This is a genomic window from Streptomyces sp. NPDC031340 (assembly GCF_055569945.1).
The window spans coordinates 168,351-222,905 of record NZ_JBVIIE010000004.1; the positions used below are offsets into that span (position 1 = coordinate 168,351).

General features: G+C 72.1%; 43 protein-coding genes (1 of these 43 cut by a window edge). 15 read left to right on the plus strand and 28 right to left on the minus strand.

The window, feature by feature from the left end; translation table 11 throughout:
• A protein-coding gene (locus ACZ5GT_RS04430; RefSeq protein ID WP_469014018.1) for an NYN domain-containing protein crosses the window boundary here: on the minus strand, positions 1-1,110 show its 5' portion. 102 nt of this gene lie to the left of the window's left edge; only the first 1,110 of its 1,212 coding nucleotides appear in the window; its start codon is at positions 1,108-1,110; its stop codon lies off the left edge, out of view.
• A 225-nt stretch (positions 1,111-1,335) separates the two neighbouring features.
• Between ACZ5GT_RS04430 and ACZ5GT_RS04435 the strand changes: the two genes are divergently transcribed.
• Positions 1,336-1,497, plus strand: a complete 162-nt coding sequence (locus tag ACZ5GT_RS04435; protein WP_469014021.1) for a hypothetical protein — start codon at positions 1,336-1,338, stop codon at positions 1,495-1,497.
• A 77-nt stretch (positions 1,498-1,574) separates the two neighbouring features.
• On the opposite strand, the gene dnaE is transcribed toward ACZ5GT_RS04435, so the two are convergent.
• Complete coding sequence (gene dnaE, locus ACZ5GT_RS04440) at positions 1,575-5,114, minus strand: DNA polymerase III subunit alpha (RefSeq protein WP_469014024.1); 3,540 nt, start codon at positions 5,112-5,114, stop codon at positions 1,575-1,577.
• Positions 5,115-5,317: 203 nt separating this feature from the next.
• On the opposite strand from dnaE, the gene ACZ5GT_RS04445 reads away from it, so the two are divergent.
• The 4 genes from ACZ5GT_RS04445 to ACZ5GT_RS04460 all read left to right on the plus strand — a co-directional run bounded on the left by ACZ5GT_RS04445 (position 5,318) and on the right by ACZ5GT_RS04460 (position 10,109).
• Positions 5,318-6,667 carry a DUF2252 domain-containing protein gene (locus ACZ5GT_RS04445; protein ID WP_398275880.1) on the plus strand — a complete coding sequence of 450 codons (1,350 nt, stop codon included), beginning with the start codon at positions 5,318-5,320 and terminating at the stop codon, positions 6,665-6,667.
• 67 nt (positions 6,668-6,734) lie between these two features.
• On the plus strand, positions 6,735-7,427 hold the full coding sequence (locus ACZ5GT_RS04450) for a hypothetical protein (RefSeq protein ID WP_469014027.1): 693 nt from the start codon (positions 6,735-6,737) through the stop codon (positions 7,425-7,427).
• Between the two features lie 77 nt (positions 7,428-7,504).
• Positions 7,505-8,347, plus strand: a complete 843-nt coding sequence (locus tag ACZ5GT_RS04455) for a thioredoxin domain-containing protein (protein WP_469014028.1) — start codon at positions 7,505-7,507, stop codon at positions 8,345-8,347.
• A 91-nt stretch (positions 8,348-8,438) separates the two neighbouring features.
• A complete protein-coding gene (locus tag ACZ5GT_RS04460; RefSeq protein WP_469014030.1) occupies positions 8,439-10,109 on the plus strand; it encodes an alkaline phosphatase D family protein in 1,671 nt (556 codons plus the stop codon).
• Positions 10,110-10,113: 4 nt separating this feature from the next.
• On the opposite strand, the gene ACZ5GT_RS04465 is transcribed toward ACZ5GT_RS04460, so the two are convergent.
• Complete coding sequence (locus tag ACZ5GT_RS04465) at positions 10,114-10,755, minus strand: dienelactone hydrolase family protein (RefSeq protein ID WP_469014032.1); 642 nt, start codon at positions 10,753-10,755, stop codon at positions 10,114-10,116.
• A 38-nt stretch (positions 10,756-10,793) separates the two neighbouring features.
• Here ACZ5GT_RS04465 and ACZ5GT_RS04470 point away from each other — a divergent pair, with 38 nt between their 5' ends.
• On the plus strand, positions 10,794-11,936 hold the full coding sequence (locus tag ACZ5GT_RS04470) for a mechanosensitive ion channel family protein (RefSeq protein ID WP_469014033.1): 1,143 nt from the start codon (positions 10,794-10,796) through the stop codon (positions 11,934-11,936).
• A gap of 78 nt (positions 11,937-12,014) precedes the next feature.
• Here ACZ5GT_RS04470 and ACZ5GT_RS04475 read toward each other — a convergent pair whose 3' ends face one another.
• From ACZ5GT_RS04475 to ACZ5GT_RS04500, 6 genes are all read right to left on the minus strand, one after another.
• Positions 12,015-12,755, minus strand: coding sequence for an SDR family NAD(P)-dependent oxidoreductase (locus tag ACZ5GT_RS04475; RefSeq protein ID WP_469014036.1), 741 nt, complete (start codon positions 12,753-12,755; stop codon positions 12,015-12,017).
• A 77-nt stretch (positions 12,756-12,832) separates the two neighbouring features.
• Entirely contained in the window at positions 12,833-14,419 is a 1,587-nt protein-coding gene (locus ACZ5GT_RS04480) for a Na+/H+ antiporter (protein ID WP_469014038.1), read from the minus strand.
• Between the two features lie 151 nt (positions 14,420-14,570).
• Entirely contained in the window at positions 14,571-15,041 is a 471-nt protein-coding gene (locus ACZ5GT_RS04485; protein WP_469014040.1) for a GNAT family N-acetyltransferase, read from the minus strand.
• A complete protein-coding gene (locus tag ACZ5GT_RS04490) occupies positions 15,038-15,982 on the minus strand; it encodes an RluA family pseudouridine synthase (protein WP_469014042.1) in 945 nt (314 codons plus the stop codon). Before ACZ5GT_RS04490 ends, ACZ5GT_RS04485 begins: the two co-directional genes overlap by 4 nt.
• 122 nt (positions 15,983-16,104) lie before the next feature.
• The gene (gene lspA / locus ACZ5GT_RS04495; RefSeq protein WP_469014044.1) at positions 16,105-16,680 is read right to left on the minus strand and encodes a signal peptidase II; all 576 of its coding nucleotides are present in this window, start codon (positions 16,678-16,680) and stop codon (positions 16,105-16,107) included.
• 59 nt (positions 16,681-16,739) lie between these two features.
• The gene (locus ACZ5GT_RS04500; RefSeq protein WP_469014046.1) at positions 16,740-17,738 is read right to left on the minus strand and encodes a TraR/DksA family transcriptional regulator; all 999 of its coding nucleotides are present in this window, start codon (positions 17,736-17,738) and stop codon (positions 16,740-16,742) included.
• Positions 17,739-18,350: 612 nt separating this feature from the next.
• On the opposite strand from ACZ5GT_RS04500, the gene ileS reads away from it, so the two are divergent.
• Complete coding sequence (gene ileS, locus ACZ5GT_RS04505) at positions 18,351-21,494, plus strand: isoleucine--tRNA ligase (protein WP_469014049.1); 3,144 nt, start codon at positions 18,351-18,353, stop codon at positions 21,492-21,494.
• A 327-nt stretch (positions 21,495-21,821) separates the two neighbouring features.
• Here the strand turns inward: ileS and ACZ5GT_RS04510 are convergent, their stop codons facing one another.
• The 16 genes from ACZ5GT_RS04510 to rsmH all read right to left on the minus strand — a co-directional run bounded on the left by ACZ5GT_RS04510 (position 21,822) and on the right by rsmH (position 40,143).
• On the minus strand, positions 21,822-23,084 hold the full coding sequence (locus tag ACZ5GT_RS04510; protein WP_469014053.1) for a DivIVA domain-containing protein: 1,263 nt from the start codon (positions 23,082-23,084) through the stop codon (positions 21,822-21,824).
• Positions 23,085-23,137: 53 nt separating this feature from the next.
• Positions 23,138-23,422: a YggT family protein gene (locus tag ACZ5GT_RS04515; protein ID WP_469014054.1), complete on the minus strand. Its 285-nt coding sequence runs from the start codon at positions 23,420-23,422 to the stop codon at positions 23,138-23,140.
• A gap of 74 nt (positions 23,423-23,496) precedes the next feature.
• Complete coding sequence (locus ACZ5GT_RS04520) at positions 23,497-24,138, minus strand: cell division protein SepF (RefSeq protein ID WP_398275920.1); 642 nt, start codon at positions 24,136-24,138, stop codon at positions 23,497-23,499.
• Positions 24,139-24,267: 129 nt separating this feature from the next.
• Positions 24,268-24,987 (minus strand): YggS family pyridoxal phosphate-dependent enzyme, encoded by a 720-nt coding sequence (locus ACZ5GT_RS04525; RefSeq protein WP_469014056.1) that lies wholly within the window; start codon positions 24,985-24,987, stop codon positions 24,268-24,270.
• A gap of 6 nt (positions 24,988-24,993) precedes the next feature.
• Positions 24,994-25,722: a peptidoglycan editing factor PgeF gene (pgeF, locus tag ACZ5GT_RS04530; protein WP_469014059.1), complete on the minus strand. Its 729-nt coding sequence runs from the start codon at positions 25,720-25,722 to the stop codon at positions 24,994-24,996.
• Between the two features lie 10 nt (positions 25,723-25,732).
• Positions 25,733-26,914 carry a cell division protein FtsZ gene (gene ftsZ / locus ACZ5GT_RS04535; RefSeq protein WP_469014061.1) on the minus strand — a complete coding sequence of 394 codons (1,182 nt, stop codon included), beginning with the start codon at positions 26,912-26,914 and terminating at the stop codon, positions 25,733-25,735.
• A 289-nt stretch (positions 26,915-27,203) separates the two neighbouring features.
• Positions 27,204-27,998, minus strand: coding sequence for a cell division protein FtsQ/DivIB (locus ACZ5GT_RS04540; RefSeq protein ID WP_469014063.1), 795 nt, complete (start codon positions 27,996-27,998; stop codon positions 27,204-27,206).
• A 104-nt stretch (positions 27,999-28,102) separates the two neighbouring features.
• Entirely contained in the window at positions 28,103-29,197 is a 1,095-nt protein-coding gene (gene murG / locus ACZ5GT_RS04545) for an undecaprenyldiphospho-muramoylpentapeptide beta-N-acetylglucosaminyltransferase (RefSeq protein ID WP_469014066.1), read from the minus strand.
• A gap of 6 nt (positions 29,198-29,203) precedes the next feature.
• Positions 29,204-30,568 (minus strand): putative lipid II flippase FtsW, encoded by a 1,365-nt coding sequence (gene ftsW / locus ACZ5GT_RS04550; protein WP_469014068.1) that lies wholly within the window; start codon positions 30,566-30,568, stop codon positions 29,204-29,206.
• A gap of 187 nt (positions 30,569-30,755) precedes the next feature.
• The gene (gene murD, locus ACZ5GT_RS04555) at positions 30,756-32,180 is read right to left on the minus strand and encodes a UDP-N-acetylmuramoyl-L-alanine--D-glutamate ligase (RefSeq protein WP_469014069.1); all 1,425 of its coding nucleotides are present in this window, start codon (positions 32,178-32,180) and stop codon (positions 30,756-30,758) included.
• A complete protein-coding gene (gene mraY, locus ACZ5GT_RS04560; RefSeq protein WP_324783879.1) occupies positions 32,162-33,232 on the minus strand; it encodes a phospho-N-acetylmuramoyl-pentapeptide-transferase in 1,071 nt (356 codons plus the stop codon). The genes murD and mraY overlap by 19 nt, the downstream gene beginning before the upstream one ends.
• Positions 33,232-34,647: a UDP-N-acetylmuramoyl-tripeptide--D-alanyl-D-alanine ligase gene (locus ACZ5GT_RS04565; RefSeq protein ID WP_469014072.1), complete on the minus strand. Its 1,416-nt coding sequence runs from the start codon at positions 34,645-34,647 to the stop codon at positions 33,232-33,234. Before ACZ5GT_RS04565 ends, mraY begins: the two co-directional genes overlap by 1 nt.
• 4 nt (positions 34,648-34,651) lie before the next feature.
• Entirely contained in the window at positions 34,652-36,172 is a 1,521-nt protein-coding gene (locus ACZ5GT_RS04570; protein ID WP_469014075.1) for a UDP-N-acetylmuramoyl-L-alanyl-D-glutamate--2,6-diaminopimelate ligase, read from the minus strand.
• Between the two features lie 161 nt (positions 36,173-36,333).
• Entirely contained in the window at positions 36,334-38,304 is a 1,971-nt protein-coding gene (locus ACZ5GT_RS04575; RefSeq protein ID WP_469014079.1) for a peptidoglycan D,D-transpeptidase FtsI family protein, read from the minus strand.
• A gap of 5 nt (positions 38,305-38,309) precedes the next feature.
• A complete protein-coding gene (gene ftsL / locus ACZ5GT_RS04580; RefSeq protein WP_469014082.1) occupies positions 38,310-39,122 on the minus strand; it encodes a cell division protein FtsL in 813 nt (270 codons plus the stop codon).
• Positions 39,123-39,183: 61 nt separating this feature from the next.
• Entirely contained in the window at positions 39,184-40,143 is a 960-nt protein-coding gene (gene rsmH / locus ACZ5GT_RS04585; protein ID WP_469014084.1) for a 16S rRNA (cytosine(1402)-N(4))-methyltransferase RsmH, read from the minus strand.
• A 446-nt stretch (positions 40,144-40,589) separates the two neighbouring features.
• Between rsmH and ACZ5GT_RS04590 the strand changes: the two genes are divergently transcribed.
• From ACZ5GT_RS04590 to ACZ5GT_RS04605, 4 genes are all read left to right on the plus strand, one after another.
• Complete coding sequence (locus tag ACZ5GT_RS04590) at positions 40,590-41,135, plus strand: beta-class carbonic anhydrase (protein WP_469014087.1); 546 nt, start codon at positions 40,590-40,592, stop codon at positions 41,133-41,135.
• 274 nt (positions 41,136-41,409) lie between these two features.
• The gene (locus ACZ5GT_RS04595) at positions 41,410-42,447 is read left to right on the plus strand and encodes an AAA family ATPase (protein WP_469014089.1); all 1,038 of its coding nucleotides are present in this window, start codon (positions 41,410-41,412) and stop codon (positions 42,445-42,447) included.
• Positions 42,447-43,844 (plus strand): DUF58 domain-containing protein, encoded by a 1,398-nt coding sequence (locus tag ACZ5GT_RS04600; protein ID WP_469014091.1) that lies wholly within the window; start codon positions 42,447-42,449, stop codon positions 43,842-43,844. The genes ACZ5GT_RS04595 and ACZ5GT_RS04600 overlap by 1 nt, the downstream gene beginning before the upstream one ends.
• Positions 43,841-46,267, plus strand: a complete 2,427-nt coding sequence (locus ACZ5GT_RS04605; RefSeq protein WP_469014093.1) for a transglutaminase TgpA family protein — start codon at positions 43,841-43,843, stop codon at positions 46,265-46,267. The genes ACZ5GT_RS04600 and ACZ5GT_RS04605 overlap by 4 nt, the downstream gene beginning before the upstream one ends.
• 241 nt (positions 46,268-46,508) lie before the next feature.
• On the opposite strand, the gene ACZ5GT_RS04610 is transcribed toward ACZ5GT_RS04605, so the two are convergent.
• The 3 genes from ACZ5GT_RS04610 to ACZ5GT_RS04620 all read right to left on the minus strand — a co-directional run bounded on the left by ACZ5GT_RS04610 (position 46,509) and on the right by ACZ5GT_RS04620 (position 48,810).
• Positions 46,509-46,898, minus strand: a complete 390-nt coding sequence (locus ACZ5GT_RS04610) for a DUF3040 domain-containing protein (RefSeq protein ID WP_469014095.1) — start codon at positions 46,896-46,898, stop codon at positions 46,509-46,511.
• Between the two features lie 276 nt (positions 46,899-47,174).
• Positions 47,175-48,002, minus strand: coding sequence for a methyltransferase (locus tag ACZ5GT_RS04615; RefSeq protein WP_469014097.1), 828 nt, complete (start codon positions 48,000-48,002; stop codon positions 47,175-47,177).
• A gap of 241 nt (positions 48,003-48,243) precedes the next feature.
• Complete coding sequence (locus ACZ5GT_RS04620; RefSeq protein ID WP_469014099.1) at positions 48,244-48,810, minus strand: SAV_6107 family HEPN domain-containing protein; 567 nt, start codon at positions 48,808-48,810, stop codon at positions 48,244-48,246.
• Between the two features lie 172 nt (positions 48,811-48,982).
• On the opposite strand from ACZ5GT_RS04620, the gene ACZ5GT_RS04625 reads away from it, so the two are divergent.
• The 4 genes from ACZ5GT_RS04625 to ACZ5GT_RS04640 all read left to right on the plus strand — a co-directional run bounded on the left by ACZ5GT_RS04625 (position 48,983) and on the right by ACZ5GT_RS04640 (position 54,453).
• Positions 48,983-49,753 (plus strand): ABC transporter ATP-binding protein, encoded by a 771-nt coding sequence (locus tag ACZ5GT_RS04625; RefSeq protein ID WP_469014100.1) that lies wholly within the window; start codon positions 48,983-48,985, stop codon positions 49,751-49,753.
• Complete coding sequence (locus ACZ5GT_RS04630) at positions 49,725-51,809, plus strand: YhgE/Pip family protein (protein ID WP_469014103.1); 2,085 nt, start codon at positions 49,725-49,727, stop codon at positions 51,807-51,809. The genes ACZ5GT_RS04625 and ACZ5GT_RS04630 overlap by 29 nt, the downstream gene beginning before the upstream one ends.
• 47 nt (positions 51,810-51,856) lie before the next feature.
• A complete protein-coding gene (locus ACZ5GT_RS04635; protein ID WP_469014106.1) occupies positions 51,857-52,489 on the plus strand; it encodes a TetR/AcrR family transcriptional regulator in 633 nt (210 codons plus the stop codon).
• Positions 52,490-52,926: 437 nt separating this feature from the next.
• On the plus strand, positions 52,927-54,453 hold the full coding sequence (locus ACZ5GT_RS04640) for a phytoene desaturase family protein (protein ID WP_469014108.1): 1,527 nt from the start codon (positions 52,927-52,929) through the stop codon (positions 54,451-54,453).
• Positions 54,454-54,555 lie beyond the last annotated feature (102 nt).

Below are 54,555 nucleotides of genomic sequence, written 5' to 3' on the forward strand. Positions count from 1 at the left end.
CTTGTGGGCGAGCAGTCCGAACCGCGCCGCGTACCGCAGCAGCTCCCCGTCGATCCGGTGCGGGATGCGCGGGTACATGCCGGACAGCCGCTGCAGATGGCCCTGGTCCCCCAGCCGCCCGATCCACCGCCGCGCGAACACCTGTCCGACCTCGAACGGATCGCCGCCGACCGTGGTGATGTCCTCCTCCCGGTCGGCCCACCGCTGCTCCGCCGTGGTCAGCTGCGCCAGCGTCGGCATGGAGGCGGCCTCCGGCGGCTCGGCGGCCGGCCGGTCCACCCATCCCCGGTCGGAGGACCAGCGCAGCGTCGCGCTCGCGGGCTGCGGGGCGGGCTGGACGCCGGGGGCGCGCAGCGCCGCCAGGTCCTTGGGGGTCGGCACGCCCTTGGGCGCGGACGCCCGCTCCTGCGTGCCGTTCCGGGAGGCGGCGGCCGCCGGGGGGTGCTCGCCCGCCTCGGCGGGCCGCTCGGCGGCCGCGAGCGCGGACTCCGGCAGCGGCGCGGAGAGGATCGCGGCGATCTCCGGCCGCGGCGCGGGCGGCGGCGCGCAGACCCCGCCGACCTCCTTGGCCCGTACCGCCTTGGTGATCCAGGCGCGGTCCAGGACGCGCCGCTCGTCGGCCTCGGCGACCAGGTCCTCGGACTGGTTGTAGTCGCCGTCGGCGGCCTGCACGGCCCACAGGTGCACGGCGACCCCGTGCTCCTTGGCGGCCATCATGCCCGGCAGCAGGTCGCCGTCGCCGGTGACGAGGACGATGTCGGAACAGGCGCGGTTGCGGGCCAGCTCGGTCAGCTCGGCGTGCATGGCGGCGTCGACGCCCTTCTGGGCCCAGCGTCCGTCGCTGCGGGTCAGCGCGCCGAGCCGGACGGTGACCCGGGGCATCACGCGCAGTCTGCGGTGCTCGGGCTGCGGGACGCGGTCGGGGGCGCCGTCGAACCAGTAGATGCGCAGCAGCGGCCGTTCCGTCTCGGACTCGGCGCGCTCGCGCAGCCCCTGGATGAGCGCGGTGTGGTCGACGGTGATCCGCGACCGGGAGGGCTCCCCGGCGAGGAGACTGGCGGCGGCCCCCAGCAGATACCCGGCGTCCACCAGGACGATGCAGCGGTCCACGCGATCCACCCTCTTTCCGGGAGGTTTGCTTGCGGCTTGCTTCGAGTCTGCCCGACAGCACGGGGGTAAACGGCCGGAACTCGATCTTCGGCGTGGCGTTTCGGAGCCGCGCGCTCCCATGACCCCTGTCACGCACGGTAATTGTCCGACATGCACACCTTGTAAGCCTATGTGAATCTGATCCCGTCCCTGGCCCCCAGATGCCCCACAAGGAGGCAGATTTCCATGGCCAAGAACAAGAACCGCAAGCAGGGCGGGAACCAGATGCGCAGCCGGCGGCAGGCTCCTGAGCACGCGGAGCAGCAGGCCGCGGTGGCCACCGAGGCGTCCAGCCCCGCCGACGTCGTCGAGCACGGCCGCAAGCCGAAGAAGCTCGGCCACAACTAGCCGGGCCCGCGCCCACCCGGGCATGGCCGACGAGGGGCGCACCCGCACCGGGTGCGCCCCTCGCGCGCTTCGACCGCTCAGCCCGCCAGGCAGGACGGCCCGAGCAGCACCTTCAGGTCGCCGAACAGCGCCGGGTCCGGCTTCACCCGGTGCCGGTCCAGGCGCAGGACCGTCGTCCTGGTCGGGCCCTGGAGCTTGATGCGGACCTCGCTGTCGCCCTTGTGGTGGCTGAGGATCTCGCCGAGGCGGCTGACCATCGGCGGGGTCACCTTCACCGCCGGGATGGTGAGCACCACGGGCGCGTTGGTGCCCGCGTTGGACAGGTCGGGGACCTGCAGCTCCATCGCGACCAGGCGCGGCACGTCCTCGCGCTTGTCGAGGCGGCCCTTGACGAACACGACCGCGTCCTCGACGAGTTGGGTCGACACCAGCTGGTAGGTGGCCGGGAAGAACATGCACTCGATGGAGCCGGCGAGGTCCTCGACCGTGGCGATCGCCCAGGCGTTGCCCTGCTTGGTCATCTTGCGCTGCAGGCCCGAGATGATGCCGCCGATCGTCACGACCGCGCCGTCGGCGTGCTCGCCGCCGGTGAGCTGGGCGATGCCCGCGTCGGCCTTGTCCGACAGCACGTGCTCCAGGCCGAACAGCGGGTGGTCGGAGACGTAGAGGCCGAGCATCTCCCGCTCCTGGGCGAGCAGGTAGGTCTTGTCCCACTCGTCGGTGGAGAACTCCACGTCCAGCCCGAAGCCGGGCTCGTCGTTCTTCTCCTCGCCCATCCCGCCGAAGAGGTCGAACTGGCCCTCGGCCTCCTTGCGCTTGACCGCGACCACGTTGTCGATCATCGGCTCGTACTGCGCGGTCAGCCCCTTGCGGGTGTGCCCCATGGAGTCGAAGGCGCCGGCCTTGATCAGCGATTCGGTGGTGCGCTTGTTGCAGACCACCGCCTCGACCTTGTCGAGGTAGTCGGGGAAGGAGGCGTACTTCCCCTTGGCCTTGCGGCACTTGATGATCGACTCGACGACGTTGGTACCGACGTTGCGGACGGCGGAGAGGCCGAACAGGATCACGTCGTCGCCCTGGGCGGCGAAGTTGGCCTCGGACTCGTTGACGTTCGGCGGAAGCACCCGAATGCCCATGCGGCGGCACTCGTTGAGGTAGACCGCCGACTTGTCCTTGTCGTCCTTGACGGAGGTCAGCAGGGCCGCCATGTACTCGGCGGGGTGGTTCGCCTTGAGGTAGGCGGTCCAGTACGACACCAGGCCGTACGCGGCCGAGTGCGCCTTGTTGAACGCGTAGCCGGCGAAGGGGACCAGCACGTCCCACAGCGCCTGGATGGCCTCGTCGCTGTAGCCGTTCTTGCGGGCGCCGGCCTGGAAGATGGTGAAGTTCTTGGCCAGCTCGTCGGGCTTCTTCTTGCCCATCACGCGGCGCAGGATGTCGGCCTCGCCGAGCGAGTAGCCGGCGATGATCTGGGCGGCCTTCTGCACCTGCTCCTGGTAGACGATCAGGCCGTAGGTGACGGCCAGGACCTCTTCGAGGGGTGCCTCCAGCTCCGGGTGGATCGGCGTGATCTCCTGCTGCTTGTTCTTGCGCAGCGCGTAGTTCGTGTGGGAATTCATGCCCATCGGGCCCGGCCGGTACAGGGCCGAGACGGCGGAGATGTCCTCGAAGTTGTCCGGCTTCATCAGTCGCAGCAGCGAGCGCATGGGTCCGCCGTCGAACTGGAAGACGCCGAGCGTGTCGCCGCGCTGGAGCAGGTCGAAGGTCGTGGGGTCGTCCAGCGGGAGCGACAGGAGATCGATGTCGATCCCCTTGTTGGACTTCACCATCTTGACGGCGTCGTCCATGATCGTCAGGTTGCGCAGGCCGAGGAAGTCCATCTTCAGCAGGCCGAGCGACTCACAGCTCGGGTAGTCCCACTGGGTGATGGTCACGCCGTCGGTGTGCCTGACCCAGACGGGCACGTGCTCGGTGATGGTCTCGCTGGACATGATCACGCCGGCGGCGTGCACGCCCATCTGCCGCACCAGGCCCTCGACGCCCTTGGCGGTGTCGATGACCTTCTTCACGTCCGGCTCGTTCTCGTACATCGCCCGCACCTCGCCCGCCTCGGAGTAGCGGGGGTGGGCGGGGTCGGTGATGCCGGACAGCGGGATGCCCTTGCCGAGGACGTCGGCGGGCATGGCCTTGGTGATGCGGTCGCCCATCGCGTACGGGTAGCCGAGCACGCGCGCGGAGTCCTTGATGGCGTTCTTGGCCTTGATGGTGCCGTAGGTGCCGATCATGGCGACCTTGTCGGCGCCGTACTTCTCCGTCACGTACCTGATCACCTCGACGCGCCTGCGCTCGTCGAAGTCGATGTCGACGTCGGGCATCGAGATGCGCTCGGGGTTGAGGAACCGCTCGAAGATCAGACCGTGCGGGATCGGGTCGAGGTCGGTGATGCCCATGGCGTAGGCGACGATCGAGCCGGCCGCGGAACCCCGGCCGGGGCCGACCGCGATGCCGTTGTTCTTGGCCCACATGATGAAGTCGGCGACCACCAGGAAGTAGCCGGGGAAGCCCATCGAGATGATGACGTCCATCTCGTAGTCGGCCTGCTTCTGGCGGTCCTCGGGGATGCCGCCCGGGAAGCGGCGCTCCATGCCGCGGCGGACCTCCTCCTTGAACCAGGTGACCTCGGTGTAGCCCTCGGGGATGTCGAACTTGGGCATGAGGTCGCGCTTCTCGAACATGCCGGTGGTGTCGACCTGTTCGGCCACCAGCAGGGTGTTGCGGCAGCCCTCCTGCCAGGCGTCCGAGGAGTCGATGGCGTACATCTCGTCGGTGGACTTCAGGTAGTAGCCGGTGCCGTCGAACTTGAAGCGGTCGGGGTCGGAGAGGTTCTTGCCGGTCTGGATGCACAGCAGGGCGTCGTGGGCGCCGGCCTCGTGCGCGTACGTGTAGTGCGAGTCGTTGGTGACCAGCGGCGGGATGCCGAGCTTCTTGCCGATGTCGAGGAGGCCGTCGCGGACCCGGCGCTCGATCTCGATGCCGTGGTCCATCAGCTCCAGGAAGTAGCGGTCCTTGCCGAAGATGTCCTGGTAGTCGGCGGCCGCCTTCAGGGCCTCGTCGTACTGGCCGAGGCGCAGGCGGGTCTGGAGCTCGCCGGAGGGGCAGCCGGTGGAGGCGACGATGCCCTCGGACCACTGGGCGATGGTCTCCTTGTCCATCCGGGGCCACTTCTGCAGCCAGCCCTCGGCGTACGCGTCCGAGGAGAGCCGGAAGATGTTGTGCAGCCCGGTGCTGTTCACCGCCCACATGGTCTTGTGGGTGTAACCGCCGGAACCGGACACGTCGTCCCGCTTCTGGTGCGGCTGGCCCCACTGGATCTTGCGCTTGTTGCGCCGGGACTCGGGGGCGACGTACGCCTCGATCCCGATGATCGGGGTGATCCCGGCCTTCTTCGCGGAGTGGTAGAAGTCGTACGCGCCGTGGAGGTTGCCGTGGTCGGACATGGCGATGTGCGTCATGCCCATCTCGTTGCAGGCGTTGAACATGTCCTTCAGCCGCGCGGCACCGTCCAGCAGCGAGTACTGGGTGTGGACGTGCAGGTGCGTGAACGGCGGCTTCGACACGGGGCGGCCTCCAAGGAAAACACGGGGCGACGGGCTGGCGGACAGTCCTGGGGTCAGCGTCGAAGTCTATGCCTCGGCACTGACACTCGCGGGCCCGCGCCGCGTACCTTCATGCGTGGGTCGCGGGCACTCCCGCGTATCTTCGCCCGTTGGACGTGACGACTCTCTCGTCACCCATGTCATGCACCAGGAGGCACCCAGCGATGTCGGTCCCCCAGCTCAGCGACGAGCAGCGCGGCGAGGAGATCCTCGCCGTCTTCGACACCGCCTTCGGCGAGCTCCTGGCCGCCGATCCGGCCGCGTTCCGCGTGAAGTTCCGGAAGATGGCGTCCTCGGCCTTCGCGTTCTACCGGGGGACGGCCTGCCTCTTCTACCACGACCTGGACGCGGAGCACGCCGGGCGCGGCGACGGGCGGACCTTCAGCGGGCCGTACCTGGACGAGCGCACCTCCCGCGTGTGGATCCACGGCGACCTGCACGCGGAGAACTTCGGCACCTACCTGGACGCCAACGGCCGCCTGATCTTCAACGTCAACGACTTCGACGAGGCGTACGTCGGCCCCTTCACCTGGGACCTGAAGCGCTTCGCCGCCTCGATCGCGCTGATCGGCTACGCGAAGGCGCTCAGCGACGGCCAGATCGGCGAGCTGGTGGGGATCTACGCGGGCGCGTACCGCGAGCGCGTGCACGCCCTGGCCACCGGCGCCAAGAGCGACGAGGTGCCGCCGTTCACCCTGGACACCGCGCAGGGCCCGCTGCTGGACGCGCTGCGCGACGCCCGTTCGCTGACCCGCTTCGGGCTGCTGGAGTCGATGACGGAGATCCGCGACTTCGAGCGCCGCTTCGCGCCGGGCGGCGGCTCCATCGAGCTGGACGCCGCCACCCGCTACAAGGTGCTGGCCGCCTTCGACGGCTACCTGGAGACGTTGCCGGAGGCGTCCCTGGCCCGCCCGGACTCCTACCGCGTCAAGGACGTCGTCGGCCGCCGCGGGATCGGCATCGGGTCGGCCGGGCTGCCGTCGTACAACATCCTGCTGGAGGGGCACACCGACGCCCTGGAGAACGACGTCGTGATCTACATCAAGCAGGCCCAGACCCCGGCGGTCTCCCGCCACGTGACCGACCCGGCGATCCGCGACTACTTCCAGCACGAGGGCCACCGCACGGTGATCTCCCAGCGCGCCCTCCAGCAGCACGCCGACCCCTGGCTGGGCTGGACCGAGCTGGACGGGGCGGGCCAGCTGGTCGCCGAGGTCTCGCCGTACGCCGTGGACCTGGACTGGGGCGACATCGACGACCCGGAGGAGATCGCCCAGGTGGTGGCCGACCTCGGCCGGGCCACGGCGACCATGCACTCCGCGGCGGACGACACCTCGGGCGAGTCGCTGGTGCCGTTCTCCACCGAGCGCGCCATCGACGCGGCGATCGCCGCCGACGAGGACGGCTTCGCGGGCCTGCTGGTGGACTTCGCGCACGACTACGGCGCACGCGCGCGTGCCGACCACCAGATCTTCGTGGACCTGTTCCGCAACGGCCGGATTCCGGGTCTCTGACGGTCCGCGCCGCACAGGGACCCTTTAGGGGTCCCTTACGGCACGGCGTGACAGACTCTCCTGCGCTATGGACATATCCGGGACCCCGCTGAGAGCCGTGCGCGCGGCCGTGTTCACGGCGCTCGTCGTGACGCTCAGCACCGCGTCGCACGTGCTGCTGTCACGGGTCCCGCTGCCGCTCAGCACGGTGGCCGCGGTCGCCGCCGCCGTGTTCACGGCCGCCTACGCGCTGGCCGGCGGCGAGCGCGGCTTCGGACGCATCGCCGCCGCGCTGGTCCCGCTGGAACTGGCCGCCGACACGGTCTTCACCACCGGCCAGCACCTCTGCTACGGCCGCGCGGGCGGCCCGGTCGCGGGCCCCTTGCGCTCCTTCGGCTTCGACGTGCTGTGCGGCAGCCGCACCGAGGTCGGCGGCCCGCTGGCGCACGTGACAGGCACCGGCGCCGACCGGCTCACCGTGCTGCTCGCCCACGCCGACCCGGCGACCGCCTGGCTGCTGCTCGGCGCGCACGTCGGCGTCGGGCTGCTCGCCGCCGCCTGGCTGCGCCGCGGTGAGCGGGCCCTGGCCCAGCTGCTGCGGGCGGTCGCCGCGACCACGTTCCGGCCGCTGCTGCTCGCGGTGGCCGCGGTGGCGGTCCGGCCCGCCGAGGCGCGGGCGCGCCTGCGGCGTCCCGTCCGCCGGTCCGCCGTCGTCCGCGACCGGCTCTTCGTGCACTCCCTGGGGCGGCGTGGACCGCCGTGCTCGGCCGCGTTCGCCTGAACCACAGCTGAGTACCGCCAGACCCCCACACGTTTCCCGCGCACCACCTGTGCGCGTCCCACATGGAGATCATCGATATGAGCAAGCGGAACACCCAGACGGCCAAGACGGCGGCCCGTGAGCGGCTGCGTCAGGAACGCGAGCGCCAGGCCAAGCGGTCCAAGGTCAAGCGGCAGGTCATCGTGGCCTGTTCGGTCGTCGCCGTGCTGGCCGCGGCCGGCGGCATAGGCTACGCCGTCGTCCAGGCGAACAAGCCCGGCCACTGGGAGGCCGTGAAGGACGAGAAGGTCGTCGCGCCGGCCAACACCACCGGCACCGACGGCACGACGGTCGTCATCGGCAAGGCGAGCGCCAAGAAGACGCTGAAGATCTACGAGGACCCGCGCTGCCCGATCTGCGCCCAGTTCGAGGAAACCGTCGGCCCGACGGTGAAGAAGGACCTCGACAGCGGCAAGTACAAGCTCCAGTACGTCGGCGGCACGTTCCTCGACGGCGACTCCCTCGGCAAGGGCCAGATCGGCTCGCGCGGCGAGGGCTCGAAGAACGCGATGAGCGCCATGGGCGCCGCGCTGAACGTGAGCGACGAGGCGTTCCTGGAGTACAAGACCGCGCTGTACTCGAAGAAGTGGCACCCCGAGGAGTCGGACGACAAGTTCAAGAGCGACGACTACCTGATCAAGGTCGCCCAGACCGTTCCGGCTCTGAAGGACAACGCCGGCTTCCAGAACGCGGTGAAGAAGGGCACCTACGACGCCTGGGCGCTCGCCATGTCGAAGACCTTCGACACCAACAAGGACGGCGTCACCGGCACCCCGAGCCTGGTCATGAACGGCAAGATGCTCACCGCCGACAGCAACGGCAACCCGCCCATGACGGTGGACCAGTTCAACCAGGTGGTCGGGGCGGCACTGAAGGGCTGACGGACCGTCCGAGGCGACCTTCAGCGGAAGAGCGGGCGAACTTTCCGAGTTCGCCCGCTCCCGTTCATACCGATCAGTAACCTGATCGGTCGTGACCAGTCGATACAGAGCATCCGCGCCCGCCGAAAGCGTCAACTCGCTTACGCCGCGCCGCCGTACGATCGTCAAGGCCGCCGCGGCCACCGCCGTCCTGGCCGGCCCACTGGCCGCCGCGCTGCCCGCCCGTGCGGCCGCCGGCACCCCCGCCTTCCTGCACGGTGTCGCCTCCGGCGACCCGCTGCCCGACGGCATCCTGCTGTGGACCCGCGTGACCCCCACCGCCGAGGCCGTGCCCGGCTCCGGGCTCGGCCCGGACACCGAGGTCGGCTGGGTCGTCGCCCGGGACAAGGCGTTCACGGACGTCGTCGCCGAGGGGTCCGTCACCGCGACCGCCGCCTCCGACCACACCGTCAAGGCCGACGTGCGCGGCCTGCAGCCGGCCACCGACTACTGGTTCCGCTTCTCCGCGGGCGGCACCGACTCCCCGCCGGCGCGCACCCGCACCGCGCCGGCGGCGGACGCGGCGGTGTCCGGCCTGCGCTTCGGCGTGGTCTCCTGCGCCAACTGGGAGGCCGGCTGGTTCTCCGCGTACCGCCATCTCGCGGCCCGCGGCGACCTGGACGCCTGGCTGCACCTCGGGGACTACATCTACGAGTACGGCAGCGGCGACTACGGCACCCGCGGGACCGTCGTACGGCCGCACGCGCCCACCCACGAGATCCTCACGCTCGCCGACTACCGCACCCGCCACGGCAGGTACAAGACCGACCCCGATCTGCAGGCGCTGCACCACAGGGCGCCGGTCATCGCGATCTGGGACGACCACGAGTTCGCCAACGACGCCTGGTCGGGCGGCGCCGAGAACCACACCGAGGGCGCCGAGGGCACCTGGTCGGCCCGTCAGGCGGCCGCCAAGCAGGCCTACTTCGAGTGGATGCCGGTCCGCCCGGCGACCGCCGGCACCACCTACCGCCGGCTGCGCTTCGGGAAGCTCGCCGACCTGTCGCTGCTCGACCTGCGCTCGTTCCGCTCGCAGCAGGCCAAGATCGGCAGCGGCTCGGTCGACGACCCGGACCGCACGATCACCGGGCGCGCCCAGCTCGACTGGCTGAAGACGGGGCTGAAGACGTCCGACACCACCTGGCGGCTGGTCGGCAACTCGGTGATGATCTCGCCGTTCGCCATCGGCTCCCTCTCCGCCGACCTGCTGAAGCCGCTCGCCGAGCTGCTCGGGCTGCCGAAGGAGGGCCTCGCCCTCAACACCGACCAGTGGGACGGCTACACCGACGACCGGCGGGAACTGCTGGCCCACCTGCGGTCCAACGCGATCCGCAACACCGTCTTCCTCACCGGCGACATCCACATGGCGTGGGCCAACGACGTGCCCGTGGACGCCGGCACCTACCCGCTGTCCGCCTCGGCCGCCACGGAGTTCGTGGTCACCTCGGTGACCTCCGACAACCTCGACGACATCGTGAAGGTCCCCGAGGGCACGGTCTCCGCGATCGCCGCGCCGATCATCAAGGCCGCCAACCGGCACGTGCACTGGGTCGACACCGACCGGCACGGCTACGGCGTCCTGGACGTCACGGCCGAGCGCGCGCAGATGGACTACTACGTCCTGTCCGACCGCACGTCCGCGAACGCGACCTCGTCGTGGGCCCGCTCGTACCGCACCCGCAGCGGCACGCAGAAGGTGGAACGGACCTACGACCCGGTGTAGCGGATCACCGGAGCGACTCCAGGAAGCCTAGCGCCGTCCGCCAGGTGGCCTCGGCCGCCTCCGCGTCGTGGTCCGGCAGGCCGGGGTCGGTGTACAGGTGACCGGCCCCGGCATACCGGTACACCTCGACATCGGCACCCGCCCTGCCCATCTGCAGGTACCAGGCGCTCAGCCAGTCGTCGGGCTCGAACGCGTCCGGCTCGGCCACGTGCAGCTGGACCGGCAGGCCGTCCGCGGAGGCGTTCGGCGCGATGTCCGAGGTGCCGTGCAGGAGCAGCAGCCCGCGTGCCTTGTCGTCGCCGAGCGCCAGGGTCTGGGCGACGGCCGCGCCGAGGGAGAACCCGGCGTACACCAGTCCGCGTTCCGAGTAGGGGGCGGCGGCCAGCACGGCCCGTCTCAGCAGCTCGTCCTGGCCGATCTCGTCCTTGCAGGCCCTGCCTTCCTCGACCGTGTCGAACGTGCGCCCCTCGAAGAGGTCCGGGGTCCACACCTCGTGTCCGGCGTCGCGCAGTCGGTCCGCGGCCTGGCGCACCGCGGGCCTGAGGCCGTAGGTGGAGTGAAAGAGCATGAGGTTCATGGGGCCATGGTGCCAGCGGGGTCTGACAACGCCTGCCGGCGGCCGTACCCAGGAACGCGTGAAAGTCACATGTTCGTGCCCGCCCGGTGCCGGTTAGGTTCGACGGCATGGAGAACGTACTGCGTCCGCTGATCGTGCTCGGCGGCTCGGTCGTGCTGACGCTGGCCATCGGCTGGGTCACCGACCAGTTGCTGCGCAAGGCCGACGCGCGGCACCACGAGACCCCGCTGTGGGGTCTGCTGCGCCGTGCCAGCGTCCCCTACCAGCTCGTGCTGTGCACGGCCCTGCTCAGAGGGTCCTACGACCAGGCGGACCTGCTGCCGCAGCACCGGGTCGGCGTGGGCCGGACCCTGACCCTGGTGCTGATCGGGTCGGCGGCCTGGCTGGTGATCCGGATCGCGGCGGCGGTCGTCGAGACGTCGTACAGCCGTTACGCCCGCGTCCACCGCGACCCGGCGCGGGTCCGGCGGGTCCGCACCCAGGTCGAGCTGATCATGCGGGTGGTCTCCGCGATCGTGGGCGTGGTGGCCGTGGCCGCGATGCTGCTGACGTTCCCGGCGATGCGGGCGGCCGGCGCCTCGCTGCTGGCCTCGGCGGGCATCCTCGGCATCGTCGCCGGTGTCGCCGCGCAGTCCACGCTCAGCAACATGTTCGCCGGGCTGCAGATCGCCTTCGGCGACATGGTGCGCCTCGGCGACACGGTCGTGGTGGACGGCGAGTGGGGCACGGTCGAGGAGATCACGCTGACGTTCCTGACGGTGCGGACGTGGGACGAGCGCCGGATCACCATGCCGGTGTCGTACTTCACCTCCAAGCCGTTCGAGAACTGGTCGCGCGGCAGCAGCCAGATGACGGGCATCGTCTACTGGCACCTCGACCACTCGGCGCCGGTGGAGGCGATGCGCGAGCAGCTCCGCGACATCCTGCGCTCCTGCCCTGCCTGGGACGGCCGCGACTACGGCGTGGCCGTCACGGACTCCACCCCGAACACCATCCAGGTGCGGGCGCTGGTGACGGCCAAGGACGCGGACGACATCTGGACGGTGCGGGTGACGGTCCGCGAGCGGATGATCCGCTGGCTGAGCGAGCACCACCCCTACGCGCTGCCCCGCGTCAACACGGCCGACGCGACGCTGCCGCCGCCCCGGACGTCCACCGACGGAATCATCCGGGCGGCCCGGGACGGCGCGGCCCGGGACGGCGCGGCCGTGCGCCGCGCCCAGGAGACACCGCGGACGGGCCGGGGCTGAGCGGACGGGCCGGGCGGAAGGGCAGGGGCTGAGCGGAAGGGCAGGGGCTGAGCGGGTGCGCGGGCTCGGTGCGCGGGCTCAGTGCCCGCGCTCGGCTCCGCCGTTGACCTGGACGATCTGCGAGGTGATGTGTCCGGCGCCCGGTGAGGCGAGCCAGTGCAGGGTCGCGGCGACGTCTCCGGGGGTGCCCGCGCGCTTGTCGAGGGTTTCGCCGACCAGCCGTTCGCGGCGGGCCGGGTCGATGCCCGGGCCGAAGAAGCCGGTGCCCTCGATGTAGCCGGGCGCGACGACGTTCACGGTGATCCCGCGCGGCCCCAGCACGCGGGCCAGGTCGTGGGCGTAGGGGTGCAGCGCGGCCTTGGCCCCGCCGTACGCGCCGCTGCCGGAGCCCCGGCAGGCGGCGATGGAGCTGATGAACAGCACGCGCCCGCCGGGAGAGGCCAGCCGGTCCTTCAGCCCCTCGGTGAGCAGCGCCGCGGTCAGGGTGTTGAGCCGGAAGTTGACGGTCCATTCGTGCGCGACACGGTCGAGCGGGTCGTCGGCGCCGGCCGGCTCCTCGAGCCGCCCGTTGCCCCCGGCCCCGTGCACCAGCACGTCGACGGCGCCGATCTCCCGCTCCACGTAGGCGGCGAGTCCGCGCACGGCACCCGGGTCGCTGAGATCGGCGGCGTACGTGGCCGCGCCGGGCACGTCCGCCCGCTCCAGCACGTCGCCCCGGCGCCCGACCAGCAGCACCCGGTCCCCGTCCTCGGCGAAGACACGGGCCGCGGCGAGCCCGATCCCCGTACCGCCACCACTGATCACCACGTTGCGAGCCATGGACAGACCCTACAAACGGCGGGCCGCCGACGGCGAGCACCTTCGCCGTCGGCCACGCCGGTGCCGCGCCCGCCGCCTCACCGCATGCTGCGCACGTCGAGGTGGCGCAGCACCCGGTCCACCACCTCGGGATCGGCCCCCGGCTCGCTGCGCGCCGCCAGCACCTCGTGCCGCGCCGCGCTCAGCATCTCGTTCTGGATGCGCCGCACCCGCTTCAGCCGCCGTACCCGCATCTCGTGGTCCTCGCGCCGCTCGTCCTCGCCGATCTCCGGGCTGATGCGCAGCCCGATGTCGAAGGCCCGACGCTGCATCTGCTCGGACAGCTCGTCCGACAACTCCTCCACCTGTTCGATCTCCCGCAGCCGCTTCTTCGCCGCCTTCGCGGCCCGGGTCGCGAGCGCCTTCTCGAAGTCCTTCTCGCGCTCGGTGTCGGCGCGCACCCCGAGCCGCTTCACCAGCCACGGCAGCGTCAGCCCCTGCAGCACCAGGGTCGCCATGATCACCCCGAAGGCGATGAACACGATCTCGTCGCGGTCGGGAAAGGGCGAGCCGTCGTCGGTCGTCAGCGGGATAGCCAGCGCCAGCGCCACCGAGGCCACGCCGCGCATCCCGGACCACCACATGACGACGGTCTCCCGCCAGCTCGCCGGGATGTCCTCGTCGTGGTCCCGCCGGGCGTGCAGCCGCTTGGTGAGCCAGGTGGCCGGCAGCAGCCAGGCCAGCCGCACCAGCACCACCACGGCCACGACCGCCGCCGCCCACCCGAGCATCTCGCCCCACCGCCCGGACGCCGTCCGGATCGCGTTGTGCAGTTCGAGTCCGATCAGCCCGAACGCCACACCGGTGACGAGCGTGTCGACGATGTTCCAGAAGGTGTGCCCGGCGAGCCGGATCATCACGTCGTCGGCATCGGTGGCGTACTCGGCGAGGAACAGCGCGGTGGTCAGCACGGCGAGCACGCCCGAGCCGTGCAGTTCCTCCGCCAGCACGTAGGAGGCGTACGGCACCAGCAGCGTGAGCCCGATCTGCAGGGTGGCGTCCCCCAGCAGGTCCAGCAGCCTGTTGGCGCCCCAGCCGAGCGCCAGCCCCACCACGACGGCCACGACGGCGGACAGCACCAGGTCCAGCCCGGCCCGCCAGGCCGAGAAGGAACCGGTGACGACGGCGGTGATCGCGACGTGGTACAGCACGATCGCGGTCACGTCGTTGAACAGGCCCTCGCCCTCCAGGATGGACACCAGCCGGCGCGGCAGCCCCAGCTGTCCCGCGACCGCGGTGGCCGCGACCGGGTCGGGCGGCGCGACCAGCGCGCCGAGCGCGAAGGCCGCGGCGACCGGCAGCCCCGGCACGATCGCGCCGGCCACGGCGGCCACCGCGGCCATGGTGACGAACACCAGCGCCACGGCCAGCAGGAAGATCGGCCGCCGGTTGGCCGCGAACTGTCGCCAGGACGTCCGCCGCACCGCCGCGTACAGCAGGGGCGGCAGCAGCAGCGGCAGGATCAGCTCGGGCCGCACGTCGACGTTCGGGACGAAGTCGAGCACGGCGAGGACGATCCCGAGCAGCGTCATCAGCACCGGCGCCGGCAGTCCGAACCGGTCTCCGACAGGGACGCTCACCAGGGCCCCGAGCAAGAGCACGAACAACAGGGCCAACTGATCCACGGTCAGCGCTCCGGGCGGGTCGACGGACGGACGGCAGGCCTCCAGCCTGCCACGCCACCGCGGCGACCAGCGATTACGGCCTCCCGGCCAGCGGGCGCCGCTCCCGGCCACAGCGGGCGCAGCTCCCGGCCACAGGGCGTGCCGCTCCTGGCTACAGCGTGCGCCGCATCGCCCGGTGCGGTATCCCCGCCTCCGGGTACTCGGGCCCGTACGCCTCGTACCCCAGCCGCTCGTAGAATCCCAGGGCGTGGGTCTGCGCGTGCAGGTCCACCGCGGCCAGCCCCAGCGCGCGTGCGGCCTCCTCGACGGCCTGGACCAGCGCGACGCCGATGCCGAGTCCGCGAGCCTCCGAAGACACGGCGAGCCGTCCCAGGGAGCCGACCGCCGAGTCGCCGCCGGTCTTCGCCGCGGCCGCCTCGCCGTACAGCAGCCGTCCGGTGCCGAGGGCGACCCCGTCCTCGCGCACCGCCAGCAGGTGCACGGCGACGGCGTCGTACTCGTCGTACTCCAGGTCCTCGGGCACGCCCTGCTCGCGGACGAAGACCTCCTTGCGCAGGGCGAAGCAGGCCTCGCGGTCGGCGGCGTGCTCGGCGACCCGCACCCGGTAGGACGGCAGGCTCATCCGTAGGTCTCCTCGCGGACCTGGTCCAGGGCGCTCTGCAGGTCGGCCGGGTAGTCACAGGCGAACTCGACCCACTGCCCGTCGCCGGGGTGCTCGAAGCCGAGGCGCACGGCGTGCAGCCACTGGCGGGTCAGGTGCAGCCGCTTGGCGAGGGTCGGGTCGGCGCCGTAGGTGAGGTCGCCGACGCAGGGGTGGCGGTGGGCGGCCATGTGGACGCGGATCTGGTGGGTGCGGCCGGTCTCCAGCTTGACGTCGAGGAGGGAGGCCGCGCGGAACGCCTCGATGAGGTCGTAGTGCGTGACGGAGGGCTTGCCGTCGGCCGTGACCGCCCACTTGTAGTCGTGCTGGGGATGACGGCCGATGGGCGCGTCGATGGTGCCGCTGGTGGGATCGGGGTGGCCCTGCACGAGCGTGTGGTAGCGCTTGTCGACCGTGCGCTCCTTGAACTGGCGCTTGAGCGAGGTGTACGCGTACTCCGACTTGGCGACCACCATGAGGCCCGAGGTGCCCACGTCCAAGCGGTGCACGATGCCCTGGCGCTCGGCGGCGCCGGAGGTCGAGATGCGGTACCCGGCCGCGGCCAGCCCGCCGATGACCGTCGGCCCGGTCCAGCCCGGCGACGGGTGCGCGGCCACGCCCACCGGCTTGACGATCACGACCACGTCATCGTCGTCGTGCACGATCTCCATGCCCTCGACCGGCTCCGCGACGACCTGCACCGGGGCGGGCGCCTGCGGCATCTCGACCTCGAGCCAGGCGCCGCCGTGCACCCGCTCCGACTTGCCGACGACCGCGCCGTCGACCAGCACCTTGCCCGCCCCGGCCAGCTCCGCGGCCTTGGTGCGGGAGAAGCCGAACATGCGGGAGATGACGGCGTCGACGCGCTCGCCCTCCAGGCCGTCGGGCACGGGCAGGGTACGGATCTCGGGAATCGTGCTCACCCGTCGAGTATGCCGGACGGGTGAGACAGTCCCGTACGCGTGCTCGCCCCCGGCCTCCCCGGGGCCCGCCCCGCGTGGACGGAATCGGTCCTTGCGGACGCGTTCGGTCCTTGCGGAGGGATTCAGTCCTTGTGGACGGTCCCGTCCGGGTCGAGGCCCCGGAAGGACAGCAGCACGATCAGGATTCCGCCGCATACGATCGCCGAGTCGGCCAGGTTGAAGACGGCGAAGTTCTTGGGCGCGATGAAGTCGACGACCGCGCCCTCGAAGATCCCCGGCGAGCGGAAGATCCGGTCGGTGAGGTTGCCGAGCGCGCCGCCCAGCAGCAGGCCGAGCGCGACCGCCCACGGCAGGCTGTAGAGCTTGCGGGCGAGGCGCGCGATCACCACGATCACGGCCGCCGCGATCACCGTGAAGATCACGGTGAAGGCCTCGCCGAAGCCGAAGGCCGCGCCCGCGTTGCGGATCGCCTCGAACTTCAGCCAGTCGCCGAAGACCTCGACCGGCGGGTGGTGCTCCAGCTTGGCCACCACGAGCAGCTTGCTGCCCAGATCGAGCAGGTACGCCAGGGCGGCCACCGCGAACAGCACGGCGATCCGGCGCCTGCCCCGGGGCCGAGCGGTCTGGTCCTGCTCCGGCCCGGCCCCCGCCGCCTCTGGGGTGTCCGGCGTACCGATGATGCGCTCCGCCTCTGCCACGTGAGTCCCTCGCCTAGTACCTGACTGGAGACGAGGGTACGGCACGTCCCCGGGCGCCCTCAGTACCGGCGTTCCTGCTTCTGCTTGCACTCCACGCACAGCGTGGCCCTCGGGAACGCCTGCATCCTCGCCTTGCCGATGGGCTCGCCGCAGTTCTCGCACAGGCCGTAGGTGCCCGCTTCGAGCCTCTCCAGCGCCCGGTCGGTCTGGATGAGCATCTCGCGCGCGTTGGCCGCGAGGGCCAGCTCGTGCTCGCGCGTGATGTTCTTGGTGCCGGTGTCCGCCTGGTCGTCGCCGGCGCCGTCCCCGGAGTCCCGCATGAGGCCCACCAGAGAGGCCTCCGAGGAGCTGATCTCGGCGCGCAGCCGGGCGTCCTCGGACATCAGTTCCGCGCGGGCCTCCTCGACCTCCTCCGGGGTCCATGGGTCCTCACCGGGGCGTACCGCGAGCTCGCCCGGCTCCACCGTGGCGATCCGCGCCTCGGTGAGGGCCGTCGCCGTCGTGGGCGTGCCAGGAGTCTTCTTCGCAACCACTGTCGTGGCTCCCGTCTGCTTCGCGGCCTCGGCCGCGCCCGCCGTTTTGGCCGTGCTCTTCTCGGCCGCGCTCTGCCCGGCCTTACTCTTCCCGGCCGTGGCCGTGGTGGCCGTGGTCGTCGTGGTCGCGGTCTTGGCGACCGCGCTCCTGCCGGCCGAGCCCTTCTCGGTGGCGGCCTCGGCGACCGCGCTCCGCCTGGCCGTGCCCTTCCCGGCGGCGGCTTCACCGCCGTCGGCCGCCTTCGGGGCCGCCTTCCTCGGGGCCGTCGTCCTCGGGGCCGCCGGCTTTTCGGCGGCCTTCTCGGTCACGGACTTCTTCGTGGCCTTCGTCACGGACTTCTCGGTGGCGTCCTTCCCCGCCGCCGTCTTCCTCGCGGGAGCCGCCCCGGCGGCCGGCTTCGCCGTGCGCGCCGTGGCATCTGCCCGCCCGCTCTTCGCCCCGCTCACGTCCTTGGCCGCACCGCCGGAGGCACGTGTGGCCCTGCCGGACGCCGGCTGCTGTACGGCGGTCTTCTTCGCCACCATGGCCGCGTCCCTTCACATACGTGATCTAGCTCGCGAATCGTGCTGGGACGATAAATCGACTTGCGTCCCGCGGCAACGGGGCACACCGCCCGATTCGCCCGGCTCGCACACCCGCGCTGCGAGCCTGCATCCGTTGTGCCCAGCTCCCCGCCGGGTAATCCGCCGAGACTCGGGTCCCGGATCGCGGACGGGCCCGCGAGCCCCCGTTCGGGTCGCCCCCGCCCCCGTCGCGCGCCCCGCGTCCGGTGCCGGAAAACCGGTCGGCCGCTGTCCCCGCAGCGCCGTACACTGGGCCCAGCGAAAAGCGTGGATGGGGACGAGTAGCGGCGTACGCAGCCCAGAGCGACCCGGGGACGGTGGGAGCCCGGGGGCGAGCGCGACGCGAAGATCACCCCGGAGCCGCCGGAAGAACGCCCCACGGGCCAGTAGAACCGGCATCGCGACCCCAATGAGGGGGCTCATCGGCGTGCGGAACGCGCCGGGGGCCAAGGAGGGTGGTACCGCGGGAGCGCGCCGAGACCGGCGTGGACGGCGTGCGGCAGGACGTACGCGCAGTCGTCGCTCTCGTCCCTCCGGACGGAAGGCAGCAAGTCCGCCGGAGGAAGCTCGCTGATGACAACGCCGACGTACCGCCAGGTGCCCGCCCAGGTCGACCTGCCCGCGCTCGAGCACGCGGTGCTCGAATTCTGGCGCGAGCAGAAGATCTTCGCCAAGACCCTGGAGCAGTCCGAGGGCCGCCCCGAGTGGGTGTTCTACGAGGGCCCGCCCACCGCGAACGGCATGCCGGGCGCCCACCACATCGAGGCGCGCGTCTTCAAGGACGTCTTCCCCCGCTTCCGCACCATGCGCGGCTACCACGTGGCCCGCAAGGCCGGCTGGGACTGCCACGGCCTGCCGGTGGAGCTGGCGGTCGAGAAGGAGCTGGGCTTCTCCGGCAAGCCGGACATCGAGGCGTACGGGATCGCCGAGTTCAACGAGAAGTGCCGTGAGTCGGTGACCCGGCACACCGACGCCTTCACCGAGCTGACGACCCGCATGGGCTACTGGGTCGACCTCGACGACGCCTACCGCACCATGGACCCGGAGTACATCGACTCCGTCTGGTGGTCGCTGAAGGAGATCTTCGGCAAGGGGCTGCTGGTCCAGGACCATCGCGTCGCCCCCTGGTGCCCGCGCTGCGGCACCGGCCTGTCCGACCATGAGCTGGCGCAGGGCTACGAGACGGTCGTGGACCCGTCCGTGTACGTCCGCTTCCCGCTCACCTCCGGCCCGCTCGCCGGCGAGGCCGCGCTGCTCGTCTGGACGACCACCCCCTGGACCCTGGTGTCCAACACCGCGGTCGCCGCGCACCCGGAGGTCACCTACGTCGTCGCGACCGACGGCGAGGAGAAGCTCGTGGTCGCCGAGCCGCTGCTCGGCAAGGCGCTCGGCGAGGGCTGGGAGAGCACCGGGCAGACCTTCACGGGCGCCGAGATGGAGCGCTGGACGTACCGGCGTCCGTTCGAGCTCGTGGAGTTCACCGAACCGGCCCACTACGTGGTCAACGCCGAGTACGTCACGACCGAGGACGGTACGGGTCTGGTCCACCAGTCCCCCGCCTTCGGTGAGGACGACCTCAAGGTCTGCCGCGCCTACGGCCTGCCCGTGGTGAACCCGGTCCGCCCGGACGGCACCTTCGAGGAGAGCGTCCCTCTTGTAGGCGGCATCTTCTTCAAGAAGGCCGACGAGAAGCTCACGGCGGACCTGGCGAGCCGCGGCCTGCTGTTCAAGCACATCCCGTACGAGCACAGCTACCCGCACTGCTGGCGCTGCCACACCGCGCTCCTCTACTACGCGCAGCCGTCCTGGTACATCCGCACGACGGCCATCAAGGACCGCCTGCTGCAGGAGAACGAGAACACCAACTGGTTCCCGGAGACGGTCAAGCACGGCCGGTACGGCGACTGGCTGAACAACAACATCGACTGGGCGCTGTCCCGCAACCGCTACTGGGGCACCCCGCTGCCGATCTGGCGGTGCGAGGACGACCACCTCACCTGCGTCGGCTCCCGCGCGGAACTCACCGAGCTGACCGGCAACGATCAGTCGGGACTCGACCCGCACCGCCCGTTCATCGACGACGTCACCTTCGCCTGCCCGAAGGACGCCTGCGGCAGGACGGCCACGCGCGTGCCGGAGGTCATCGACGCCTGGTACGACTCGGGCTCGATGCCGTTCGCGCAGTGGGGCTACCCGTACAAGAACAAGGAACTGTTCGAGAGCCGCTACCCGGCGCAGTTCATCTCCGAGGCCATCGACCAGACCCGCGGCTGGTTCTACACGCTGATGGCGGTCGGCACGCTGGTCTTCGACAAGTCGTCGTACGAGAACGTCGTGTGCCTGGGCCACATCCTCGCCGAGGACGGCCGCAAGATGTCCAAGCACCTGGGCAACATCCTGCAGCCGATCCCGCTGATGGACCGGCACGGCGCCGACGCGGTCCGCTGGTTCATGGCGGCCGGCGGCTCCCCGTGGGCGGCCCGCCGCGTGGGCCACGGCACCATCCAGGAGGTGGTCCGCAAGACCCTCCTCACCTACTGGAACACGGTCGCCTTCCAGGCCCTGTACGCCCGCACCTCCGACTGGGCGCCGTCGGAGGCGGACCCGGCCCCCGCCGACCGCCCCCTGCTGGACCGCTGGCTGCTGTCCGAACTGCACGCGCTGGCCGACCAGGTGACCCAGTCCCTGGAGGCGTACGACACCCAGCGGGCCGGCAAGCTGCTGTCGGCCTTCGTCGACGACCTGTCGAACTGGTACGTGCGCCGCTCCCGCCGCCGCTTCTGGCAGGGCGACAAGGCCGCGCTGCGCACCCTGCACGAGGTCGTCGAGACGGTCACCCGGCTGATGGCCCCGCTGACCCCGTTCATCACCGAGCGGGTGTGGCAGGACCTGGTGGTGCCGGTCACGCCCGGCGCCCCGGAGTCCGTCCACCTGGCGTCCTGGCCGGAGGCCGACCTGTCGGCCATCGACCCGGAGCTGTCGAAGCAGATGGTCCTGGTCCGCCGTCTCGTCGAACTGGGCCGCGCCACGCGCGCGGAGTCGGGCGTCAAGACCCGCCAGCCGCTGTCCCGCGCACTGGTGGCGGCCGCGGGCTTCGAGGCCCTCCACCCCGAGCTGCACGCACAGATCACCGAGGAGCTGAACGTCAGCTCCCTCGCGACACTGTCCGAGGTCGGCGGCTCCCTGGTGGACACCACCGCCAAGGCCAACTTCCGTGCCCTGGGCAAGCGGTTCGGCAAGCGGGTGCAGGACGTGGCGAAGGCCATCGCGAACGCCGACGCCGCCGCGCTGTCTCTCGCCCTGCGCGAGGGCACGGCCGCGGTGGAGGTCGACGGCGAGACCGTCGCCCTCGCCCCCGACGAGGTCATCATCACCGAGACCCCGCGCGAGGGCTGGTCGGTGGCCTCCGACGCGGGCGCCACGGTCGCCCTGGACCTGGAGATCACGGAGGAGCTGCGCCGGGCGGGTCTCGCCCGGGACGCGATCCGCCTCATCCAGGAGGCCCGCAAGAACAGCGGCCTGGACGTGGCCGACCGCATCGCCCTGCGCTGGACGTCCACGGACCCCGCGGTGATCGCGGCCCTGTCCGAGCACGCGGCTCTGATCGCCGACGAGGTCCTGGCCACGGACTTCGCCCAGGGCGAGGCGGACGGCTCCTACGGCGACCCGTTCACCGACGAGGGCCTGTCCCTCACCTTCCGCCTGCGCAAGGCGTAACCGCACGGCGCCCGACGGCCCGGCCTCCCCCACGGGAGCCGGGCCGTCGGCACACGAGCACCCGGAACACGAGCGCTCGAAGCACAGGCGCCGGAAGTGCGGGCGCCCGGAGTGCGAGGAAGCACCCCAGGGCACCGGCGCCCGTAGTGCGAGGGACCTCCCGGGGCACGGGCGCCCGGAACACGGGCCTGGGGACACAGCCACCCGGGCCCCGGCTCCCGCCGGCCGGAACCGGGATCAACACGCGTAACAGGGCGGGGCCCCGGATCAGATCCGGGGCCCCGCCCTGTGGAACGCTGCCGACGCCTGCGGCGTACTACGCGGCCGTCAGTTGTCGTCCTCGTCGATGAGGAAGCCGCGCATCGGCGAGGGGGCCTGCCCCATCGGCGACGGGCCCTGCGGGCGGACCGGCGCCATCGGCTGGGTCATCGCCGGGGACATCTGCTGCTGACCGCCGTAGGACGGAGCGGCCGGGCTCGGCGCACCGCCCATCCCCGGGTTGCCGCCGCCGTACGACGGGGCACTCGCGCCGGCCGGAGCCATGGAGGGCGCCGGGGACGGCGGCAGGGAGGCCGCGGCCGGAGTACGCGGCGGGGCGAGGGAGTCGTCGGCCTGGGTCTCCAGCTGGCGCAGCTGCGACTCCAGGTACGACTTCAGACGCGTGCGGTACTCGCGCTCGAAGCCGCGCAGGTCCTCGACCTTGCGCTCCAGCGTGGCGCGGGCGGACTCCAGGGAGCCCATCGCGACGCGGTGCTTCTCCTGTGCGTCCCGCTCCAGCGCGTCGGCCTTGGCGCGGGCGTCACGCTCGAGACCCTCGGCGCGGCTGCGGGCCTCGCCGACGATCTTGTTGGCCTCGCTGCGGGCCTCGGCGATCGCCTGGTCGGCGGTCTGCTGGGCCAGCGAGAGGACACGGGCGGCGCTGTCGCCACCGGGGCCCTGTCCGTGGCCGCCCATCGGACCGCCCATGGGACCGCCCATCGGGCCGCCCATCTGCTGCTGCATGGGGGACTGCATCGGACCCTGGCCCATGCCCGGACCCTGCCCCATGCCCGGACCCTGGCCCATGCCCGGACCCTGGCCCATGCCCGGACCCTGACCCATGCCCGGACCCTGACCCATCGGGCCGGGACCCTGCGGACCGCCCTGACCGCCGGGACCGGGGGGCAGCTGCGGTGCACCGCTCGGCAGCTGGGGCGGGCCACCCATGGGGCCACCCATCTGCTGCTGCGGCGGGCCCGATATCCCGGCGGGCACCGGAGCGCCGGGTCCTCGCATGCCCTGCTGAGGCATGCCGCCCTGCTGGGGCATGCCGCCCTGCTGAGGCATGCCCTGTTGCTGGGGCATACCCTGCTGCTGATCCTGCGGACCGCCGGGACCCTCCGGGGGCTTGCGCATGTTCTGCTGGTTCTGGGCAGCGGCGCGCGTCGCCGCGGCCAGTTTGGCGCGCAGGTCCTCGTTCTCACGGAGCAGACGGGTCAGTTCGGCTTCGACCTCGTCGAGGAAGGCATCGACCTCGTCCTCGTCATAGCCTTCTCGGAGGCGGACGGTCGTGAACTGCTTGTTCCGCACGTCCTCGGGGGTCAACGGCATCTCTTCACCTCAACGTAGTCGTCGGCAGTCGGCAAGACGGTAGGTCACATCACTCACAGCCGGATCACGATCGAGATCAGGATGTAGACGATGATCATCAGTACGAAGAAGGACAGGTCGAGCGCCACGCCCCCGAGACGCAACGGCGGGATCACCCGCCGCAGAAGCTTGAGCGGTGGATCAGTGACAGTGTAGGTGGCCTCCAGAACGACCACCATCGCCTTGCCGGGTTGCCACGAGCGGGCGAACTGGAAGACATAGTCCATGACCAACCGGAAGATGAGCACGATGAGGAAGCACATCAGCGCGATGTAGACGACATCCAGGAACACGCCCATGTTCGGTGCTTCCCTCTCCCCTTTTTCCGTGCTGCTCGGTACTGCTCGTGTACTGCTGTCTCCGGTGGTGCGTCTCAGCTCTGGTTGAAGAACCCGCCCTCTGCGATGCGGGCCTTGTCCTCCGCCGTGACATCGACGTTAGCAGGCGACAACAGGAACACCTTCTGCGTCACCCGCTCGATGCTGCCGTGAAGACCAAACACCAAACCGGCCGCAAAGTCGACAAGTCGCTTCGCGTCTGTGTCGTCCATCTCAGTCAGATTCATGATCACCGGGGTGCCCTCACGGAAGTGTTCCCCGATGGTACGGGCCTCGTTGTAGGTCCGCGGGTGCAGCGTGGTGATCCGGTAAGGCTCTCGTTCCGACACGACCTTGGGCATGATCACCGGTGCGTTCTTCTCCAGGCTTGCGCGTTCTTGTGTGATGGACGCCACGGGCGCGATACGCGCCGGGCGGCCGGATTCCGCGGACAGCGAAGCGGACCGAGCGACCGGTTCACGCGGTGCCGGCGGCTGCACGACACGCACTTCTTCGTCCCTCTGGGACTGGTGTGCGCCGTGTGACGGGAGGGACGGCTCGTGCCGCCGGTGCTCCCGTTCGGGCTCGGGGTCGAGTTCGGGCTCGAAATCGTCATCGGGGTCGAATCCCCGGCCGTCGTACCCATCGTCCTCCACGAGGCCGAGGTAGACCGCCATCTTGCGCATCGCGCCGGCCATGCTCTGAGTCCTCCGCTCTGTGGTGGATCGACTGACGACCGCCAAGTGCCCGCGATCCACGAGGTCTTTGCACCCGCCTTTCGGCGGTATTGACCATATTTTCTGCTGTGGTCCGACTTCCTGGCGACGTTACCCGAGCCCGGAGCGGACTCCGAGTACCGCAGTGCCGATGCGCACATGTGTCGCTCCGGCGGCCACCGCGTGTTCGAGGTCCGCACTCATCCCTGCGGAGACCATGTTCGCAGCCGGATGGCTTCGGCGCAGGTCGGTCGACAAATCCATCAACCGCTCGAAGGACGCCCGTTGACGCCCCGCGTACTCGCCGGTGAGCGGAGCGACGGTCATCAGTCCGTCGAGCCGCAGCCCCGGAGAGCCGGCGACCAGGTCGGCCAACTCTTCGATTCCGCCGGGCGCCACGCCCCCGCGCTCCCCCCGCCCGCTCGCCCCCGCGTCGAGGGCGACCTGGATGAGGCACCCGACCTCGCGCCCGGCCCGCACGGCCTCCTTCGACAGGGCCGTCACCAGCCGGGAACGATCGACGGACTGCACCACATCGGCATAACCGACCACGGAACGCACCTTGTTGGTCTGCAACTGACCCACGAAGTGCCAGATCAGGGGCAGGTCCGAGCAGGCGGCCGCCTTCGGCGCCGCGTCCTGGTCCCGGTTCTCGGCCACGTTCCGCACACCGAGTTCCGACAGAATCCTCACATCGGTCGCCGGATAGGTCTTGGTGACCACGATCAGGGTCACCTCGTCACGCCCGCGGCCCGCGGCCGCGCAGGCGTCGGCGATGCGCTGTTCCACCCTCGCCAGGTTCGCGGCGAGTTCGTCCTTACGGTCCGTCATGCCCCATCAGTCCAGCCAGACATATCCCGCGAGTCGCCCCGTGGCGCGCTCGCGGCGGTACGAGAAGTGATCCTTCGACTCCAGCGTGCACACCGGCGACTGCTCCCGGTCGCACACCCCGAGCCGGTCGAGCTGCGCGTGCACCCCGGCGGTCACGTCGACCGCCGGCGTGCCCCAGCTCGTCTCGGCGTACGCCGCCGGCTCGACGGCGGCCACGTCGGCGCGCATCGCCTCCGGCACCTCGTAGCACCGCCCGCAGACGGCCGGTCCGGTGCGGGCGACGATCCGGGACGGCTCGGCGCCCAGCTCGGTCATGGCCCGTACGGCGGCCGGGACGACCCCGGCGACCAGGCCGGGCCGGCCCGCGTGGACGGCGGCGGCGACGCCGGCGACCGGGTCGGCGAGCAGCACCGGCGTGCAGTCGGCGGTGAGGACGGCGAGGGCGAGTCCGCGGCGGGCGGTGACGATCGCGTCGACCTCCGGCACGGGCCGCTCGCCCCACGGTCCGTCGACCACCGCCACGTCCGCCCCGTGCACCTGGTTCATCCAGACCACCCGGGCCGGATCGAGGCCGAGCGACGCGGCGGCCAGTTCCCGGTTGGTCCGCACGGCCCCGGGGTCGTCGCCGACCGCTCCGCCGAGATTGAGCTCCTCGTACGGAACGGCGCTCACTCCGCCCCACCGGTCGGTGAAGGCGAAGTGCGCGCCGTTCACGATGTCGCGCTGTGTGGTCACGTCTGAAGGATCACTTGAGGAAGTCCGGTACGTCCAGTTCCTCTGCCGCGCTGTCCGAGTAGGACCGCGACGGGGGAACGGGCGGGGCGACCGGCTCGGGAGCCGGCTCCGGCTCCTCCTTCGGCGTGACGCTGCCGAGCGAGCCGAAGGACGGCCTGCTCTCGGGCTGCCGTACCGGGGCCGGCTCCTCGCGGCGGGCCGGGGCCGAGGACGAGCCGAGGACGGTGTCCCGGCGGGCCGGCGGCTGGCCCCCGTCGAATCCGGCCGCGATCACGGTGACCCGGACCTCGTCGCCGAGGGCGTCGTCGATGACCGCGCCGAAGATGATGTTCGCCTCGGGGTGGGCGGCCTCGCTCACCAGCTGGGCGGCCTCGTTGATCTCGAACAGGCCGAGGTCGGAGCCGCCCGAGATGGACAGCAGCACGCCCCGGGCGCCGTCGATGGACGCCTCCAGGAGCGGGGAGGAGATCGCCATCTCGGCGGCGGCCACCGCGCGGTCGTCGCCGCGGGCCGAGCCGATGCCCATCAGGGCCGATCCGGCCTCCGACATGACCGACTTGACGTCGGCGAAGTCGAGGTTGATCAGACCGGGGGTGGTGATCAGGTCGGTGATGCCCTGCACACCGGAGAGCAGCACCTGGTCGGCGGACTTGAACGCGTCGAGCACGCTGACCTGGCGGTCCGAGATGGACAGCAGCCGGTCGTTGGGGATGACGATGAGCGTGTCGACCTCTTCGCGGAGTTCCGCGATGCCGTCCTCGGCCTGGTTGGCGCGGCGGCGCCCCTCGAAGGTGAACGGGCGCGTGACCACGCCGATGGTCAGGGCGCCCAGGGAGCGGGCGATGTTGGCCACGACGGGCGCGCCGCCGGTGCCGGTGCCGCCGCCTTCACCGGCCGTCACGAAGACCATGTCGGCCCCCTTGAGGACCTCCTCGATCTCCTCGCGGTGGTCCTCGGCTGCCTTGCGGCCGACGGCCGGGTTGGCTCCGGCGCCGAGTCCGCGGGTGAGTTCGCGGCCGACGTCGAGTTTGACGTCGGCGTCGCTCATCAACAGCGCCTGTGCGTCGGTGTTGATGGCGATGAACTCGACGCCCTTGAGACCGACCTCGATCATCCGGTTGATGGCATTGACACCACCGCCGCCGACACCGATGACTTTGATGACTGCGAGGTAGTTCTGCGGTGCTGCCACGTCGAAGGCCTCTCGCCTCGAGTTACGTGTCGGCGGATCACCGAGGCGCAGCTACGCCTCGCGATCCGACGACTGATGCCGAATGGGACGGTCCGTTTCGCCGACCCGAACCCTAACGTTGAAGTTTAGGGTTACCAGTGTGACTGTTCGCTGGAGTCTTCCGAACAGGACACTAAGTCGACAAGTGGCGCGCGTTCAACGAACACGCCGAACCTCCCGTTTTTCTTTTCACCCTATGTGATCAGGCATAGCGCTGCCCAACCAGGGTGCTGGCCTGCTCGGATGTGCGTCAACTCCCCGATGACGCGGGGGCGCTGGGAACGCTGACGTCGAAGTGCCGTGCGTCCGGGGCCGCTTTCATCAGGGCGACCAGCGTGCGGGCCTTCGCGGCGCCCCTCTCGCCGCTTCCCCAGGCGACGGTGCGGCCGTCCCCCAACTCCAGCGAGATGTCGTCGTAGGAACGCACCTTGACCGTGCGGGTGCCGTGCGCGACGGCGGCCGGCAGGGCGTCCGCGACCCGGACCGCCTCCCGCACCAGCCGATTTCCGTCGAAGCGCCGCAGGCTCGCGGCCGCCGAACCCGGGCGGGAGAGGTGCAATTCGAGCGCGGGAACGCCTTTCGGGGCCCGGGAGACCGTGGCGAAACGGACTCCTTCCTCGTCCACTTCGACGAACTTTCCGCCCTTTTCGACAATCAGCACCGGGGTGCGCTCGATTACTTTCAGCCCGATTTCGTCCGGCCAGGAGCGGACCACCTCGACCGTGCCGACGCGCGGCAGTTTCCGGCGCAGCCGCGCCTCGACGTCTCCGGTGTCCACGGAGATCAGCGGCGCCCCGGCCGGGACGTCGGCCGCCGCGCGCACCTGAGCGGGCGTCAGCACCGCCGTCCCGGAGACCGAGACCTGCCGCACGCGCAGCCAGGGCGAGCCGTACAGCAGCCAGAGCGTGGCGGCGCCGAGGACGACGACCGCGACAGCGGCGACGGCGAGCACGGGGGGCCTGCGGGGCCCGAGCCGCCGGACGAGGAGCGCAGCGGACGACTCCTGCTGGCGTTCACCGCGTTCGGCGGTGGTCGATCCGGCCACGCACACTCCCTTCCCCTGGCTCGGTCCTCCCCCGGCCGCCTTCGGCCCGGGGAGGACCACCGGGGCGCCTCAGCCCGCGCCCCTCCGGCTCGCTCGCCGATGCGTCACCGGCGCGGGTGCGCGGCGATCGCCTCGTACACCATGCCGACGAGCAGGTCGTCGGCGTCCCGGCGGCCGAACTCGGCGGCGGCACGGGACATCTCGTACAGCCGGTGCGGGTCGGCGAGCACGGGCAGGACGTTCTCCCGCACCCAGTCGGGCGTCAGTTCCGCGTCGTCGACCAGGACGCCGCCGCCGGCCTTGACCACCGGCTGGGCGTTCAGCCGCTGTTCGCCGTTGCCGATGGGCAGCGGGACGTAGGCGGCCGGGAGTCCGACGGCGGAGAGCTCGGCGACGGTCATCGCGCCCGCGCGGCAGAGCATCATGTCGGCCGCGGCGTACGCGAGGTCCATCCGGTCCAGGTAACTTACCGGGATGTACGGAGGCATTCCCGGCATCTGCTGCACCTGCGGCAGTTCGTTCTTCGGGCCCACCGCGTGCAGGATCTGGATGCCGGCCTGCTGGAGCCACGGAGCGACCTGCTGGACGACCTCGTTCAGGCGGCGGGCGCCCTGCGAGCCGCCGGAGACCAGCAGCGTGGGCAGGTTGGGGTCGAGACCGAACAGCGCGCGGGCCTCGGGGCGGGCCGCGGCCCGGTCGAGGGTGGCGATGGAGTGGCGCAGCGGGATGCCGATGTAGCGCGCGTTGCGCAGCTTGCTGTCGGGGGTGGCGACGGCGACCTGGGCCGCGTAGCGCGAGCCGATCTTGTTGGCCAGGCCCGGGCGGGCGTTGGCCTCGTGGATCACGATCGGCACGCCGAGGCGCTTGGCCGCCAGGTAGCCCGGCAGCGCGACGTACCCGCCGAAGCCGACGACGACGTCCGCCTTGGTGCGCTCCAGGATCTGCTCGGTCGCCTTGATCGTGCCGCGCAGCCGGCCCGGGACGGTGATCAGCTCGGGCGTCGGCTTACGGGGCAGCGGTACGGCGGGGATCAGCGCGAGCTCGTAGCCCCGCTGCGGAACGAGCGTGGTCTCCAGGCCGCGCTCGGTGCCCAGGGCCGTGATCCCCACGGTCGGGTCCTGCCTGCGCAGGGCGTCCGCGAGGGCGAGCGCGGGCTCGATGTGGCCGGCGGTCCCCCCACCGGCGAGTACGACATGCACCGAAATTCACCGCTCTCCGGACGTGCGCGCCGCCGAGGCGCGCCGTCGCATCGTGTTCCATCTCCGAGGCCCCCGTGCCGGCACGGCGCCTCCCGCCCGCTTTCTACCAAAGCGAGGTTGCCGCATCGAAAGCGCCGCCCGCGCAGCGGGCTCGTCACGCGCGAACGCGATCAGCAGCCCGATGGCGAACATGGTCGGCAGCAGGGCGGATCCCCCGTAGGAGAACAGCGGGAGGGGGACGCCGGCGATCGGCAGCAGGCCGAGCACCGCACCGATGTTGATCACCGCCTGCGCGATGATCCAGGTGGTCACGCCTCCCGCGGCATACCTGACGAAGGGGTCCTCCGTGCGTCCGGCCACGCGGATACCCGCATAGCCTAGAGCCGCGAAGAGGGCCAGCACCGACAGCGTCCCCGCGAGGCCCAGTTCCTCACCGGTGACGGCGAAGATGAAGTCCGTGTGCGCTTCCGGGAGTTGGCCCCATTTTTCCACACTCGCGCCGAGCCCTGATCCGAAGATCCCGCCGGAGGCGAGGGCGTAGATGCCGTGCACGGCCTGCCAGCAGTCGACCGGTCCGGACTGCGGTTCGGTGGCGCCGATGCAGGACAGGCGGGCCATGCGGTTGGGGCTGGTCCTGATGAGGACCACCCCGATGGTGGCCGCGACCGACAGCACCCCGACGAACAGCCGGGTCGGCGCACCGGCCAGCCACAGCAGGCCGAACAGGATCGCCGTCAGGATGATCGCCGTGCCCATGTCGCCGCCGAGCATGATCAGCCCCAGCAGCAGGAAGGCGACCGGCACCATCGGCACCAGCATGTGCTTCCACTGCGTCAGCAGCTTCCGGTCCTGCTTGCGGGCGAGCAGGTCGGCGCCCCACAGCACCAGGGCGAGCTTGCCGAACTCGCTGGGCTGGAGCTGGAAGGGACCGCCGACGGCGATCCAGTTCTGGTTGCCGTTGACCGACATCCCTATCCCCGGGACCTGCACCAGGGCCATCAGGAACACCGCCCCGGCGAGGATCGGGTAGGCCAGCGCCCGGTGCAGCTTGACCGGCATGCGGGAGGCGGCCAGCAGCAGCACTCCGCCGATGGCGGCGGCGAGGAGCTGCTTGCGGAAGAAGTACGAGCCCGGCAGGGACATCTGCAACGCGGTGACCTGGGACGCCGAGTAGACCATCACCAGCCCCAGCACCGTGATCAGCATGCTGCCGCCGAGGATCAGGTAGTAGGCGGTCAGCGGCCGGTCCCAGGCGCGCCGGGCCCTGGCGTACAGGCGGCGCACGGGGTTGTCGCGGGACGGCCGGGCGGGGGCGGGACGCCGGACGGCCCGCTGGACCGGCGGGCGTCCGCCGGTGCGGCTACCGGGCACGGCGCGCTCCCGGGCGGCCGCCGGGGAACCGTGGCGCACGGGTCCCCGCGAAGCCGTCCTCCGGCACCACGGCGGCCGGTCGCCGCCCCGCACCGCCGGCGGCCGACCGCCGGCCACACCCGGGCCACATCCGAGTCACGCGTCCCTCCAAGGGTCCCGAGGCGCCCGCCGTGGCCGAGGCCGATCGTCAGGTGCCCGCGCCGAGTTCGCGAACCGCCTCCGCGAACGCGTCACCGCGCTTGTTGTAGTTGGCGAACATGTCCATGGAGGCGCAGGCGGGGGCCAGCAGGACCGTGTCGCCCCGGACGGCGAGCCGACCGGCCTCCTGGACAGCCTGGAGCATCGCCCCAGTGTCGGTCCGGTCGAGGTCGACCACGGGTACTTCGGGGGCGTGTCGCGCCAGGGCGTCGCGGATCAGCGCGCGGTCCGCGCCGATGAGCACCACGCCGCGAAGTCGCTTTGCCGACTTGGCGACGAGTTCGTCGAAGGTGGCGCCCTTGGCGAGTCCGCCCGCGATCCAGACGATGGACTCGTAGGCCGCCAACGAGGCTTCCGCCGCGTGGGTGTTGGTGGCCTTGGAGTCGTCGACGTAGGCGACCCCGTCCACGTCGGCCACGTGCGCGATGCGGTGGGCGTCCGGTGTGAAGGCCCTCAGGCCGTCCCGTACCGCCTTGGCGGGGACGCCGAAGGCGCGCGCCAGGGCGGCCGCCGCAAGGGCGTTGGCGATGTTGTGCGGGGCCGGCGGGCGGACGTCGGAGACCTCGGCGAGCTCCTGGGCGTTCTTGTGCCGGTTCTCGACGAAGGCGCGGTCGACCAGGATGCCGTCCACGACGCCGAGTTGGGACGGCCCGGGGGCGCCCAGCGTGAAGCCGATCGCCCGGCAGCCCTCCTCGACGTCCGCCGCGCGCACCAGGTCCTCGGTGGCCTTGTCGGCGACGTTGTAGACGCAGGCGACCCGATTGCCCTCGTAGATACGGCCCTTGTCGGCGGCGTACGCCTCCATGGAGCCGTGCCAGTCGAGGTGGTCGGGCGCGAGGTTGAGCACGGCGGCGGAGTGGGCGCGCAGCGAGGGCGCCCAGTGGAGCTGGTAGCTCGACAGCTCCACGGCCAGCACGTCGTACGGCTCGTCGCCGAGCACCGCGTCGAGCAGCGAGACGCCGATGTTGCCGACGGCCGCGGTGCGCAGCCCGGCCGCCTTCAGGATCGACGCCAGCATCTGGACCGTCGTCGTCTTGCCGTTGGTGCCGGTGACGGCGAGCCAGGGGGCGGCGTCCGGCCCGCGCAGCCGCCAGGCCAGCTCGACGTCGCCCCAGATCTCGACGCCGGCCGCGCGGGCCGCGGCGAACAGCGGCTTGTCCGGCTTCCAGCCGGGCGCGGTGACGACGAGCTGCGTGCCGTCGGGCAGGGTGGCGCCGTCACCGAGGCGGACGGTGACGCCAAGCGCCTCCAGCTCCGCCGCCTGCTCGCGCGCGCGTGCGTCGTCGCCGTCGTTGACGACGGTGACCTTCGCACCGAGCCCGTGCAGCGCCTTGGCCGCCGGGATGCCGGAGACGCCGAGCCCGGCGACGGTGACGTGCTTGCCCTGCCAGTCGGTCACTTGTCCGCTGCCCATCCCGCGTAGAAGAGGCCCAGTCCGACGATGACGCAGATGCCCTGGATGATCCAGAAACGGACCACAACGAGGACTTCGGACCAGCCCTTGAGTTCGAAGTGGTGCTGGAGCGGGGCCATCCGGAAGACGCGCTTGCCGGTGAGCCGGAAGGAGCCGACCTGGATGACCACCGACATGGTGATGAGGACGAACAGGCCGCCCATGATGGCCACCAGCAGCTCCGTGCGGGAGAGGATGGCCAGGCCGGTGAGGACGCCGCCGAGGGCGAGCGAGCCGGTGTCGCCCATGAAGATCTTGGCGGGCGAGGTGTTCCACCACAGGAAGCCCAGGCAGGCGCCCATCAGCGCGGAGGCGACGACGGCCAGGTCCAGCGGGTCGCGCACCTCGTAGCAGGCGCCCGGGTTGGTGAGCGTGGTGGCGTTGGCGCAGGACTCCTGGAACTGCCAGACGCCGATGAACGTGTAGGCGCCGAAGACCAGCACGGAGGCGCCGGTGGCCAGGCCGTCCAGACCGTCGGTGAGGTTCACGCCGTTGGACATCGCCAGGATCATGAACAGCGCCCAGACGACGAACAGCACCGGGCCGATCGACCAGCCGAAGTCGGTGATGAACGACAGCTTGGTGGACGCCGGGGTGTTGCCGCGCGAGTCGGCGAACATCAGCGACAGCACCGCGAAGGCGATGCCGACGATCAGCTGGCCGGCCATCTTCGCCTTGGCCCGCAGACCGAGCGAACGCCGCTTGACGATCTTGATGTAGTCGTCGAGGAAGCCGACCAGTCCCATGCCGAACATCAGTCCCAGGACCAGCAGTCCGGAGTAGGTCGGGGGGTAGCCGGTGATGACCTTGCTCAGGAAGTACGCGGCGATCGTCGCCAGGATGAAGGCGATGCCGCCCATCGTCGGCGTACCGCGCTTGCTGGCGTGCTCGCGCGGGCCGTCGTCGCGGATGTACTGGCCGTAGCCCTTGCGGGCCAGCAGCTTGATCAGCAGCGGGGTGCCGATCAGGGTGAGGAAGAGGCCGATGACACCCGCGAACAGGATCTGCTTCATCATCGGGCCGCGACCTCACCCTCGGTACCGGTCGCGAGCAGCGCCTGGGCGACGCTCTCCAGACCGACCGAACGGGACGCCTTCACGAGTACGACGTCCCCCGGGCGCAACTCGCTGCGCAACAGGTCGACCGCCGCCTGTGCGTCGGACACGTGCACCGACTCCTCACCCCACGAACCCTCGTTATATGCGCCCAGTTGCAGCCAGGACGCTTCCCTGCCCCCGACCGCGACGAGCTTGCTGACGTTGAGCCGGACGGCGAGCCGTCCGACCGCGTCGTGCTCGGCGAGCGCCTCGTCCCCGAGCTCGGCCATCTTGCCGAGCACCGCCCAGGTCCGCCGTCCCCGGCCCATGGCGGCCAGCGCGCGCAGCGCGGCCCGCATGGACTCCGGGTTGGCGTTGTAGGCGTCGTTGACGACGGTCACGCCGTCCGGGCGCTCGGTGACCTCCATCCGCCAGCGGGAGAGGGAGCCCGCCTCGGAGAGCGCGGTGGCGATCTCTTCCGCGGACATGCCCAGCTCATGGGCGACGGCGGCCGCGGCGAGCGCGTTCGACACGTGATGCTCACCGTACAGGCGCATGGTCACATCGCTTGCACCGGAGGGTGTGCGAAGCCTGAAGGCGGGCTGTCCGCTGTCCGTGAGTCGCACGTTCTCGGCGCGTACGTCCGCTTCGTCGGATTCTCCGAAGAAGAGCACCTTCGCCGCGGTTCGGGACGCCATGGCGCGCACCAGGGGGTCGTCGGCGTTGAGGATCGCGGTGCCGCCCTCGTCCGCCGGGGGCAGGCTCTCGACGAGTTCGCCCTTGGCCTGGGCGATCTGCTCGCGGCCGCCGAACTCGCCGATGTGGGCGGTGCCGACGTTGAGCACCAGGCCGATCCTCGGGGGCGTCAGGCCGGTCAGGTACCGGATGTGGCCGATGCCGCGGGCGCCCATCTCCAGCACCAGGAACTTCGTCTCCTCGGTGGCGCTGAGGGCGGTGAGCGGCAGCCCGATCTCGTTGTTGAGCGAGCCCGGGGTGAACACCGTCGGCGCCTTGCGCCGCAGCACCTGGGCGATCAGGTCCTTGGTGCTGGTCTTGCCGGCCGAGCCGGTGAGGGCCACGAGGGTCGCGCCGAGACGTCGTACGACGTGCCGCGCGAGGGCGCCGAGGGCCGCCTGGACGTCGTCGACGACGATCGCGGGGACGCCGACGGGGCGCGACCCCAGCACGGCCACCGCGCCCGCCTCGACCACCTGCCGGGCGAATTCGTGGCCGTCCGCGCGCTCGCCGACGAAGGCGACGAACAGGCTCCCGGGCTGCACCTCCCGGGAGTCCCGGACGACCGAGGCGGTCACCAGGACGGACGGGTCCGGTATGTCGTGTGTCTGCCCGCCGACGACTTCTGCGATCTCGGCGAGAGAGAGGGCGATCACAAGTTCATCCCTGGGTCTTCTGGATAGCTTCGCGAAGCACCTGGCGGTCGTCGAAGGGACGGACCACCCCGGCGATGTCCTGGCCCTGCTCGTGGCCCTTTCCGGCGACCAGCACGGTGTCGCCCGGCCGGGCGCGGGCGACGGCTGCGGCGATCGCGGCGGCCCGGTCCTCGAAGACCTGGACCTCGCCGCGTTCGTGCGCCGGCACGGACGCCGCGCCCTCGAGCATGGTCGCGAGGATCGCGAGGGGGTCCTCGGAGCGGGGGTTGTCGGAGGTCAGTACGGCGGTGTCGGCGAGCCGGGCCGCCGCGGCGCCCATCGGGGCCCGCTTCGTCCTGTCCCGGTCGCCGCCGCAGCCGAGCACGACGTGCAGCCGGCCCTCGGTGACCTTGCGCAGCGCGCGCAGCACCGATTCGACGGCGTCCGTCTTGTGGGCGTAGTCGACCACCGCGAGGTAGGGCTGCCCGGCGTCCACGCGCTCCAGGCGGCCCGGCACCCCGGGCACGGCGGCGATGCCGTCGGCGGCGGCCTGCGGGTCGAGGCCCGCCGCGGCGAGGGCGACGATCGCGGCGAGGGTGTTGGCCACGTTGAACGGGCCCGGCAGCGGCGACCTGGCGCCGATGCGCTCGCCCTGCGGGCCGACCACGGTGAACGTCGAGTCGAGCTGCCCGATCTCGACGTCCTCGGCGCGCCAGTCGGCGTCGGGGTGGCCCTCGGCGGAGTAGGTGACGACCGGGACGCCGGCCTCCTTCGCCAGCCGGCGGCCGTACTCGTCGTCGGTGTTGACGACGCCGAGCCGGCTGCGTTCGGGGGTGAACAGCCGCGCCTTGGCCTGGAAGTAGTCCTCCATGCCGGAGTGGAACTCCATGTGCTCCGGGCTGAGGTTGGTGAACACCCCGATGTCGAAGACGCAGCCGTCGACCCGGCCGAGGACCAGCGCGTGGCTGGAGACCTCCATGGCGACGGCTTCCACGCCGCGTTCCCGCATGACGGCGAACAGCGCCTGCAGGTCGGTCGCCTCGGGTGTGGTGCGCTCGGACTTGATGCGCTCGTCGCCGACGCGCATCTCGACCGTGCCGATCAGGCCGGTCTTCCGCGCGGTCCGCAGGCCGCCTTCGACGAGGTAGGCGGTGGTGGTCTTGCCGGAGGTGCCGGTGATGCCGATCTGGAGCAGGTCGCGGCCCGGGTGGCCGTAGATGGTGGCCGCCAGTTCGCCCATCCGCCCCCGCGGGTCGTCGACGACCAGGACCGGCAGGCCGGTCGCGGCGGCGCGCTCGGCGCCGGTCGGGTCGGTGAGCACGGCGACGGCTCCGAGACCGGCCGCCTGGGTCACGAAGTCGGCGCCGTGCAGGCGGGCTCCGGGCAGCGCGGCGTAGAGGTCGCCCGGGCGCACGGCTCGTGAGTCGTGGGTGATGCCCGTGACCTCCGCGGTCGTCTCCGGCACGGCGGCACCCAGCTGACCGGCGAGTTCCGCGAGGGGTGTGGCGGGGACGCGCACCGGTCTGGGCGGACCCGGATATGTCACGGATACGCCCTTCTGGGTGGTTTGGGACTGATCAGCGTGTGGCACGGCGGTGAGCGTACCGGGCTCACCCGCCTGCGGGCGAAGCGAGGGCGTGGGCGGCGTCTGGTTCCCGGGGTCGGGAGTGATCATGGTCACGGAGGGTCCTGGCTGGTCGGCGCTGATCAGGGTGTGTAGCTGACGGGAAGGTTGGCGGGCTTGGTCCCGGTGGGCGGCACCTGGAGGGTCTTCAGCGCGAACTCCATCACCTGCTTGTAGATGGGTCCGCAGATCTGGCCGCCGAAGTAGATTCCTTCGGTGGCGTTCTGGATGGCGCAGTAGACGGTGACGCGCGGCTTGTCGGCGGGCGCGAATCCGGCGAACGATGAGGTGTAGCCGCGGTACTTGCCGGTGGCCGGATCCACCCGGTTGGCGGTGCCGGTCTTGCCCGCGACGCGGTAGCCGGGGATGCGTGCCCTGGTGCCGGTGCCCTCCCGGTCGTCCACCACCGACTCCAGCATCTGGGCGAGGGTCTTGGCCGTCTTCGCGCTGATGACCCGTGTCTTCTTGGGTTTCGGCGTGGCCTCGAAGCGTCCGTCGGCTCCCTTCGTGCCGCGCACGAGGGTGGGTTCCACGCGTACGCCGCCGTTGGCGATGGTCGAGTAGACGGACGCCGCCTGCATCGCGTTGATCGACACGCCCTGGCCGAAAGGAATCGTGTACTGCTGCGAGGTCGACCACTGGTCCGGCGGTGCGAGGATGCCCTTGGTCTCGCCGGGGAAACCCAGCCCGGTGTAGCTGCCGAGGCCGAACTTGCGCAGGTACGAGTAGAGAACCTGGTTGGCCTGCCGCTGTGTCTTGCCCAGTTGGCCGGTGGCCAGGATGGTGCCGATGTTGCTGGACTTGGCGAGCACGCCGTTGAGCGTCAGGTTCCACGTCCTGTGGTCGATGTCGTCCTTGAAGAGGCGGTCGCCGCGGTGCAACCGGTTGGGCACCACGACGTGCGTCAGCGGGGTGGCCACGTTCTCCTCCAGCACGGCGGCCATCGACATCACCTTGGCGGTGGAGCCGGGTTCGTAGGCGTCCTGCAGGGCCGCGTTGCCCATGGCGGAGGAGTCTGCCTTCGTAAGGTCGTTGGGGTCGAACCCCGGCGAGTCGGCCATGGCGAGGATCTCGCCGGTGCGGGTGTCCTGGACGATGACGTAGCCGCGGTCGGCCTTGGACTTCTTCACCTGCTCGGTGATGGCGTTCTGGGCGGCCCACTGGATGTCGCGGTCGATGGTGAGCTCGACGTCGGCCCCGGGCACGGCGGGCGTCTCGGTGGAGCCCGCGGTGGGCACCTGCCGGCCGCCGGACTGGGCGTAGCGGATCTTGCCGTCCTTGCCGGTGAGCGTCTTGTCGAGCTGCTGCTCGATGCCGCCGCCGCCCTTGCCCTCGGCGTTGACCCAGCCCAGTATCCCGGCGGCGAGGTCGCCGTTGGGGTACACGCGCTTGCTGCTGGGGTCGGAGAAGACTCCGGCGAGGACGTTGACGGTGGAGGAGTCCGTCCCCGACTTCGCGGCGAGCGCCGACTTCAGGTCCTTGATCTGGGTCCACACCTGCGGGGTCTGCCGGCTCGCCAGCAGGACGTACTGCAGCTTCTTGTTCTTCGGCCGCAGCTTCCTGACGAGCGTCTCCTGGTCCTGGCCGAGGATCGGCGCGAGGAGCGCGGCCGCCTGCTCGGGGCCGTCGCCGACCTTCAGCAGCTTGCGGGTGAACATCGTGGGGTCGGCGGTGATGTCGTACGCGTCCACGCTGGTGGCGAGGGCGACGCCGTTGCGGTCGGTGATGCCGCCGCGTGCGGCGGCGAGGACGTGGCCCACGTACCGGTTCTGCTCGGCCTTGGCGGCGTACGTGCTCGCGTCGACGGCCTGCACCTGCAGCAGCCGGACGGTGAACGCGGTCAGCACCAGGGCCAGGCCGACGCCGACCATGCGCAGGCGAGGACGGGGATTGCCCAGCTTCAGGGGGCGCGGGGCGGTGGCCCGGCCCGGCGCCGGGCGGCGGGCCGGGCGGGCGCCGGGGCCCGGACGGCGCTGGCCGACGACGGGCCGGGCGGTGCGCTCGGGCCGGGCGGGGCCGGGGACCCGGCGGCGCGGCGGTTGCCTGTCGGACACTTCCGTCACCTGCCGGGGCTCGTGGTCGGGGCGGGGGCGGCCGCCGGGACGGAGGCCGCGGTGAGGGCCGCGGTGAGGGCGGCGGCGGGGACGTCGCGCGGGGCCGGTACGAGTGCCGGTGCGACGGCCTCCGGCGGGAGCACGACGCCGGGACCGCGGGCCGCGGACTGCCGGGCGGCGGCGGAGGGGACGCCCTTGACGGTGCCGTCGGGGCCGAGAAAGGCAGGGTCTCCGCCGGGGACCATGCCGAGCTCGCGGGCCCGGCGCTGGAGGGCGTCGGGGGCGGAGTAGGAGTCGATGTCCCGCTGGAGCGCCTGCTGCTCGTCGGTGAGGTTCTTGGTGTCCCTCTCCAGGTCGTCCAGTTTGAACGCGCCCTCGCTGAGCGCGGAGTTCAGCATCAGCAGCCCGATCAGGCCGCCGCCGAGGAGGACGACGACGAGCAGGACGAAGGGGGTGCGGGCGGCCTGCCCCCGCGCGTTCGCGCCCGGGATGAGCCGCGCGAGCCGGGCCGCCCGGCCGCGCAGCTCGGGTGTTCGCGTCGCCGGCTCACCCTTCTTCGCTTCGGGGTGCTTGCGATCCGGGTGCTTCCGATCCGGGTTGTCGCGATCCGGTTTACCGCGATCCGGATCCTTGCGTTCGGCCTTCCTCGGTTCCGGCTTCCTCGGTTCCGGTTTCCTCGGTTCCGGCTTCCTCGGTTCCGGTTTCCTCGGTTCCGGCTTCCTCGGTTCCGGTTTCCTCGGTTCCGGTTTCCTCGGTTCCGGTTTCCTCGGTTCGGCTTTCCTCGGTTCGGGTTTCCTCGGGTCGGGTTTCGTGCTCACGCGCCCTCCAGTGAGTCCGGTTCCCCGCCGCACTCATCCCTCGGGTGTCCCGTCCCCCGGCTCATTCGGCGTCCTCCCGGACCCGCACGGCTCCGCGCAGACGGGCCGGGGCCGCCCTGCGGTTCTCGGCGACCTCCTCCTCGGTGGGGAGTTCGGCGCCGCGCGTGAGCAGTTCGAGACGGGGCTGGTAGCGCTCCGGGACGACCGGCAGCCCGGGCGGCGCGGTGGAGGCGGCTCCGGCCGCGAACACCTGCTTGACCAGCCGGTCCTCGAGCGAGTGGTACGACAGCACAGCGATCCGTCCGCCGACGTCCAGCGCCTTCACGGCGGCCGGGATCGCCCGCTCCAGGACGGCGAGTTCGCCGTTGACCTCGATGCGCAGGGCCTGGAAGGTGCGCTTGGCCGGGTTGCCGCCGGTGCGCTTGGCGGCCTGCGGCAGCGCGTCCCGGATGACCTCCACGAGCCGCGCGCTGGTGGTGAACGGCTCCTTCTCCCGCTCGCGCACGACGGCGGACACGATCCGCTTGGCCTGCTTCTCCTCGCCGTAGGCCCGCAGGATCCGCACGAGTTCGCCCGGCGGGTAGGTGTTCAGGACCTCGGCGGCGCTGATGCCGGTCGTCTGGTCCATGCGCATGTCGAGCGGGGCGTCCTGGGCGTAGGCGAAACCGCGGTCGGCCTCGTCCAGTTGCATGGAGGAGACGCCGAGGTCGAACAGGACGCCCTGCACGCGCGGGATGCCGAGCCGGCGCAGCACCTCGGGCAGTTCGTCGTACACGGCGTGCACCAGGGTGGCCCGTTCGCCGAACGGGGCCAGCCGCTCGCCGGACAGCCGCAGCGCCTCCTTGTCGCGGTCGAGGCCGACGAGCCGGGCCTCGGGGAACCGGGTCAGCAGCGCCTCACTGTGGCCGCCGAGGCCCAGCGTGCAGTCGACGACCACCGCTCCCGGCCGCTCCAGGGCGGGGGCCAACAGGTCCAGGCACCGCTGGAGCATCACCGGGACGTGTCGACTTTGGCTGCTCAAGGGGCCCTCTCAGGTCCGGCGGGGCCGCACGCACCGCCGGGTCCACGCCCTCCCCGGCTGACGCCGGGAGTCCCCCCGCGAAGGGGAGGCCCGCCGGCGCCGGAAGCGTCAGCCGACCGGAGAGCGGGAGGAGGCCGAGCCGTACGTACGCGCCGCGCACGTGGGGAGATCTCCGGATGTTCGCCGGGGTCTCCGGGGGATTCCAGTCCAGCAGGGAGAGCCTCGCCTCCCGCTTTCGCGCCACTTTAGTCCACCCGGTCCCACGGTCAATCAACCGGCCTGCGCGTCGTGGTCCGGCGTGCGCGCGAAGCGGCGAATCGGGGAAAAGCACCCGCACGGCCGCCCCGCCGCCACCCCTGTGGCGTACCTCACAAGGGGGCGTGATGACGCTCTTTTCCCACTCTCACACCGCGACCGGACGTCGGGTGACCAGTACCGTCATGGGTATGACGACTTCTGCATCGGTTCCCGTAGACCCCCAGAGCGCCATAGCGGGCGACACCGTCACCGACCGCCTCGTCGAGGCCAACGGACGGTACGCCTCCGCCTTCACCGACCCCGGGATGGACGCCCGCCCGGTCCTCCAGGTCGCGGTGGTGGCCTGTATGGACGCCCGCCTCGACCTGCACGCCGCCCTCGGCCTGGAACTGGGCGACTGTCACACGATCCGCAACGCCGGCGGCGTCGTCACCGACGACGTGATCCGCTCCCTCACCATCAGCCAGCGCGCGCTCGGCACGCGCAGCGTGGTCCTCATCCACCACACCGGCTGCGGCCTGGAGTCCCTCACCGAGGAGTTCCGGCACGAGCTGGAGATGGAGGTCGGCCAGCGTCCGGCCTGGGCCGTCGAGGCCTTCCGGGACGTCGACCAGGACGTGCGGCAGTCCATGCAGCGCGTGCGCACCTCGCCGTTCCTGCTGCACACCGGCGACGTGCGCGGCTTCGTCTTCGACGTGAAGACGGGCCTGCTGCGCGAGATCGACCCGTCCTGAGCACACCGGGCCCACCCCCGTCGCCCCGCCACCGTCCGCCGTCGTCGTCGTCGTTCCGTTGCCGATTCCACCCTCGGGCCGCCCAAAAGGTCGTAAGACCCGACATAACGAAAGCACTTGTCCACAGGCGAGTGACACGAATCGGTAACGGCAGCAAGAATGCGTGGTGGGGTGTCACACGGAACCATTCACGTGTGGTGTCCGTGTTCCAGGGGTGGGCCGGTCCGCACCACAGTGCGTCGGCCCGGAGAAAGAACGGGCCGAGGAGGGCCGGGTGACGACCTATGACGATCGAGCGAGCCTTGGAGATCTGACTTCCACTGTGGAGCGGATCCGCAGTTCCGTGGAAGGAGTGATCGAGGGCAAGCCCGAGGTCGTACGGCTTTCGCTGACCGTGCTGCTCGCCGAGGGACATCTGCTCATCGAGGACGTCCCCGGCGTGGGCAAGACAATGCTGGCCAAGGCGCTCGCGCGGTCCATCGACTGTTCGGTGCGGCGTATCCAGTTCACGCCCGACCTGCTGCCCTCGGACATCACCGGGGTGTCCATCTGGGACCAGCAGCGCCGCGACTTCGAGTTCAAGCCGGGCGCCATCTTCGCGCAGATCGTGATCGGCGACGAGATCAACCGCGCCTCGCCGAAGACGCAGTCCGCCCTGCTGGAGTCGATGGAGGAGCGTCAGGTCACCATCGACGGGCAGACCTATGAACTGCCCAGCCCCTTCATGGTGGTGGCGACGCAGAACCCGGTCGAGATGGAGGGCACCTACCCGCTGCCCGAGGCGCAGCGCGACCGCTTCATGGCCCGGGTCTCGGTGGGCTACCCCAGCGTGGAGGCCGAGCTGCAGATGCTCGACGTGCACGGCGGGGTGTCCCCCCTGGAGGACCTGCAGCCCGTGGCGCACGCGCACGACATCGTGAAGCTGATCGAGGCCGTCCGCGGCGTGCACGTCGCCGAGACGGTCCGGCGGTACGCGGTGGACCTGGTCGCCGCCACCCGCACCCACCCCGACCTCAGACTCGGCGCCTCCCCGCGCGCCACGCTGCACCTGCTGCGCGCGGCCAAGGCGGCCGCCGCCCTCGGCGGGCGGGAGTACGCGCTGCCGGACGACGTGCAAGCGCTCGCCGTCGCGGTACTGGCCCACCGGCTGCTGCCCACCGCCCAGGCCCAGCTCAACCGCCGCACCGCGGAGCAGGTCGTCCAGGAGATCCTGCAGCGCACGCCCGTGCCCGCGGCGCCCCAGCAGCAGAACGGCTTCGGCGGTCTCGGCCACGGCCCGGCCTACGGCCAGCAGCCGCCGCGGAGGCTGTGATGACCACCGGCCAGGCCGGGAACCCGGAGGCCGACCGCGGCGAGAAGGGCGGCGTCCGGGCCGCCCTGGCGGGCCTGACCACCCGCGGGCGCTCCTTCCTGGCGGCCGGTGTCGCGGCCGCCGTCTGCGCCTACGTGCTCGGGCAGAGCGACCTGCTGCGGGTCGGCCTGCTGCTCGCCACGCTGCCCCTGGTCTGCACGCTGGTCCTCTACCGCACCCGCTACCGGGTGGCCGGCAGCCGGCGCCTGTCCCCCGAGCGCGTGCCCGCCGGCAGCGAGGCCCGCGTCCACCTGCGCATGGACAACGTCTCGCGGCTGCCGACGGGCCTGCTGATGCTCCAGGACCGGGTGCCGTACGTGCTCGGCCCGCGGCCCCGCTTCGTGCTCGACCGGGTCGAACCGGGCGGCCGCCGTGAGGTCTCCTACCGCGTCCGCTCCGACCTGCGCGGCCGTTACCCGCTGGGCCCGCTGCAGCTGCGCCTGACCGACCCGTTCGGCATGTGCGAGCTGACCCGGTCGTTCTCGACGTACGACACCCTGACGGTGATCCCGCGGGTGGAGGCGCTGTCGCCGGTGCGGCTGAGCGGCGAGGCCAAGGGGTACGGCGACGGGCGGCAGCGTTCGCTGGCCCTGGCCGGCGAGGACGACGTCATCCCGCGCGGCTACCGCTACGGCGACGACCTGCGCCGCGTCCACTGGCGCTCCACCGCCCGCTACGGGGAGTTGATGGTACGCCGCGAGGAGCAGCCCCAACGCGCCCGCTGCACGATCCTCCTCGACACCCGGGGCCTGGCCTTCCGCGGCGCGGGCCCTGACTCGGCCTTCGAGTGGGCCGTCTCCGCCACGGCGTCCGTCCTGGTGCACATGCTGGAGCGGGGGTTCTCGGTGCGCCTGCTGACCGACACCGGCAACTCGGTGCCCGGGGAGGGCGCCGACGGGTTCGCCGGCGCGAGCCAGGAGACGGCCGACGCGGCCGGGATGATGATGGACACCCTCGCGGTGATCGACCACTCGGACGGCACGGGCCTGTCGCGGGCGTACGAGGTGCTGCGCGGCGGGAACGAGGGGCTGCTGGTGGCCTTCTTCGGCGACCTCGACGAGGAGCAGGCCACGGTGGCGGCCAAGATGCGCCGGCGCAGCGGAGGCGCTCTCGCGTTCGTGCTGGACAGCGGCTCGTGGGTGCGGGAGGCGACCGACGTGCCCGGGGCGTCGGACCGGAGCGGGGAGCGGCTGCGGATGCTGCGGGAGGCGGGCTGGACGGCGCTGGGCGTGCCGCGCGGCGCCTCGCTGGACGCGCTGTGGCGGCAGGCGGACCGTGAGCGCACGGGCCTGGCCGCCGCGGGCGGGACGGGCGCGAAGGCGGCGGGCGGGGCAAGCACCGAGGGGGCGGGTTCATGAGCGGGCGGGCACGACTGGCGCTGTGCGCCTGGGCGGCCACGCTGATGACGTCGTGCGCCCTGCTGCCCCTGGTCGACCCGGCCACCTGGATCCTCCAGTCGGCCGTGCTCCTGATGGTGCAGACCGGCGTGGGCGCGGCGACCCGGCGGGTGCCGCTGGCCCGGCCGCTGACGATCGCGGCGCAGGCGCTGGTGACGCTGATGCTGCTGACCCTGGTCTTCGCGCGTACGCAGGCCGTGGCCGGCTTCGTGCCGGGACCGGATGCCTTCCGCCACTTCGGCGCCCTGCTGCGGCAGGGCGCCGACGACATCGCGCGGTACGCCGTACCGGCGCCGCTGGCGTCCGACGGCATACGGCTGATGCTGATCGGCGGCGTCCTGGTGATCGGCCTCGCGGTGGACACCGTCGCCGTGACGTTCCGCAGCGCCGCCCCGGCCGGGCTGCCGCTGCTGGCGCTGTACTCGGTCGCCGCGGGGCTGTCCGACGGCGGCGCCGACTGGCTGTGGTTCCTCGTCGCCGCCGCGGGCTACCTGATGCTGCTGCTGGCCGAGGGCCGGGACCGGCTGTCGCAGTGGGGCCGCGTCTTCGCCACCGCGCCGCGCACGCCCGGCCGGGGCAGCGGCGCGGTGGCGCCGGTGCGCACCGGACGGCGCATCGGCGCGGTCGCGCTGGGCATCGCCCTCGCCGTGCCGCTGGCGCTGCCCGCGATGAACGGCGGTCTGCTGGACGGCGCCGGCACGGGGGTGGGCTCCGGCACCGGAAGCGGCGGCACGATCTCCGCGGTCAACCCGCTGGTGTCGCTGCGCGACAGCCTGAACGTGGACTCGGACCGTCAGGTGCTGTCCCTGAAGACCGACAGCGACGACATCTCGAACCTGTACCTGCGGATCGTCTCGCTCGACGACTTCGACGGCAGCACCTGGAAGCCGGCCAAGCGGCGCATCGAGGGTGTGCCGGACAAGTTCCCGACGCCGGCCGGCCTGGGCGCGGACGTCCGGCGCACGCAGATCCAGACCCGTATCACGGCGGCCGACTGGTACGCCCAGGACTGGCTGCCGATGCCCTACCCGCCCAGCGGCGTGGAGATCGGCGGCAGGTGGCGCTACGAACCGGTGGGCATGACGCTGGTCGGCGACCACGGCCAGACCACCCGGGGCAAGACCTACCTGGTCAAGAGCCTGGACGTGGAGCCGACGGCGGAGCAGCTCGCCGACGCGCCGGAGCCGCCCGCGGAACTGAAGCGCGAGTACACCAAGCTGCCCGACTCGGTGCCCGCGGTGGTCGCCCGGACCGCCCGCGAGGTCACCGACGGTGCGACGAGCCACTACGAGCAGGCGGTCAGGCTCCAGGACTACTTCGCCGTGACCGGCGGTTTCGACTACGACACCGATGTCCAGGTCGGCACCGGGCCGCAGGCGATCGCCCGCTTCCTGAAGGACAGGCAGGGCTTCTGCGTCCACTTCTCCTTCGCGATGGCGGCGATGGCACGCAGCCTCGGCATACCGGCCCGGGTGGCGGTGGGCTTCGCGCCGGGGACACCGCAGGCGGACGGCTCGGTGTCGGTGGGGCTGAAGGACGCCCACGCCTGGCCCGAGCTGTACTTCGAGGGCGTGGGCTGGACCCGCTTCGAGCCGACTCCCAACCGGGGCTCGACTCCCTCGTACACGCAGACGGACACGCCGGGGAACAGTCTGCCCGACGTGGCGCGGCCCTCGCAGTCGGCGGGCGCGTCCGCGGCGGCGGAGCCCTCGGCGAGCGCGAGCTGCGGGGCGCAGGACAAGAAGCTGGAGGCGTGCGGCAACGCGCTGCCGACGGGGCCGACGCAGACGGACGACGCCGGCCCGCCCTGGTACCAGATCGGCGGCTGGGCACTGCTGGGCCTGCTGGTGCTCGCGGTGCCGCTGCTGCCCATGGCGTGGCGGCTGCGCCGACGCTCGGTGCGGCTGGCCTCCGCCCAGCACGCCGCGTCGGGCGGGGCCGAGCCGGATGCCGGGTACGCGGCGGAGGCGGCCGCGGGCCATGTCCTGGCCGTCTGGCGGGAGCTCGTCGACACGGCCTGGGACTACGGCATCGTGCCGGACGACGCGCTGACCCCGCGCAAGGCGGCCGCGCGGATCGTACGGCTCGGGCAGCTGGACCCGGCGGCGGCGGAGTCGGTGCACCGGGTCGCGGGCGCCGTGGAGCAGGTCCTGTTCGCTCCGCGCCCGCAGGCCGTGCCAGGGCTTCCCGACGCCGTCCACCGCATGCGCGCGGCGCTGCGCTCCCGGGCCGGCCGTGCCACCCGGGTACGGGCGGTGATCGCGCCCCGCTCGGCCGTCCGCGCCCGGTGGGAACTCACCGACCGCTGGACGGCTCTGAAGGCCCGCATCGTCGAACGCCGGCCGACCTGGCCCCGCCGCCCCTCGGGCCAGCACAGCAGCTGACCCCCGACGCCCCGCCCGGCCCGGGCGTGCCGCCGACCCACTGCGCACGGCCCGGTGCCGCCCTCGGCGGCTGCCGGGCCGGTGTCCGCCAGTCGGCCTGCCCGTCGACGCCGGGATACGGCCTTGCCGCGTGCGGGGCGGTTCCGTCGCGGCAGGTACGGGCCGGGCATGCGTGAGGGGGTGACCACCTGTGGTGGTCACCCCCTCAGCGATGTGATCGGGGGCGTCGGCCGGAGGCGGGCTAGTGGCCCTGCTCGTCGCGGCGCCGCTGCCAGCGCTGTTCTATGCGGTCCATCATGGAGCGCTTCGGCCGTCCCTGACGGCGCCCGTGCGGGGCGCCGGCGGGGTGTTCGCCGGGCTTGGGGGCCTTGCGCCAGCCGGTCACGGCGAGCACGGCACAGCCCAGCATGACGAGGAACCCCACCACACTGAGCCAGACCTGCTTGGCGACCATTCCGGCCATGAGGAGCGCGATACCTACGAGGAAGCCCGCGACCGCCTGGTAGACCCGCCGCCGGGTGTACGTACGCAGCCCGCTTCCCTCGAGCGCCGACGCGAACTTGGGATCTTCGGCGTACAGCGCTCGCTCCATCTGCTCGAGCATGCGCTGCTCGTGCTCCGAGAGCGGCACGGAGTCCTCCTCATCGTGCAGTCGCCGGGGCGACCCGGGGGTCCCTTCAGGATAGGCAGGGAATCGCCCCCGTGAAACCCGCCCCTCTGCGCCAATTGGCCAACCGGAACCCGCCATGGACGTCCCGGGCTCGCTGAGACTTCCATTCCCCAGCGGCCGACCCGTCATGCCGGGTGGTTCCCTCCGATCATACGGCGCGGACCGCCCGATCGGGCGACCTGTGGCGTACTCCATCCGCACACAAGTCCCTGATCAGCGGCGCGGCACCGCAGGCGCTCAGGCCTCGCCGGTCCCCCGCGTCTCACCCAGCACATGCAGTTGCGTGGCCACGGAGTGGAAGGCGGGCAGTTCGGCCGCCGCCTCCTCCAGCTTCAGCAGGGCCTCCAGGGCGCCAGGCTCGGTGTCCACGAGCACCCCGGGCACGAGGTCGGCGAAGACCCGCACGCCGTGCACCGCGCCCACCCGCAGGCCCGCGCCCTCGACCAGTTCCGTGAGCTGTCCGGCGGTGAAGCGGCGCGGCATCGGGTCGCCTTCGCCCCAGCGGCCCGCCGGGTCCTCCAGTGCCTGCTTGGCCTCCTTGAAGTGGCCCGCGAGGGCGCGGGCGAGGACGGCGCCGCCGAGGCCGGCGGCGAGGAGGCTCAGGACGCCTTCGGAACGCAGGGCGGCGACCGCGTTGCGCAGGCCCTCGGCGGGGTCGTCGACGTACTCCAGGACGCCGTGGCACAGCACCACGTCGTAGCCGCCCCGCTCGACCACGTCGAACAGGCCGTGGGCGTCGCCCTGGACGCCCCGGACGCGGTCGGCGACGCCGGCTTCGGCGGCCCGGCGCTCCAGCGCGAACAGGGCGTTCGGGCTGGGGTCCACGACGGTGACCTGGTGGCCCAGGAGGGCGACGGGCACCGCGAACCTGCCGCTGCCGCCTCCGGTGTCGAGGACGTCCAGCGTCTGCCGTCCCGTGGTCTTGACCAGGCGGTCCAGGGCGTCCCGGAGGACCTCCCAGACCACGGCGGTGCGCAGCGAGGCGCGCGGCCGAGGGGAGTCGGAGCGCAGCGACGCGGTATGGGCGTGCTGGTGGGAGACGGGCGGGCGCATCGGGTCCGACACGGCAGTTGACTCCTCGGCGCGGCACCGCCTGTGCGGGGCGGAGCGAACGGGCTGCCTTCCCGGCCCGGGGTGGCGGGACGGTAAGGCGTCAGGCGTCTTCCACCCTATTGCCTGTCCGCCGTCCCTGGTCACCCACGGTGGCGTGCCCGGCCGCGCCGCTCACCGGAGCGCGCCCCCACCGGGCACACGCCGCCCACCGGGGCGCCCGCCCGTCGGGGCACACGCCGCGGACGCACGCCGCTCACCCCGCGTCCGGCATGTGGCGGGGGTCGTCGGGGCCGCTGTCCGGCCGGTCGGTGTCCTGGCGCGGCTGCGGCAGGACCGGCTGCAGCACGAGCATGCGCTCGACGAGGCGCAGGAACATCGCCACGTCGCGTATCAGGTCGTCGGCGTCCCGGCGGCTGGCCGCGCCCTGGATGCCGGCCTCGGCCAGCGCGCGGCGCCGGGCGCCGGAGGCGAACAGCGCGCTCCACTCGGCGAGTTCGGGCGCGATCTCGGGGAGCACTTCCCAGGCGCTCCGGATGCGGGCCCGGCGCCGGGCGCTGGTCTCCGGGCGTCCCCGCGCGGCGAGCACCGCGGCGGCGGTGCGCAGGGCGGCGAGATGCGCCGTCGCATAGCGCTCGTTCGGCGTCTCCAGGACGGCGGCCTCGTCGAGTCCGGCGCGGGCCTGGGCGAGCAGGTCCAGGGCCGCGGGCGGGGCGGTGGCCCGGCGCAGCACGGGGTGAACGTCGCTCGCCGGTCCGGTCAGTGAGGGGGCAGGGCCGGTGGCGCGGCGCCGGCGGGCGGCGGCTGCGTGGTAGCTGGCCATGACGAACCTCCTGTCGTCTGTGGACGGCATGCCCTGCTACGGGATGCCGTATGTGCCCATCGTGCGGTATGCCACTGACAATCCGTTGCGACCTGGGCTTTTGCATCGATCTGAAGTTCGGGCTAGTTTTTGTACTGACCAGTCAGTTCAAATATGGGGGAGGGGGAAGACCGTGCCCGGAATCGGAGTCACGGCCCGCGGGCTGGGGGTCAGGGGGCCGCGCGGCTGGGCCTTCCGCGACGTCACGTTCGAGGCGGAGCCCGGCGCGCTGATCGCGGTCGAGGGACCGTCCGGCTCCGGCCGCACGTGCCTGCTGCTCACGCTCGCCGGCCGGATGAAGCCCACGGAGGGGTCGGCCCTGGTGGGCGAGTGGCGGCTGCCGAAGCAGATGGCGGCCGTGCGGCAGGTCAGCGGGCTCGCCCACGTCGCCGGGGTCACCGACCTCGACCCGGCGCTGACCGTCGGCGAGCACCTCGGGGAAAGGGCGCTGCTGCAGCGGCGGTTCGGCGACTCGCTGCGCGGGCTGCTGCAGCCGCGCGGCGAACGGGCACTGCGGGCCAGACTGCGGATCGACGCCGCCCTGGAGGCGGCCGGTCTCGACCCCGGGACCCTGCCCAAGGGCACGCGCACCGCCGTACGGGACCTGGAGCGCCTGGAGGCGCTGCGGCTGTCCGTCGCCCTCGCGCTGATCGGCCGGCCGGGCCTGCTCGGCGTCGACGACACCGACCTGAAGCTCTCGGACGCCGAGCGGGCTCGGGTGTGGGCGCTGCTGAGGTCGATCGCCGAGGCCGGCACCACGGTGGTGGCAGTGTGCAGCGAGGCCCCGGCGGACCCCGCCACCCCGGGGGCCCCGGGGGGCACGGTCACGGTGGCCACCGGGGAATCCCCCGCCGCCCGCGGGAAGGAGGAGGCCGATGCGCTCGCCGCGACTGGCCGCGCTTGAGCTGCGCCGCTTCGGCCGCGGCAGGCTGCCGCGGGCCGCCCTGGTGGCGCTGCTGGTGCTGCCCCTGCTGTACGGCGCCCTGTACCTGTGGTCGTTCTGGGACCCCTACGGACGGCTGGACCGCATCCCCGTGGCGCTCGTCGACGAGGACCGGGGCGCCACCGCCGACGGCAGGCGGATCACGGCCGGCGACGACATCGCCGAGGGCCTGCGCGAGAGCCGGACGTTCGACTGGCACGAGGTGAGCGCGGACGAGGCACGCGCGGGCGTGGAGGACGGCACGTACTACCTGTCGCTGACCATGCCGGCCGACTTCAGCCGGCGCGTCGCCTCCAGCGCCGGCGACTCCCCCGAGACGGGCGCGCTGCAGGTACGGACGAACGACGCGAACAACTACATCGTCGGACAGATCTCGCGGACGGTCTTCAGCGAGGTCCGCCGGGCCGCGTCCACCAGGACCTCGCGGTCGTACCTGGACCGGATCTTCATCTCGTTCTCCGACATCCACGGCGCGACCGTGAAGGCCGCGAACGGGGCCGACAAGCTCAAGAGCGGCGCCGACAAGGCGGAGAAGGGTGCCAAGGCCCTGGCCGACGGGCTGAAGGACGCCAAGGGCGGCAGCGGCAGGCTGGCGAAGGGCCTGAAGAAGCTCGACAAGGGCGCGGGCGACCTCCAGGACGGCTCCCGCCAGGTCGCGGACGGCACGCAGACGCTCGCGGACAAGGCCGACGCGGTCGACGCGAAGCTCGGGCCCTTCCTGAAGGACAACGAGAAGACCATCGGGGACACCGCCCAGCTCGTCGCCGACTCCGCGAAGATCGTCCGCGAGCACCTCTCCACCCTGGTGAAGACGGCGCCGGCCGCCGCCGAGGGCGCCCGCACGGCCTCCCGCACCCTGGACCGCGTCTACACCGCGCGCTGCGAGGACGCCGTACCGCCGGACGCCGCCTGCGCCGACCTGAAGAAGGCCAAGGACGCGGCCGCGGACGTGGCGACGGTCGCCGACGACGTGAACACGCTGGTCGGCGACCAGGACGGCGACCTGAAGAAGCTCGACGCCCGCCTGGCCGTCCTCCAGGAGCAGGCCCAGGCACTCGCCGACCGCGCCCCGCACCTCTCCGAGGACCTCGACGACGCGGTCAAGAAGATCGACGAGCTGAACGAGGGCGCCGGACAGGTCGCCGCGGGCGCGAAGAAGCTGCACAAGGGGCTCGGCACGGCCGACAGCGGCGCGGCGGCCCTCGACAAGGGCGTCGGCAAGCTGAAGTCGGGCGCCGAGGACCTGAACGGCGGCCTGTACAAGCTCGCCGACGGCTCCGGCGAGCTGGCCGGCGGCCTGCACGACGGCGCCGCGAAGATCCCGGACTACGACAAGAAGGACCGCGACCGGCGCACCGAGGTCATGGCCGACCCCGTGCAACTGGCCTCCAGGGACCTGCACAAGGCGCCCAACTACGGCACCGGCTTCGCCCCGTACTTCATCCCGCTGTCGCTGTGGGTGGGCTCGATGGTGGCGTACATGCTGATCCCGCCGATGAACCGGCGGGCGCTCGCCGCGGGCTCCTCGGCGTGGCGGATCGCGTTCGCGGGCTGGCTGCCGGTGGTGGCGATCGGGGTGCTGCAGACCGCGGCCCTGATGTCGGTGCTGCACTGGGCGATCGGCCTGCAGCTGGCGCGGGCGGCCGGCACGGTGGGCTTCCTGTTCCTGGTGACGGCGTGCTTCGCGGCGATCGTGCAGTGGCTGAACGCGCGCTTCGACGCGGCGGGCCGCATCCTGGTGCTCGCCCTGCTGATGCTGCAGCTGACCTCCGCGGGCGGCACCTACCCCGTACAGACCAGTCCCGGCTTCTTCAACGCCGTCCACCCCTTCCTGCCGATGAGCTACATCGTCGAGGCACTGAGGAGGCTCGTCACCGGCGGCGGCCTGGGGCCGGTGTGGACGGCGTGCGCCGTGCTGGTCGCGTTCACCGCGGGCTCCCTCGCCCTCACCGCGCTGGCGGCACGCCGCCGGCAGGTGTGGACGCCCGCCCGGCTGCACCCGGAGCTGAGCCTGTGATCCGCAAGAGGAGTGCCGCGGGCCCGGTTCCTGTGAGAATCGGGACCATGGAAAGCAGCAGCGCCACGACGGGCGGCAGCACGCGCCGCGAGGCCACCCGCCAGAAGCTCTACGAGGCGGCCGTCACGCTCATAGCCGAGCAGGGCTTCTCCGCCACCACGGTGGACGAGATCGCCGAGCGTGCCGGGGTCGCGAAGGGCACGGTCTACTACAACTTCGCGAGCAAGTCGGTCCTGTTCGAGGAGCTGCTGCGGCACGGTGTGGGGCTGCTGACCGCGTCCCTGAAGGAAGCGGCCGAGCGGACGGTTCGCGACGGCGGCAGCAGGGTCGACGCCCTGGACGCGATGATCCGCGCCGGGCTCGCCTTCATCGCCCGCTACCCGTCCTTCACCCAGCTGTACGTGGCCGAGCTGTGGCGCACCAACCGTGCCTGGCAGTCCACCCTCATGGTGGTGCGCCGGCAGGTGGTCGCCGTCATCGAGGACGTGCTGCGCGAGGGTGTGGCGGGCGGCGAGTTCAGCGACGAGATCGACGTCCCGCTGACCGCGGCCGCGCTGGTCGGGATGGTCCTGGTGGCCGCGCTGGACTGGCAGTCGTTCCAGCCGGAGCGCTCCCTGGACGACGTCCACGCGTCGCTGTCCAGGCTGCTGCAGGGCCGGGTGAGCGGCCACAGGACGTGACCCGCCGGACATGACCGACAGGACATGACCCGCCGGACGTGAAGCGGGAAGGCGCCGGTCCGCTGTGGCCGCGTCCCCCGCGGGCCGCCTCGGACCGGCGCCTTCCCGTGCTCCCCCGTGCTCCCCCGTCGGACCCCCGTTGTGGTCGTTCCCCCGGGTCCCCCGTGCCTCGCTTCCGCCGACACCGGCCGGCGGAAGGAGCGGATCGCGGGCCACCGCGTTCCGGCGCCCCGTGTCGCCGGTGCCGCGGCCGTGCCCGTCTCCGTGCCCCCACTCTCTCGTCCCGGCGGCCCCGGCCCCATCCGCGCGCGTACTCATCTCCCCTTCTAGGTACGGGTACTCAGCTGCGCGCACACCCCACGACCGGGCCCGGCGGGCCGGTCACCGCGCCGACCTCGGCGGCCGGGGCGCCGGCGGCGGTCGATAAAGTCGCGGGCATGGGACGGATTGCGGTGATCGGCGCCGGGATGGGCGCGATGGCGGCCGCCGCCCGGCTGGCCGTCGCGGGCCACCGGGTGACGGTGTACGAGCGTGCGCGGACCTACGGCGGAGAGGTCGGCCGCTTCGAGCGGGACGGCTTCGTCTTCGACACCGGTCCCGGACTGCTGCCGCTGCCCGCGGTCTGGCGCGACCTGTTCGTCAAGACGGGCAAGGAGCCGCTGGAGGCGTGCGTCGAACTGGTCCAGGTCGACCCGTCCGCGCGACACGTCTTCGCCGACGGCACCGAGGTCGCGCTGCCGAACGCCTCACGCGCGGGCGTGGTCGCCGCCCTGGACGATGCGCTCGGCGCGGGCGCGGGCGCACGCTGGGGCGACTTCCTGGTGCGCGCCCGCGAGGCCTGGGACCGCACGCGCCGGCCGCTGCTGGAGGAACCGCTGTGGCCGAACTGGGCGGTGCTGGCCGGGCGGGAGCCGTATCCGGCCGTCCCGCACAAGCGGCTGCTGCGCACCCGCCGGGCCGGCACGCTCGCCGAGGTCGGCGCCTGGGAGCTGCGCGATCCGCGGCTGGCCGCGCTGCTGGAGAGCCACGCCCTCGCCTTCGGGCTCGACCCGCGCGTCACCCCGGCGAGCGCCGCCGTGCTGCCGTACCTGGAACACGCCTTCGGCACCTGGTACGTGCGCGGCGGCCTGCGGGAGCTGGCGCGCGCGGTGTACGAGCGCTGCACGGCCCGGAGGGTCGAGTTCGTCTTCGGCGCCGAGGTCACCGGAATCGTGGAGAAGGACGGCCGGGCGGCGGGCGTGGAACTCACCGACGGGGCGGTCGTGGAGGCGGACTTCGTGGTCGCCGGTGTGCACCCCGCCCGGCTGCACGCGCTGACCGGGCATCAACTGGACGCCGCGGGCGACGTGTCGCCGGACCGCGCGACGCCGCACGCCGGACGGTTCACGGTGCTGCTGGCCCTGCGCGGGCCGCGCGAGGCCGGCGCGGCGCACCGCACGGTCGTGCACGCCCCCGACCGGGAGGCGGAACTGGACCGGCTGCACGCGCGGCCCGACGAGCCCGTGCGGCCCGATGAGTTGGTGCGGCCCACGGTGACGGTGCTGCGGCCGGACGACCCGGACCTGCGTCCCGACGCGGACCACGAGTCGGCGGTCGTGTCGGCGATGGTGCCGGCGCGGGCCGACTGGAGCCGCCCCGAGATCCGCGAGCGCGTCGCTGACCTGGTGCTCGACGCGGCCGAGGCGGCGATTCCGGGGCTGCGCGAGCGCCTGCTCTGGCGTGCGGCGCGTACTCCGCTCGACGGCGAGGAGGCCACCGGCACCCCCCGCGGAGCGGTGTCCGCTCCGGCGCTCGCCGCCGGTGAGGGCCGCTTCCTGCACCCGGCCAACACCACCCGGCTGCCGGGGCTGTACCGGGTCGGCGGCTGGTCGCACCCCGGCGGGGGTCTCCCGCACGCGGGCATGTCCGGGGCACTGGTGGCCGGACTGATCGTGGAGGGACCGGAGTTCCGCGGCTCGCAGTGAACGGCGGCGGGGGGGGGGGGGGGGGGGGGGGGGGGGGGGGGGGGGGGGGGGGGGGGGGGGGGGGGTGGTCGTGGCCTCGGGGGTGGTTTTCTTGGTTGATTT

Bases quoted from the DNA above. Each gene is read 5' to 3' on its own strand.
- mraY (WP_324783879.1), bottom strand. From the start codon at position 33,232: ATGAAGCAGATCCTGTTCGCGGGTGTCATCGGCCTCTTCCTCACCCTG.
- ACZ5GT_RS04620 (WP_469014099.1), bottom strand. From the start codon at position 48,810: ATGGCCAGCTACCACGCAGCCGCCGCCCGCCGGCGCCGCGCCACCGGC.
- ACZ5GT_RS04640 (WP_469014108.1), top strand. From the start codon at position 52,927: ATGGGACGGATTGCGGTGATCGGCGCCGGGATGGGCGCGATGGCGGCC.
- ACZ5GT_RS04500 (WP_469014046.1), bottom strand. From the start codon at position 17,738: ATGGTGGCGAAGAAGACCGCCGTACAGCAGCCGGCGTCCGGCAGGGCC.
- ACZ5GT_RS04450 (WP_469014027.1), top strand. From the start codon at position 6,735: ATGGACATATCCGGGACCCCGCTGAGAGCCGTGCGCGCGGCCGTGTTC.
- ACZ5GT_RS04635 (WP_469014106.1), top strand. From the start codon at position 51,857: ATGGAAAGCAGCAGCGCCACGACGGGCGGCAGCACGCGCCGCGAGGCC.
- ACZ5GT_RS04520 (WP_398275920.1), bottom strand. From the start codon at position 24,138: ATGGCCGGCGCGATGCGCAAGATGGCGGTCTACCTCGGCCTCGTGGAG.
- ACZ5GT_RS04630 (WP_469014103.1), top strand. From the start codon at position 49,725: ATGCGCTCGCCGCGACTGGCCGCGCTTGAGCTGCGCCGCTTCGGCCGC.
- ACZ5GT_RS04510 (WP_469014053.1), bottom strand. From the start codon at position 23,084: ATGCCGTTGACCCCCGAGGACGTGCGGAACAAGCAGTTCACGACCGTC.
- ACZ5GT_RS04470 (WP_469014033.1), top strand. From the start codon at position 10,794: ATGGAGAACGTACTGCGTCCGCTGATCGTGCTCGGCGGCTCGGTCGTG.
- ACZ5GT_RS04485 (WP_469014040.1), bottom strand. From the start codon at position 15,041: ATGAGCCTGCCGTCCTACCGGGTGCGGGTCGCCGAGCACGCCGCCGAC.
- ACZ5GT_RS04445 (WP_398275880.1), top strand. From the start codon at position 5,318: ATGTCGGTCCCCCAGCTCAGCGACGAGCAGCGCGGCGAGGAGATCCTC.
- ACZ5GT_RS04455 (WP_469014028.1), top strand. From the start codon at position 7,505: ATGAGCAAGCGGAACACCCAGACGGCCAAGACGGCGGCCCGTGAGCGG.
- murD (WP_469014069.1), bottom strand. From the start codon at position 32,180: ATGGGCAGCGGACAAGTGACCGACTGGCAGGGCAAGCACGTCACCGTC.
- ACZ5GT_RS04435 (WP_469014021.1), top strand. From the start codon at position 1,336: ATGGCCAAGAACAAGAACCGCAAGCAGGGCGGGAACCAGATGCGCAGC.
- ileS (WP_469014049.1), top strand. From the start codon at position 18,351: ATGACAACGCCGACGTACCGCCAGGTGCCCGCCCAGGTCGACCTGCCC.
- ACZ5GT_RS04600 (WP_469014091.1), top strand. From the start codon at position 42,447: ATGACCACCGGCCAGGCCGGGAACCCGGAGGCCGACCGCGGCGAGAAG.
- ACZ5GT_RS04475 (WP_469014036.1), bottom strand. From the start codon at position 12,755: ATGGCTCGCAACGTGGTGATCAGTGGTGGCGGTACGGGGATCGGGCTC.
- ACZ5GT_RS04515 (WP_469014054.1), bottom strand. From the start codon at position 23,422: ATGGGCGTGTTCCTGGATGTCGTCTACATCGCGCTGATGTGCTTCCTC.
- ACZ5GT_RS04605 (WP_469014093.1), top strand. From the start codon at position 43,841: ATGAGCGGGCGGGCACGACTGGCGCTGTGCGCCTGGGCGGCCACGCTG.
- ACZ5GT_RS04590 (WP_469014087.1), top strand. From the start codon at position 40,590: ATGACGACTTCTGCATCGGTTCCCGTAGACCCCCAGAGCGCCATAGCG.
- ACZ5GT_RS04525 (WP_469014056.1), bottom strand. From the start codon at position 24,987: ATGACGGACCGTAAGGACGAACTCGCCGCGAACCTGGCGAGGGTGGAA.